Origin of the sequence: Natrinema sp. CGMCC1.2065, assembly GCF_051225675.1 — an archaeon.
In the GTDB taxonomy this organism is placed as follows: domain Archaea; phylum Halobacteriota; class Halobacteria; order Halobacteriales; family Natrialbaceae; genus Natrinema; species Natrinema thermotolerans.
This window is the reverse complement of the sequence record NZ_JBPJSJ010000020.1, coordinates 1-56,567: the sequence shown is the minus strand read 5'-3', so window position 1 is coordinate 56,567 and position 56,567 is coordinate 1. Positions and strand designations below refer to the sequence as shown.

Genomic DNA, 56,567 nt, shown 5'->3' with positions numbered 1-56,567 from the left:
TTTGACCGCCGCGTCGAAGTACCCGGTAATGGAACCACAGGCGTTTCTCGCGGCGACGCTGGTCGCTCACGTCGGCTTCGCGATCTTCGTGACCGCCCACGGCCACCTGACCGGCCGTGATCCCGGCAAGTGGCCCTTCGTGACGCTCGCGTTCGGTCTGGCCGGGATCGCCGCCTACTTCTTCTACGACGAGTCGGCGGACTCGAGTCCCTGATCAGTCACCGGCTGCGACGCTGTCCTCGCCGTCGCCACTGGCTTGCGAGCCGTCGGCCCAGACACCCTCCGTGAGATCGATCCCGTCGGTCCACTTGCCGACGACCGACGCGACCGCGAGGTCGCCGGTGACGTTGTTCGTCGTCGCGATCCGGCCGAGGATCGGGTCGACGCCCGCGACGAAGCCGACGATCTCGAGGGGGAGTCCGACGGCGTTCAGAATGACGGTCAGCATGATGAGTCCGGCCCCGGGGACCCCGGCGGTGCCGATACTGATCAGGATCACGGTCGCGAGGACGATCAACTGATCGCCGAGACCGAGCGACACGCCGACCATGTTCGCGGCGAAGACCACCGTGACGGCCTGTCTGATCGCCGCCCCGTCCATGTTGATCGTCGCCCCGAGCGGGAGGCCGAAGCCGTAGACCGACTCGTCGATGCGCAGGTTCGTTTCCGCGTCGGTGATCGTCACCGGCAGCGTCCCGCTCGAGGAACGGATCGTAAAGGCCGTCACCATCGCGTCTTTCGCGCCGTTGAGAAACGAAAGCGGCGACTGGCCGAGGATACCGACGGTCATCACGCCCAGGTAGGTGACGGTCATGTGGATCGCGATGCCGATCGCGATGACGCCGACGAGCGCGCCCAGTTGCACGATCGCGCCCAGGCCTTCGGTCCCGATCGCGGCGGCCATGAGCGCGAAGACGCCGACGACGCCGTACTCCATGACGCCCCAGACGATCGTGAACAGCGCCTGCGTGCCGGCGTCGATAAACGCGAAGAAGCCGTCGATCGCGTCCGCGATCGGCTCCTCGGTCGTCGATTCGCGGACGATCGTCAACGCCAACCCGAAGACGATGACGACGAAGATCGTCGCCAGAATCTCGCCGTTGACCATCGCGGCCAGCGGATTCTCGGGGACGATACCGAGGACGACCTCGGAGACCGACGGCGGTTCGGCCTGCTGGGCCTCGCCACCGGTGAACTCCACGGCCGTTCCGGGATCGAACAGGTTCGCGACTGCGAGCCCGATCAGGGCCGCGATCGTCGTCGTCGCGGCATAGAGTGCGACGGTCAGCCCGCCGACCTTCCCGAGTTTCGACGGCGTCAACTCGCGCATCCCACCAAGCAGCGTAAAGACGATCAACGGGATGATCAGCATCTCGAGCAGCCGCAAGAAGAGATCGCCAAGCGGACTGAGAACGGCAGCGCGTTCGCCGGCGATGGCCCCGAGTGCGGTCCCGAGGACGAACGCGACCGCAATACGGTAGATGATCGGAATCGAGCGATACTGCTCCCACGTTCGTCGTGGCAACGACTCCTGGGTCGTACTCATCGATCCGCCTTATGAACGGGACCGATCAACCCGTGTCGGTACCGGTGAGACTGTCCCACACCTATGACGGGCCGTCCTGGCGGAGACGACTGGGGTCCGTCTCAGGCCAGGAAGACGTGTCGTGGCCGGTCCGCGAGGACGTCCCGCCCGAACTCGACGGTCTCGGAGAAGGCGTCGCTCCGGAAGAACGTCATGGCGTCGTCCCGGGAGTCCCAGCGGCTGGCGATGAACATGTCGTTTTCGTCCTCGCGGTTGACCAGCAGGTCGGTCTTGCGGTGGCCGTCCATGTCGGCGAGGACGCCACCGACGTCGTCGAAGGTTTCGACGAAGTCCCCGCGGTGGTCCGGTTTGACGGTGTAGAACATCCCCATCGTCCCCCACGAGTCGTCCTCGTCGTCACCGGCCTGTCGGACGACTTCGGGTAACTCGGCGAGGAATCCGGCGGCCGTGTTCGCGGCCCGTTCGGTGTCCCAGAGGCTGACGACGGCGGTTTCACTGTTCGTATCCTGGGGCTCGTAGACCGCCGTCTTCACGTGGGTGTCGTAGTGGTCGAAGTTCTCCCGGTAGCCGTCGACCTCCGCGAACAGCTCGTCGGAGTCGGCCGCCGAGTAGAGGACGACTGCGTGGACGTCCTCGCCGTGGGGCTGGCCCGCGTAGATGCCCTCGTCCTCGAGTTCATCGCGGACGCCGCCGCTCTCGTCGCCGTGGCCCGATCCCGACTCGTCGCCGTGATGATGTCCGTCGGAGCCGCCGTGGTGTCCCTCGGCGTCACCGCTGGCGTGAGGGTGGGACGTCTCGCCCTCGGCCGGCACGCGGTCGCCGGCGAGGAAGGCCCCGAGGTCCGCCGGCGGGAACCGCCGTGCCGAGAGGAACCGGCCGAACTCGGCGAAGCGGGAACTCGAGGGATCGAAGCGCATCTCGTAGAGCAGTTCCTTGACGTCGGTCGGGTCGTCACCGAACAGGGTCACGCCCCACTCGAAGTCGTCGAGCCCGACGCTACCGGTGATGATCTGGGTGACGCGGCCGGCGTAGTCCTTGCCGATCTCGCCGTGGTTCGCGAGGTAGTCCGCCCGCTCGTCGAAGGGCAGTTCGTACCAGTTGTGGTCCGGCCCGCGGCGCTTGCTCATCGGGTAGAAGCTCAGGAACTCGCTGTCGGGAATCTCGGGTTTGAGCCGGGACTCGATGTAGCGCTCGAGGCCGGCGTCTTCGACCTCGCTGTCCTCGTCGAAGTAGTCCTCGGACATGTAGCCCGAGACCTCCGTGACCGACACGTAGGAGTCGGCTCGCTCGGTGAACTCCGCGAGCGCAGTGTGTTCGAACCGCCGCTCGAGCGCGTCGATGTCGCCGAGGGTGGGACGGAGATGGAGGACGAGCAGGTCGGCCTTGTGGCCGAGGACGGCGAACGTCGCCGAATCGCCCTCGTCGGCGTCGTCGACGGCCTCGCTGGCCTCGAGGTAGTCGATGCCTTCCTCGATGGCCCGTTCGCGTCGCCGCTCCGGGGCGGCCCGCCAGGCGTCCCAGTCGATCGACCGGAAATCGTGGAGAACGTACCAGCCTTCTTCGGTCTGCGGTGGTCGCCGTCGTTCCATAGTTGCGGGTTGGAACCGGGCGCTCAAGAAGGACCGGATTTCGGTTGACAGTTTCGGCCCCGACCGCCGCCGCCAGATCAACCGGTACCGAACCTGCACCGTCGGAACTCGGCGTGACCGAAACCCTTTAGCGCCGTCCGTTTTATCCCCGAGACACATGCGGAAAAGTGGCCCGCCGAAAGGACTCATCGCCTATCTCGTCCTCGAGCTTCTCGCGGAGAAACCACGGTACGGATACGAGATCTTGAAGGAGATCTGTGAGATCAGCGGCGGTCACTGGGAGCCATCCTACGGCTCGGTCTACCCCATCCTCTATAAGTTCGAGGACAAGGGCTGGGCCGAGCGCATCGAACGCGAGGACGAACCCGACCGAAAGTACTTCGAACTGACCGCCGAGGGCCGGGCGGAACTCGAGGAGCGGCGCGAAACGGGCGCGGAGAAGGCCCGTGACTTCGCGGACGTCATTCTTGGCTTTTTCCACGTCTATGCCGCCTTCTCGACGGACGATCGGTTCGACATCCCCCCAATGGAGGGTGAGTGGCACTTCGACGAGGCGTTCAGCCGCTGGGTCGTCGAACAGGTCGTCCGCCACTACGAACACTACTTCGATACCGATTTCGAACGCCTCGAGGCGACGCCCGAGGAGTTCTACGAGCGCCACGGCGTCGAGTACGAGGAGTGACGTCGCGGGCCTGACGGTCGTTCGCTACCCCGAGACCAACTGCGGCCCGAACAGCAACAGGAGGAAGCTCACGAGCATCGTCACGCCGACCGTCGTCGTCACGACCCGGACCATCCCACGGGTCGCCTCGATCGGGAGCCGCGAGATGATCGCCTCGGTACTCGTCCGGAGGATGTGGCCACCGTCCAGCGGGAACGCCGGAATGCAGTTGAAAAAGCCAAGCTGGAGGTTGATCCAGCCGGTCCAGAACAGCAGATTCGCCAGCAGGAAGACGGTCCCGTCGCCGAACGCGCCCAGGAGCCCCTGTGCCTCGTAGAAGTTCTGGATCCCACCGGTGAAGCCGGCGAAGTTGAACGGCAGCGCGCCGCTGACGCCCATCACCGGCAGCAGGATTGCGAGCCCCACCTTCCCGAGGAACGTGTCGGTAATCGGTCCGAACCGCGTGTCGCCATCGCCGCCGAGCAGCCCCAGGTACTCGTCGGCGGGATAGAGCTGGACCCCGATGTCGCTGACCGCCACGCCGGACGTTCCCTGGTACGGCTGAATGCCGAGGAACCCGCTGTCGGATCGCGGATGCTCGTCGAGGGTCACCTCGTAGCTTCCCCGTTCGTCACCGATGTAGCCCGCGACCGCGACCTCCTGTCCGGGCTCGGTGTCCTCGAGCAGGTCGGCCAACTCCGCGTAGCTGTGGACCCGTTCGCCGTCGAACCGGGTGATGACCATCGTCTCGTCGGTCGGCCCGGTCTCGGCCTCGAGTGGTTCGTCTTCGACGACCGAGACGGCGGCCCCGACGGTCACCTCGCGCTCGACGCGGTCGCCGCCGTCGGCAGGGTCGATCGTCAGGTTCACGCGCTCGTTCTCGCCGACGGCGTCGAAGAAGCCGCGTTCGGTCGCGATCGTTTGCCCGTCGACGGCGCGGATCTCGTCGCCGGTCGAGAGGCCGGTCGGGCCGTCGTCGATCGCCGCGGTCACGAGCAGGGATCGGTCGACGGTCTCCGTCTCCTCGCCGTTGAGTTCGATCGCGATCTGCTCGCCGCTTGTCGCCTCGAGGCGGTCCGCGAGGTCGTCGTTGCCCCCGACTGCGGTGCCGTTGATCGCCGTGATGCGGTCGTTGGGTTCGATCCCGGCGTCGGCGGCGGGGGAGTCGGGTGCCACGCCGCCGACGGCGGCCCCGGAGGCGACGCCGATCGAGCCGACGACGGGGCCGAAAAGCAGGGCGAAGGCAAGCAGCGTGATCGCGAAGTTGTTCGTGACGCCGGCGGCGAACATCCGGGTCTGGCCGCCGCGGGAGGCAGACTTGCTGCTCTCCTGATCGGGCTCGACGAACGCGCCGACCGGCAGGACGGCAAGCATCGCGATCCCCATCGAGTCGATGTCGATGTCCTCGACGCGACAGAGCAGGCCGTGGCCGCCCTCGTGGACGACGAGGCCGACGAGCAGCCCGAAGACGATCCCGGGCGTGGCAGACAGCGGGAGGAAGTCGTTGACGCCGGGAATTACGAGGACGTTTCGCGGCTGTCGAACGGCGGATGTCGCCATCTCCGGCGTCGAGAGTGCGGTGATCGCCGCCTGTAGGAGGAACACGAACATCCCGATCATCACGACCAGCGCGATGCCGACGCCGAGGTTCGACCACGCCCGCCAGAACCGTTTGGGGCGAGCGAGGCGGTCGAGGAGGGCACGACCGCGTTTGGTATGGAGGGTGAGGATCGGTCCCTGCGTGCCGACGTAGTCCGGCAGCCGGCCCGCGTTTCGCAGGCCGACGATCGCGGCCCAGTAGCAGAGGAGACCGATCAGGACCCACGTGAGGAGTTCGGAGCCGTATATTGCAGGGGGCGAGACGAAACCGAGGGAACCGTGATCCATCGGTACTATCTCGGGCGGGCGTTCTCAAATGGCTTTTGTCTGTCCTAGCGCTCCCGCCGGAGCCGCGCGACGACGAACTCCCGGTCGACCTTCGCGAGGAACGGACCGAGCTTCGGCCCCTGGTCCTCGTCGAAGAACAGCCGGTAGCCCGCCGCGAAGAAGTCGCCGACATCGACGTCGTGGCGCTTTGCGGTCTCGTAGATCTCGCCCTGGATCTCGTCGGGCTCGTGGCCCGCTTCGATGAAGTCGGCCAACTCCGCCAGCGCGTCCTCGGTCGCCGCGTCGAAGTCGTGGTCCGGGATCGCCGTCCGTTTGAGTTCGTAGTCGAACTCGTTGCCGGTACGCCGTGCCCAGTTGCGGGCCTGCTCGACCCGATCCAGGGCTTCCTCGACGGCCCACTCGGGCGCATCGTCGGGAATGTGGCCTTCTTTGCGAGCGACGTCCTCGCGCAGGTCGGGATCGTCGAACATCCCGAGTACCGCGGCGAAGGTGTAGGGCAGCCGGATTCGCTCCTCGCGGGGCTCTTCGACAATGAAGGGGTAGACCCGCTCGGCGAATGCCCGCTCGTCCTCGTCGGCCTCGATCTCGTCGAAATAGATCGCCTCGATCCGGTCGAACTCGTCGACCAGCTGGTCGAGGTGTTCGATGCTGAAGTCGCGTGCCTTCACGGGATCCTTCACGAAGAAGTACCGCAGGACTTCCGGCTCGAGCAGTTCCAGGACGTCCGAGACGAGAATGACGTTGCCGGCCGAGGAGGAGAAGGGCTCGCCGTCGAGGGTAAACCACTCGTAGACCATCGGCACAGGGGGCTCGATTTCGAGGACGTTGCGGGCGACGTCTTGGCCACTCGGCCACGAGCCTTCGGCGTGGTCCTTTCCGAAGGGCTCGAAGTCGACGCCCAGCAGCTGCCACTGGCCGGGCCACTCGAAGCGCCACGGGAGCTTCCCCTCCCGCAGCGTGGCGGTACCCTCGTGGCCGCAGCCGTCGATCGTCTGGTCGCCGGCCTCCATGTCGGTACAGCGGTAGTCGACGGTCGGTTCGTCACCGGCCAGATCGATGCTCGTCACCGTCTCGGTGACTTTCCCACACTCCTCACAGATCGGGTTGAAGGGGACGTAGTCGCCGTCCGCGTCGACTTTGTCTTGGTACGTCGAGAGGACCTCGCTCGCCCGCTCGCGGTGTTCGAGGACGAACCGGGTCACGGCCTCGAACTCGCCGGACTCGTACAGCTCGGTGTTCGAGACCAGTTCGATCGGCACGTCGAGTGCGTCGGCGCTGTCCTGGATGATCGTCGCGAAGTGGTCGCCGTAGGAGTCACAGCAGCCGAAGGGGTCCGGGATATCGGTGTAGGGCGCGCCGAGGTTCCGGCCGAGCGCACCGGCGTCGACCTCGCCGAGATCGACGAGGTTGCCCTCGAGGTCACAGAGGGTCCGGGGCAGCCCCCGGAGCGGGTCGCGGTCGTCGGCGGTGAAGACCTGTCGGACCTCGTGGCCGCGGTCCCGAAGCACCTCGGCGACGAAGTACCCCCGCATGATCTCGTTGACGTTGCCCAGATGAGGAACGCCGGACGGTGAGATGCCGCCCTTGACGACGATCGGCTCGTCGGGATCGCGCGCTTCGATGCGGTCCGCGACCGTGTCGGCCCAGAACGCGTGGCGCGTCTCGCTTGCCTCCTCGCTCTGGAGCGTGTAGGGACTGATCGCGTCAGACGCCGCCGCGTCGCCGGTCTCCTCGTCGGCGTCGCCGTCGGCACTCATTGCTCGTCGGCCGCCCAGTAGGTCGGTTCCGCGCCGGCACCGTCGGGGACGATGTCGGTCCCCTCGTGATCGCCGTCCCGAACGGCGCGGGCGATCCGGTCCGGATCGGTGCCGTCGAGGACGATCGTCCGCATTCCCGAGCGCTCGATGATCTTCGCCGCCAGCAGGTCTACGGGCGCGGAGGCACCGGCGTTCATCTCGAGGCCGGCGATGGCGTCGACCAGCTCCGTCGCCGAGAGCCGGTCGTGCTTGGTCGCGTCGTCGTCCTCGTTGGGGTCGGCGCTGTAGACGCCGGGGACGCTCGTGGCGTAGATCAGCAGATCGGCGTCGATGTACTCCGCGAGGGCGGCCCCGACCGCGTCGGTCGTCTGGGCCGGCGCGACCCCGCCCATGATACAGATGTCGTCCCGGCGCAGCGCCTCGCTTGCCTCCTCGTAGTCAAGTGCGGGCGCTGTCACCGACTCTTCGCTGAGTGCGGCGATGAGCAGGCGTGCGTTGAGTCGGGTGACGTCGATCCCGAGCTGGTCGAGTTCGATCTCGTTGGCCCCGAGGTCGCGAGCGGCTCCGATGTATTCGCGGGCGACGCCGCCGCCCCCGACGACGGCCCCGATCCGACAGCCTTCGCTGATGAGATCCTCGATGACGGCGGCGTGCTCGGCCACCCGATCCGCGCCCGGCTCGGGGACGAGTACGCTCCCGCCGATGGAGACGACCACTTTCATACTACCCCGGTGTAGCGGAGTTGCTATCTTAAGGGTTGTCAACTGCCCGGACGGCGTGGTGACACACCGCTCGAGCCAGTCGCCGCCGCGACTCACCGCTCGAGCGACAGGACGAGTCCGTCGCCTTCGCGCTCGAACTCGGTCCCGAACGGGTCGGACAGTTCGCGTATCCGATCTCGGGCCCACGCGGCCGCGTCCGGGTTCGCCTCGTGGACCGCACAGCCGTCGATTTCGGTGGGATACAACCGGAGGTCGCGAACCCCACCCTCGGGCGTCGCACGCAGAACGAACAGGAAACTGCGGTCGTTGTGCAACTCCTCGTCGATCCTGTAGTCGTCCACGAAATCACCCGTATCGTAGCAGATCGGGGCCCCCTCGTAGACCTCGATCCCCTGCAAGACGTGGGCACTGTGCCCGTGGACGAGATCGACGCCGTTCTCGACGAGCCAGTGACCGAAGTCCCTGAAAGAGTCCGGCGGTTCCGTCACCATGTTCGGCCCCCAGTGTAGCGAGGCCACCAGTACATCGGGGTCACGTTCGCGTGCGCGCTCGAGGGCGTCCCGGACGAGCCGTCGCGTCTCCGGATCGTCGACGTCGATCTCGATCCGGGCCGTTCCCGGTGAGTCCGCGTCGGCGGCGTATTCGGGCGTGTTGTCGGTAAACGAGACGACCGCGAGGTCGAGCCCGTCGTTGCCCCCGTCGCTTGCCTCGGAGTCGGGGATCGTCAGCACCGCCGGCTCGAGCGCTTCGTCGAGCGTCTCACCCGCACCCGTGCGGGCGATCCCGGTGTCGTCGAGCGCGGCGAGGGTATCCCGTAACCCGGTCTCCCCGTAGTCGAGGACGTGGTTGTTCGCCAGCGCACAGCCGTCGACGCCCGCGCGCTCGAGCGCCGGGACCGCCCAGTCGGGGTCGGCCCGAAAGTGAAACGGACGGTGAGTTCGCTGCCACTCCCGACCCCGCGTCGAGAGGACGCACTCGAGGTTGCACACCAGCCCGTCCAGTCCGCGGAGCCGCTCGAGGACGGTGCCCCAGACGGCATCGACCGGGCGGCTCCGCTGGCGCTCGTCGACGAGCCGCCCGAGCATGACGTCACCGGTGACGCCGATTCGGAGCGCCATACGAATCGTTCGCGACCGAGACCCAAAATTCCGGACCAGCGTTCGACGGCTCGAGGCACCGTGTCCTGACCGCGACGACCCCCGGCCGCGGGGCTTTCGTCGACAGCTACAAACCCCGACCTACCCACAGTCTAGCCATGCACGTACTCGGTGTTCGCGACGCGGGAGCCGACGGCGACGCGCTCGAGGCGGTCGTCGATCGGGTCGTCGACCGGCTCTCCGAGCGGGGGCGGGTCGGGGTCGTCAGATACGACGCGACGATCGCCGACGGGACGCAGGTGCGCGAGTCGGCGACGCGCGGCGGCGACGTCACCTACGACCTCGGTGTCGACGGCGACTGGACCGCTTCGGGGACGGGGATGGGCGTCCGCGACGCCCTCGACCGGCTGGCGACCGACTGCGAGTACGCGGTCGTCGTCGGCGTCCCCTCGCTGCAGTACCCCTCGGTCCTCGTCGGCGGCGACGGGTCCGACCGCGAGGCCGCCGGCGAGGTGCTGGCGACCGTCGAGGGGCCCGCCGGCCTTGACCTCGCGGCGCTGGTCGACGACCTCGAGGCGGCCGAGCCCCACCGCACCCTCGAGTCGCTGGTCGCCCGAGTCAAGGCGTCGCCGGCGGCCGACCGTGCGGGTGCGATCGCGACGTTTACCGGCCGCGTCCGAGCGAAAGACAGTGCGGACGACGCGCGCACGCAGTACCTCGAGTTCGAGAAGTACGAGGGCGTCGCCGACGAGCGCTTGGCCGCCCTCGAGGCCGACCTCGAGTCGCGGGACGGCGTCTTCGCGGTCGAACTCTACCACCGAACCGGGATCGTCGAGGACGGCGAGGACATCGTGTTCGTCGTCGTGCTGGCCGGTCACCGCGGGGAGGCGTTCCGGACCGTCGAGGACGGGATCAACCGGTTGAAAGACGAAGTCCCGCTGTTCAAGAAGGAGGTCACGGTCGAGGACGAGTTCTGGGTCCACGAGCGATCGTGATCGTTCCCGTCGTTCACCGACCGGGCTGAACGGGCGAAACGGTCGGGAAAGACGACATTGAACTCACCATGTCTATCGAGCCGAAGATAATATGTTAGAATCGGTTTTAAAACGTCTAACGGGATCTGAGCGGCTCGATAATAGTTCTATTACCGAACATAAAACGTCTATTACCCTCCGGATAGCTGAACACAATCGAAACGGGGCTAACCAACCCTTCTTTATAACGGGTCGCCGCCACAAGGGAGAATCGTCGATGAGTACGACAGCCCAACCCTCCACGGAAAGCAAGGAACGCCGCCTGAAACGCTACCTGCGCGAACGTGCCGAAGACGGCGAGCTGTACTTCAAAGGCAAGTTCATCGCGGACGACGTCGGGATGTCGCCCAAAGAGATCGGCGCGTTGATGGTCAAGCTCTCCGACTCGGTCAGCGACCTCGAGATCGAGAAGTGGTCGTACACGAGCGCGACGACGTGGCGTGTCGCTCCCGCGTAACGCCGTACCGACGCTCGACCGGTCCGCCCGTCCCCGCAGTCCGCTCCCGCGTGCCGACGCGCCACCGACGCTATCCGGCACGACGTTCCGAACACGTTGACGCGTTTACCGACGACGCGGTTCGTACTCGTTTTCCCGACGACAGCCATATCCCTATCCGCTCGCCGATAGCCACGTCCAACCCACGAGAAACGGACTCGGCTGCCGACGACAGTCGTTTTATACGGCCCCAAGTCGAACCACGGATGATGGACGACGGCGACCGGTCCGGCTTCGACGGCACGGAACGTAACGGCCGTTCCCCCGCGGACGGACCGCCGATCGATCGGATCGAGTCGGTGTTTGCAGTCTACGAAGTCCGGCGCGAGGACGATCAGATAGTGTACTACGGCGACCCGCTGACCCACCCCGAGCGGGTCATGCGCGACCTCTGGCCGACGTTCAACGACCGGGGCTACGACCTCGAGTTCGAACGCCGCCACGGCGAGTACGTTCTCGTCGCCGAGCCGGCGACCCGCGGCATCGACGGGATCCCCTGGACGAACGTCGTGCTGTTGCTGGCGACGGTCGCCTCAACGCTGTTCGTCGGCTCGTGGTGGTGGTATCCGGCGCTCGACCCGTTCGCGAACCCGACCGATCTCCTCCACGCGTGGCCGTTCTCGCTGGCGATCCTCGGCGTTCTCATGGTTCACGAGATGGGCCATTACGTCATGAGTCGGTACCACCGGGTCGAGGCCTCGCTGCCCTACTTCATTCCGATCCCGACGCTCATCGGGACGATGGGCGCAGTCATCAGGATGAAAGGCCGGATGCCCGACCGGAAGGCGCTGTTCGATATCGGCGTGGCCGGGCCGCTCGCGGGGCTGGTCGCGACGGTCGTCGTGAGCGTGATCGGGCTCCACCTGCCGCCCGTGACCGTCGATCCGGCGCTGCTCCAGAACCCCGACGCGGTCCGGATCGAACTCGGGTACCCCCCGCTGCTCGAGTTGCTCGCGGCGGCGTTCGACCAGCCGCTGTATCGCGACGACCCGACGACGGGCGTGAACCCGGTCGTCATCGGCGCGTGGGTCGGGATGTTCGTCACGTTTCTGAACCTGATCCCGGTCGGCCAACTCGACGGCGGCCACATTTTGCGGGCGATGACCGGCGAGTTCCACGACACCGTGGCCGCGCTCGTCCCCGGTGCGCTGTTCGTCCTCGCGGGCTATCTCTACTACGTCCAGGAGTACACGGTGAACGCGGTCTCGGTCTGGATCATCTGGGGGCTGCTGACGACGGTGTTCGCGTCGGCGGGGGCAGCGACGCCGATCCGGGACGACCGCCTCGGTACCGGCCGGACCGTCCTCGGCGTCGTCACGTTCGGGCTCGGCTTGCTCTGTTTCATGCCGGTTCCGGTGATGGTCATCGGCTGAGCCGTCGCCGTCAGTCGCCGGCGCCTACCCGTGCGTGTAACCCCGGTCCGCCAGCCGTTCGCCGTCCATACTGATCCCGTGGTCGCGCTCCCGAACCGTCCCGAGGACCGACAGCGGGACGTCGGTCGCCGACCGGACCGCCGACAGCGACTCCTCGGGTACGGTCGCGACGAGTTCGAAGTCCTCGCCGAAGGTCGTCGCGCGCTCGAGTGCGTCGGCGTCACCGTTTGCGACCTCGTGGACGGCGTCGTCGATCGGGACCGCCGCCGACTCGATCTCGAAGCCGCAATCGCTCGCTTCGGCCAGTTGATGCAGCGAGCGGGCCAGCCCATCGCTCGAGTCCATCATCGCGCTCGCGTGCGGGGCGAGGGCTCGACCGGCCGCGATCCGTGGGCGAAACCGAAACAGTTCGTTCGCCCGCTCGGTGTGGCCCCGATCGAACAACTCGAGCGCGGCTGCGCTGCGGCCGAGGGTGCCGGTCACGCAGACGCGGTCGCCGGGGCGGGCCCCCGACCGGCGGACGGGATCGTCGGCGCGGCCGATCGCGGTCGTCGCCGTCGTGAACTCGTCGTGGCCGTCGAGGTCGCCGCCGACGTATTCGGCGTCGACGTGGTCGCAGATTTCGCTCGCGCCACGAACGAAGGCGAGCAGTTCGTCCCGTTCGAAGGTCGGTGCGGCGTAGGCTGCGACCGCGGCCGTCGCCTCGGCACCCATCGCGGCGACGTCCGACAGCGACGCGCCGATAGCGCGCCAGCCGGCGGTATACCGGGTCGTGCCGTCCGGAAAGTCGGTTCGATCGTGCAGCATGTCCGTCGTCACGACCAGTCCGTCGACGACGGCCGCGTCGTCGCCGGCCGCCGCGAGTTCCCCCTCGAGCAGTCGGAGGGCGGCGCGTTCGTCCATACCCCCCGTTTCGACTCGAGGGCGAAAAGCGGTCCGGGCCGGCCGGATCGGCACGATACGATGGTCTTAAATGCCGCGGACGGAAATCACACGCCAATGGCTACGATGTACGACGTTCCGGCGGACGACCTCATCGAGGCGCTCGCCGACGATCTCGCGGACCGACTCGAGGAACCGGACTGGGGCAAATTCGCCAAGAGCGGCGTCGCCAACGAACTGCCGCCCGAGCAGGACGACTTCTGGGCCACCCGCGCGGCCAGCCTCCTGCGCAAGGTCGCCGACCGCGGCCCGATCGGCGTCGAGCGACTTTCGACGGAGTACGGCGGCGCGAAGGGCGGCTCGAACCGCTATCAGGTCGCGCCCGCGAAGCGAACCGACGGCTCGAAGAACCTCATCCGGACCATCCTCCAGCAGCTCGAGGAGGAAGACCTCGTCGAGACCGCCGAGGGTGAGGGTCGCCGCATTACCGCCGACGGCCGAAGCCTGCTCGACGAGACCGCCGACGAGGTCCTCGAGGAACTCGACCGCCCGGAACTCGAGCGCTACGCCTGATCGCGAAACGCCGTTGAACCGTTTTCGTGCCGCTTGCAGCGCCCAGAGTCCTCCCTCCGTCGTCCGTAATCATTTTCCCGCCTGCCGGACAAGTACGGGATAACGATGAGTGGCTCACCGGACGAGGAGAAACTCGAGGAGCTCCGACAGAAGAAAATGGAGCAGCTACAGGACCGGGCCGAGGCCCAACAGGGCGAGGGCGGTCAGGAGGCGGCCCAGCAGCAGGCCGAAGCCCAGAAGAAGGCCGTGTTGCGCCAGCACCTGACCGACGACGCCCGCAAGCGGCTCAACACCGTCAAGATGAGCAAGCCCCAGTTCGGCGAGCAGGTCGAGCGCCAGGTCATCAGCCTCGCCCGTAGCGGCCGCATTCAGGGGAAGATCGACGACGACAAGATGAAACAGCTCCTCAAGGAGCTGAAACCCGACTCCCAGAGCTTCGACATCCAGCGCCGGTGATGGAGCTCGGACTGCTCTACAGCGGCGGCAAGGACTCGACGCTGGCCGCACTCTTGCTCGAGGAGTTCTACGACGTGACGCTACTGACGGCCCACTTCGGGATCAGCGACGACTGGCAACACGCCCGCGAGACGGCCGAGTCCGCGGGCTTTGCCTTCGAACGCCTCGAGTGTGATCCCGACGTCGCCCGCGAAGCCGTCGATCGCATCCGCGAGGACGGGTTCCCGCGAAACGGCATCCAGCACGTCCACCAGCATGCCTTGGAGCGACTGGCGACACGGGAGTTCGACGCCATCGCCGACGGCACCCGCCGGGACGACCGCGTGCCGACCGTCTCGCGGGCACAGGCCCAGAGCCTCGAGGACCGCCACGACATCGATTACATCGCCCCGCTGTCGGGCTTCGGTCGCTCGGCCGTCGACCGGCTCGTCGACGACCGACTGGACGTGACGGCCGGTCCGAGCGAGGAGATCGATCGGGCCGACTACGAGGCGGAACTCCGGGCGCTCATCGCCGAGGAGGAGGGGCGGGCGGCGATCGCGGACTACTTCCCCGATCACGATCAGACGTACGTGACGAACATCCGCTGACGGCGGTGTCGCTCCGGTCCCTACCCGCCGCGCGCGAACTCGAACCGGGCCCCGACGGCCTCGCTTTCGGTAATCGTCACCTGCCAGCCGTGGGTGTCGGCGACGCGTTGCACAGTCGGTGTCGGGTGCAGGTCGACATCGATCGACGGGATGGGCTCGGAACGGGACTGGTGGAACGAAGGGAAGCAGCGCCGACGCAAACGGGTGGCGACCGCGAGCGCCGCGAGAGCGGAACGAAAGGATAGAAGTTCGGCGTCCCCGAACGGATATCCATGTACGACCGGATCAAGGGCTTTCGTGACTTCTACCCCGGCGAGATGGCCGCCAGACGGGAGGCCGTCGACGTGCTGGAGGACACTGCCCGCGAGTACGGCTTTCGCGAGATCGGGACGCCGGCGCTGGAACGCGCCGAGATGTGGACGGACAAGAGCGGCGACGACATCGTCGACGAACTCTACGCCTTCGAGGATCAGAGCGGTCGCCACGTCACGCTGACGCCGGAGCTGACGCCGACCGTCGCCCGGATGGTCGTCGCGAAACAGCAGGAACTCTCGAAGCCGATCAAGTGGGTCTCCACGCGGCCGTTCTGGCGCTACGAGCAGGTCCAGCAGGGCCGCTACCGCGAGTTCTACCAGACCAACGTCGACATCTTCGGCTCGTCGGAGCCGACGGCCGACGCCGAGATCCTTGCGTGGGCCGCCGACGCCCTGACCGGGCTGGGGCTGACCGGCGACCACTTCGAGTTCCGGATCTCCCACCGGGACATCCTCGGGGGCGTCCTCGAGAGCTACGATACCGAGGTCGACACCGAGGCGGCGATCCGCGCGGTCGACAAATCGGACAAGCTCTCGCGGGCGGAATACCACGACCTGCTGATCGACGCAGGCCTGTCGGCGGATCAGGCAGCCGAGTTCGGCGACCTCATCGCGGCCGGCGACCTCGAGGAAGTCGAGGCGTTCGCGGGGACCGAGCGTGTGACCGCAGCGGTCGAGAACCTACAGAACGTACTGGACGCGGCCGAGGACTTCGGTGCCCGGGAGTACTGTACGATCTCGCTCGAGACGGCCCGCGGGCTGGACTACTACACGGGCGTCGTCTTCGAGTGTTTCGACTCTGCGGGCGAGGTGTCGCGATCGATCTTCGGGGGCGGGCGCTACGACGACCTCATCGAGAGCTTCGGCGGCCAGCCGACGCCGGCGGTCGGCGTCGCGCCGGGCCACGCGACGCTCGCGTTGCTCTGCCAACGGGCCGGCGTCTGGCCCGAAGAAGACGTGACGACCGACTACTACGTCCTCCAGATCGGAGACACGCGCGCCGAAGCGGCCCGGATCGTCGGCGAACTGCGCGATCGTGGCCACGTCGTCGAGACGGACATCGCGGGCCGGTCGTTCGGTGCCCAACTGGACTACGCCGACTCGATCAACGCCGAGACGGTCGTCATCGTCGGCGAACAGGACCTCGAGAACGACGAGGTGACGATCAAGGATATGGAATCGGGTGACCAGACGCAGGTCCCCGTCGACGAGTTCCCCGGCGACCGCGAGCGACCGACGTTCGAGGACCTCGCCTGACTCACTCGCGGTTCGGCCGCTGTGCTTCCGTTCCCGACTCCGGCCGCCCTGCCGACTGTGCTTTGGCTCCCCGACTATCACCGTCGTTTTCGGGGCGATTGTCCGCGTCGCGGCGCTCGACCGGCGAGTGACCGGTCTCGACGAAGTGGTCGATCATCGCCCGGCTGAGTTCCCCGTCCGCCCCGTCGGTCCGATACTCCCACCCGCACTCGTCGCAGTACGCGCTCGGCACGTGCGGTCCCTCGAAGGGCAGCCCAATGAGCGGTGGGGTTCACGCGGTTGCGTCTTATAACGGCAGCCGCGCGAGTCGCCGAGAGCCGCCGCAGGTCCCACCATTAACTGCGACCGGGGTGTACGACGGTCGATGGCCGACTCCGACTCCCGCCCGAACGTCCTGTTCGTCCTCACCGATCAGGAGCGATACGACGCCAGCGCGCCCGACGGACCGCCGGTCGAGACCGAGGCGATCGACTCGCTCTCGAGCGAGGGGGTCCGCTTCGAGCGGGCGGTGACCCCGATCAGCATCTGCTCGAGCGCTCGTGCGTCGCTGCTGACGGGGCAGTTCCCCCACGGCCACGGGATGTTGAACAACTGCCACGAGCCCGACGCAATCCGGGAGGATCTCCCCGACGAGCTGCCGACGTTCTCGGAGGAACTCGTTGCGGCCGGCTACGACCTGACCTACACGGGCAAGTGGCACGTCGGTCGCGAGCGGACGCCGGCCGACTTCGGCTTCTCGTATCTCGGCGGGAGCGACACGCACCACGACGACATCGACGAGGCGTTTCGCGAGTACCGCAGGGAGCGTGGCACGCCCGTCGGTGAGGCCGCTCTCGAGGAGGCGATCTACACCGGCGAGGATCCAAGAGACGGCGAAAACGGGACGTTTGTCGCCGCGAAGTCCCCCATCGACGTCGAGGAGACGCGTGCGTACTTCCTCGCCGAGCGGACGATCGACGCGATCGAGTCCCACGCCGACGGCGACCGGGACGGCCCGTTCTTCCACCGAACGGATTTCTACGGGCCCCACCACCCCTACGTCGTCCCGGAACCCTACGCCTCGATGTACGATCCCGACGACATCGAGCCACCCGACAGCTACGCGGAGACCTACGACGGGAAACCGCGCGTCCACGAGAACTACCTCGCCTACCGCGGCGTTGCGGACTTCGACTGGGAGCTGTGGGCCGAGGCGCTCGCGAAGTACTGGGGGTTTCTCACGATGATCGATCACCAACTCGAGCGGGTCCTCGGGGCCCTCGACGACCACGGACTGGCCGACGAGACCGTCGTCGTCCACGCCTCCGATCACGGGGACTTCGCCGGGAGCCACCGCCAGTTCAACAAGGGGCCGTTGATGTACGACGATACCTATCGGATCCCGCTGCAGATCCGCTGGCCCGGCGTCACCGACGGCGCGACCGCCGAGGCACCCGTCCACCTCCACGACCTCGCGGCGACGGTCCTCGAGATCGCCGAGGTACCCGTTCCGGAGAGCTTCGACTCGCGGAGCCTGGTCCCGCTGCTCGAGAACGGGGGCGAGCCGCCCGCCGACCTCGAGTGGCGCGACTCGACGTTCGCCCAGTACCACGGCGACGAGTTCGGCCTCTACAGCCAGCGGATGGTCCGGACGGCGGCGTACAAGTACGTCTACAACGGTCCCGATATCGACGAACTGTACGACCTCGAGGCCGATCCCGCCGAACTGCAGAACCTGATCGATCACCCCGACTACGCGAACGCCCGGAGGGAAATGCGCGAGCGGCTGATCGAGTGGATGGACGAGACGGCGGATCCGAACCGGCTGTGGGTGAGCGGTGTCCTCGAGAACGCCTCGTAGCTTTGGTTCTTCAGAACGTGCGGTGGCGCGCGCTGTCTGCCGATCGAGCGCTAGCGAGAGCGGTCGATAACCTCGTGCGGGGTCGTCGCGAGTGAAACGAGCGACTGCTTGGAAGATGCTCCGCATCTTCCAGTGGATGAGCGAGCGACTGAAGGGAGCGAGTGAATCGGTTGGGGAGGGTGTGGCCGCTCCGTGGTGCCACGATAGCAGCGCGCTCCCTGCTGTTGTCGTCTGTACCGAGAGCGGAGTGTTCGGTCGACTTTTCGCTTGAAGCACCGACTCCACGATACGATCTCAGCACGGAAGCGTACGTTTACGGTGCCGAAGCCGATACCATCGTCCATGATCGCCGCCACCGACGAGACGGGGGGACAGCGATGACGCGCGACGACACCGACGACTCGCCCGCCGACCTCCGCGAGCGGGCCGCCCGCGACGAGGAGATCGCCGACGCCCTCGAGGACCTCCTCGAAGAGTTGCGCGACGAGGACATCAAAGGGTCGCGTCTCGAGGGCCTGTTCGACGAGGTCAGCTCGAGCAATCCGAACATCTGGAACATCGTCTCGGCCTTTATCGACGTCGAGGACGGCGAGGCGATCGTCACCGACGAGTCGAAACTGGCACAGGGCAGTTGGGCCCCCGAGATCGTCGAGGGCTGTGACACGATGATCACCCTCGAGATCGACTACGGGATGATGCCCGACGAGTTCGCCTACACCGCCGGGAAGAAGCTGAGCCAGCGGATCGAGGAGTTCCGCGAGCGGGCTGTCGAGGCCCGCGAACGGGCCGACGAACTCGAGGACGACTGACCCCGCAGACGGACCGGGTCACTCGACGACGACTTGCTCTCGCTCGAACCGATCGCCGGGAGCGTCGGCTCCGTCGCCCCCCGTCCGCCAGCGCCACGACCCGGTCTCGAGGGGCTCGAGCGAGACGATCACGTACGACCGATCGGGCCAGGTCGCGTTCGCGGCGTCGGTCGCACTCGGCCGCGGCGGGCCGCGGGGATGGGAGTGATAGAAGCCGACGATCGCCTCGCCGCGGTCCTCGAGCCGGTCGAAAAGCCGCAGCTGTTGCTCCGGATCGATCTCGTATCTGGTCCGCGGATCGTCGGCGACGTTCCCGGCCGGGTACTGCGACGCCACGCGGCTCCGGCCGTCGGGGTCGTACGCGCCGCCGAGGACGCCACAGATCTCCTCAGGCGTTCCGTCGCGGGCGCGCTCGAGGATCGTCTCCCGAATTCCAGTCGGTAGGACGATCACGGTCCCGAGTCGACCTCGGCACGGGACTCGGTTTCGGCGGACTCGCGCTCGCCCGCCGGTGTGACCCCCTCGAGGTCGTCGAACGGCACCGCGACCTCCGGGTCGGGGCCGTCGAATCGCCCGGGGTGGACGATCGGTGCCAGCGCCTCGAGGGTGTCGACCAGCCGCGGGCCGGGCCGATTGAGGTAGTGGTCGCCGTCCATCGCCCAGACCCGTCCCTCCCGGACCGCCGTCAGCTCCGCCCAGCCCTCGCGCTCGGTGAGGTCCGTCGCGTTCCGCCCGATTTGCTCGAGGCCGAACCCACAGGGCGCAACGATCAGCACCTCGGGGTCGTACGCCCGAATCTCGTCCCATTCCCGAGGGCGTGAGCGCTCGCCGGCGTCAGCCAGCCCGTACTCGCCGCCGGCCCAGTCGACGAGTTCGGCCGTCCAGTGGCCCGCGACCATGGCGGGGTCGGTCCAGTCGAGGATCGCCACCCGCGGGCGGTCTTCGGGCGGGATCTCCGCCGTCCGCTCCCGGACCGCCTCGAGCCGGGCCTCGAGATCGGTTCGCAACTCGCTGGCCTGCTGCCGGCGGTCGATCGCCGTGCCGATCCGTTCGATATCGTCGAGGACGTCGCCGACGCTGTGGGGGTCGGTCGGGACGATCTCGGGACTCGCATCGATGCGCGCGACGGCGTCTTCGATCACTGCTTCGTCGACCGCACAGACGTCACACATCCCCTGCGTGACGACGGCGTCGGGCTCGAGGTCGTCGAGGGTCTCGACGTCGACGTCGTAGACGCCGGCCTCGGTGTCAGCGGTCTCTCTGACTTGCCGGTCGATATCGCCGCTCGAGGCCGACTCGTCGACCTCGAGCCGGGAGCGGGTGATCGCGGGGGCGTCCGCGGCCGCCGGGGGGTAGTCGCACTCGTGGGAGACGCCGACCGGCTCGCGACCGAGCGCGGCGACGATTTCGGTGGCCGAGGGCAGCGTCGTGACGGTTCGCATGATCTCCCGTAGGGAGCGAGCGGTCAAAAACGGCGGGCTCGATGGATCGCAGACCGCCGCCGTCGGGGATACCGAACGCCGGTCAGACGCCGATGTCGCGCCGCCCCTCCGTCAGAAACCGTCATAGTAGCCACTGAACGTCATTACGCACCTGATCGCACGACAGCGTCGCGGTCAGTGTGAGAATCGTTTCAGTGGCTACTATATCCCTGCCGTACATCTATCACGACTGGAATGACGGCTGCATCGCGAGTCGACGGGGATCCGATCGCGTGGGGGTTCCTGCTGTCGTGTCTCGGACTGGCTGCGGTTCACCTGTATCTGGCCACTCTCGCGCCATCGGTGTCGCCCGACGACGCCCGCCAGTTCCTGCTCATCGGCGCGGCGCTTCTCGTCGGTCCGGCCGTCTACGTCACGCGATACTGGCACCCGGTCCTCTATCTACTCGGCGCGGGGCTCGCGGTCTATCTCGGCGTCCTATGGCTGCTGAGTGGCACGCCGTATCCCCTCGTCGGCATCCTGACGGGACTCATCGCGACGGCGTTCGCTCTCCTCTCGCTGCTGCTGTTCGTTCGCGAACAGTCCCCTCCGGTCGAGTCGTAGCTGCCAGCGTCCGCTTACGGCGCGTCCGAAAGCGCTGCCTCGAGTTCCCGAACCCCTTCCTTCTCGGTCCGATCGGGGTTCGCCAGCACAAACACCGACTGCTCGCCGAGGGGGACGAACCCGATATCGAGCCGGTCGGCGGTCTCGCGCAGGCCCAGCCCGGCGTCGGCATCGCCCGCGATGACCTTCCGGGCGGGGCTCTCGTGGGCGCGCAGCCCCAGATCGAAGCCGTCGATGGCGTCGACGATGTCGTGGCGGTCGACGCCCCGCTCGTCGGCGAGATCGGCTACCGCCGCGCCGAGGCTCGAGCGCAGCCCGGAGTCGGTCGTCCGATTGATAAAGCGCAGGTCGCGATCGACCAGATCGGCCAGCCCCTCGAGTTCGGCGGGGTTGCCGGCGGGAACGACCAGCCCCCACTCGCGCTCCCAGCGACCGAGTTCGACCGCTTCGAACTCGGGTTCGACGGGGCCCGCGACGACGGCCGCGTCGGGGACGCCGTCCCGGAGCCGCCGCAGGCCAGGGCGGCTGCCCACCGAGAGATAGCGGGGGTTCTCGAGGCCGTCGAGGAGCCGCGAGAACGCCGGGTCGTCCTCGCCGACGGCGAACAGCGTCGGCGGCCGGACGTCCGGCGAGAACAGCGTGACTGTGACGGGTTCGCCTTTCTCGAGGTAGTCGGTCTCGGGGCCGACCTCGACGAGGCCGTCGGCGTCGGCGAGGCTGGTGGTCGCGCCGCTGCCCTTGTCGACGGGGTAGACGAGGGTCTCGCCGTCGCCGCTCTCGACCAGACCGACCGGCATGAGTCGATGACGACCCTCTTCGTAGCGTTCCTGCCGCGCCAGCCGCCCCGAAACGGTCGCGGCGGCGGGTTCCGGCACGCCGGCGGCCTCGCGGATCGCCGGCGCGACGAAGGTCCGGAAAACCATCATCGCGGAGACGGGATAGCCCGGAAGGCCGACGTAGGCGGAGTCGTCCAACCGCCCGATCAGCATCGGCTTTCCCGGCTTGATGCTCACGCCGTGGAGTAGCAACTCGCCCTGCTCCTCGATGACCCGGTAGATGACGTCGACCGCGCTCGCGCTGGTCGACCCCGAGGAGAGGACGAGGTCGCACTCGTCGGCCGCGGTCCGCAGGATCTCCTCCATCTCCGATTGCTCGTCGCCGGCGTGGGGGTAGAGTACGGCCTCGCCGCCCGAATCCTCGACCCCCGCGGCGATCGTGTAGCTGTTGACGTCGTAGATCTCGCCGCGCGAACTCTCGAGGGCCTCGCCCGGCCGCACGAGTTCGTCGCCGGTCGAGACGATGCCGACCGTTGGTTTCGCCCGAACCGGCACTTCGTCGATGCCCAGCGCTGACAGCAGGCCGATGTCTCGCGGCGTGATCGTCGTCCCGGGCCCGAGCGCGCGCTCGCCGGCGGCCACGTCCGCGCCGGCGAACATGACGTTGTCGCCGGGCGCGACCGAGGTGCGGATCAGGACTTCGCTCCCGTCTGCCTCCGTATCGGTTCGCTCCACCGGGACCATCGCGTCGGCCCCGTCGGGCATTACCGCACCGGTCGAGATTTCGGCCGCTTGACCCTCTTCGAGCGCCACGTCCGGTTTCGCGCCGGCGTGGACCTCGCCGACGATCTCGAGGCGCGCGGGATCGGCCTCGTCCGCGCCGAACGTGTCCCGGGCCCGGAGCGCGTAGCCGTCCAGACTCGCCCGGTCGAAGCCGGGGACGTCGAGTTCGGCGTCGAGTCGCGCCACGAGAATCCGGCCGCGGGCGTCTTCGAGCGCGACGCGTTCGACGCCGCCCTCGAGGGACAGCGAGTCGATCGCCGCCCGCGCTTCGTCGGGGGTGGCGAGATCGCGGAACTCCTTGCGGTTCATACCGGCCATTCGCGCGCCGCGGCTAAAAACGTCGGTCGACCCGCGGACGAATGCCCGCGATATGTTCTCATACGACAACGATTAAGCGTCCGCCCCGAGAGTACCGTGCCATGTCACGGATTTCCGACACGGATCGCGAGCGCATCGCCGATCTCTTCGATCGTCATCTCGAGGCCGGACTCCATCACGGGGCCCAACTCGCCGTCTACGTCGACGGCGAACCGGTGATCGATCTCGCCGGCGGCGTCGAAGCGCCTGACGGCCCCGAGGAGACCCGCGAGACGCGACACGTTCTCTTCTCGAGTACGAAGCCCTACGCGGCGGTGACGCTGCACTCGCTGGTCGAGGAAGGGGAACTCGCCTACGACGACCGGGTCGTCGACCACTGGCCCGAGTTCGCCGACGAGGGGACCGAAAAGGCCGAAATCACCGTCCGGCAGGTACTCAGTCACACGTCGGGACTCAACCGCGGCGAGATCGACGACCGGCCCGACCTCTGGGGCGACTGGGGCGCCGTCGTCGAGAAACTCGAGGCGATGGAGCCGAACTTCACACCCGGCGAAACGCCGGCCTACCACGCGCTGACGTTCGGCTGGCTGGTCGGCGAACTCGTCCGTCGGGTGTCGGGAACGCCGATCGAGACGGCCGCTCGAGAGCGGGTCTTCGACCCGCTCGGACTGGCCGACACCGGGATCGGCCTGCGCGACGACGAGGACGACGACGTCGCGACGCTGGTCGGCTTCGAGCCGTTCGACCGCTGTCGCGATCCCGACGAGGGGCTCGGAAAGAACGCCGAGGTCGCAGCACCGTTCAACTCCGAGGAGGTCCACCGCGCGGTGATCCCTGCCGCCAACGGGATCGGCACCGCCGGCGACATGGCTCGCTTTTACGCCTGCCTGGCCAACGGCGGCGAACTCGAGGGGACGCAACTGCTCGAGTCCGAGACGGTCAAGCGGATGACGCAGGTACAGGCCGAGACCGAGGCCGACGGGACGATCGGCCGCGAGGGCCGGTTCGCGCTGGGCTTCTGGAAGGGCGGGACGACGGTCGCGCCCTACGGCACGCTCTCGCCGAAACACGTCTTCGGCCATGCGGGGCTGGGCAGCAGCGTCGGCTGGGCCGACCCCGAGGCGAACGTCGGCTTCGCCTACGTGACCAACGGGGTCCGGGACGGCTCGTACGAACACGTCGCCCGCGTCAACGCGCTGGGGGACGCGGTTCGACACGCGCTGCAGTGACCGATCGCCACACCGCTACGGGTGCGCTTCCCAGTCTTCGACCGCGACCGTCTCGCCGGCCGGAATCCCCTCGCGGTCGTCGTCGACGACCACCCAGCCGTCGGCCAAGGCGACGCTCGAGAGGACGCCCGACCCGCTCGCTCGCGTCGGGATCGCCTCGTAGTGGGGCTCGTCGGGGCCGAAGTCGTCGCCCCCGCGTTCCTCGAGTCGTACCCGCGCGAACGTCCGGGTGCCGGGTTCGCTGGGAATCTTGCGCTCGAGGCGGGCCCGCGTCTCCGGGTGGGGGTCGGGCTCGGTGCCCTCGAGCCACCGCAGGACCGGCCGCAGGAACTGGACGGCGTTGACGATGCAGGCGACGGGATACCCCGGCAGCGCGAGGACGGGGGTGTCCTGGACGATCCCCAGACAGACCGGGTGGCCGGGCTTGAGCCCGACGCCGTGGACGAGTACCTCGCCGAGATCGTCGATCACCTCCGGCAGGAGGTCGCGCTCGCCGACGCTCGAGCCGCCGGTGGTGACGACGACGTCTTTGGTCAGATCGCGCTGGATCGCCACGCGCAGCGACTCGGGGTCGTCGGTGACTACGTCGCGGTAGGTCGCGCGGGCCCCCCAGCGCTGGGCCAGCCGCGAGACGGTCAGCCCGTTGGTCTCGATCACTTCGCCGGGGCCGGGATCCCCCGCGACGAGTTCCTCGCCTGTCGGAACGACGCCGACCGTCGGCTGTTGGGCGACCGCGACGCTGCCGTAGCCCGCCGAGCGAAGGAGGCCGAGGTCCGACGGCCGGAGCCGGTGGCCCGCGTCGTAGAGGTGCTGGCCCTCCTCGACGTCCTCGCCGACCGGCGCGACGTTTTCCCCCTCCGCGAGGGCGTCTTCGACCTCGAGTTCGCCGACCGACTCGCGTTCCGTGACCCGTTCGATCATGACGACGGCGTCGGCCCCCTCGGGGAGCGCACTGCCGGTGTGGACCCGCGCGGCCGTATCCGGCTCGATGCGGTCGGCGGTGGCGTGGTCGCCCTCGCCGTCCGGGGCTGCGATCCGCAGCACTTCCGGCGAGCGCTCGCTGGCCCCGAAGGTGTCGGCAGCCCGGACGGCGTAGCCGTCCATCGCCGCCCGTTCGTAGTGGGGGACGTTGCAGGCCGATTCGACGGGTGCGGCGAGGACGCGGCCGTCCGCGCGATCGACATCGACGGTCTCGGTTCCGCAGGGTACGTCTCCCTCCTCGCCGTCCCCCACGACCGCCTCCTGCAAAATCCGGCGCGCCTCGTCGACCGGCGTTCGAACCTTGAACCCGGCCTCCGTGCGCTCGCGGTCGGCTCCTTCCATACCCTGAATCGGGTCGTCGGAGGCCAAAAGCGTGGGGGAAGCCGTCGTCTCTCCGTCCGACTCGAGGTCGAATTTGGCGTCAGAGTCCCCCGCTCTCGTCTCGACGACTGTTCAGTGACGTCCTCCCCGTCGTAAACGACGGGGCTTCCCCAGCACGAGGAAACCCGGCCTGTTGCCGAGCAGGTTTCAGGACTGTCTCTCCCGAGGTCGGTGGAACGGGTTTCGTTCCTCGATCGGGAGCGTCCTGTGGCACCGCCACGTGTACTCCCATCCGCAAGCGTGTCATCGACGCTCGGTTTCTCAGAGCGTCTCTCACCCAAGCGGTCATGCCTCGCGGCATCGACGGTTCGGTCACACTTAGCCGCCCAGTGGGTCGGTTTACCGTACTCGCGAACGACGCGAACCCCGCATCCGATGAACCGTGGTCCATCCGACCGTGGGAACCTTCGCCCCGGAAAACCCAGGACGTTGGTTTCAGCGCGTCTCGTACTTCCGCGCAAGTGCCGAAAGCCGACGTAACCCTTGGGAATACGTACGATTCGGTGCGTACTAAGCGTTGGGGTTTCGGACCGGTCGACGACGGTAGACTGAGTAGTCGAGTGACGCGATTCACGCCCGCCGTGAACGGCGGGATTCTCTCGCTGTTTGAAGAATAGATAGTCGACTGGAGAGAGAACCATCCTGCTATCGTGGCAACAGGGATTTCCTCGCCCTCCCCAGCCGATTCGTTCGCTCCTTTCAGTCGCTCACTCATCCCTCGCGCAATGTTCTCGGCCGTCCTCGCTAGCGCTCGGTCGGCCGACAGCGCGCGCCACCGCCGGCGATTCTCCGTCATCGTCCGAATCGTGACTGTCTCCCGCCGTGAGAGACATCGGTGCAACTCGTCCCCGGAGCGTATCGGCGCACATTCGCGGAGGCGACGGATCGCCGCGACCGCGGCCTTTTTCGTATCGGCGTTCAAACCGGTATCTATGTCAGCGCTCCGCGACGCGTTGCGGGATCTCTCCGACGACGTCTTCTTCGATCTGCTCGAGAGCGAGGAGGCCTACCTCCTCGTCCTCGACGTCCCGGGAGTCTCCGCCGAGTCGCTCGAGGTCGCGATCGAGGACGGTCGGGTCTCCATCGACGCCCAACGGGAGAAAGACCCCGCCGGCGACTACCGCTATCTCGAGGAGAACCGGTCGCTGTTTCTCGAGGTGGACCTCCCGCTGCCCGACGACGCCTCCGACGCCGGCGGCGAGGCGACGGTCGACCGGGGCGTCCTCGAGTTGACGCTCCCGAAACGCGGGGCCGGCGAGGAGACGACGATCGATGTCGTCGACGAAGACGCCCAAACGGGGTGACAGAGGCTGGCTTCCCTCCGTGCATACAAGCGGTTCGTCATCGTCGCTTGGCAGTTCCTTCCGCTGTTGCTGGCCTACGCCCGTGACCGGCGGCGGTTCCTGCTGTTCGGTCGCCGGCGGCAAGTCGATCCCGAGACCCATCGCCACCGGGCCGAGGTGTTGCTCGAGTCGCTGTTGACGCTTGGGCCGACGTTCATCAAATTGGGGCAGTTGCTCTCGACCCGGCCCGACATCCTCCCGCCGTCGTACGTCGACGTCCTCGCGTCGCTGCAAGACGACGTGCCGCCGGCCGACTGGGACGAGGCGAAAAGCGTCCTCGAGGACGAACTCGGGCCGGTCGACGAGCGCTTCGCCGAGTTCGACACCGAACCGATCAGCGGCGCGAGTCTGGGACAGGTCTACCGCGCGCGGCTCGACCCCGAGAGCGAGCGCGCACGGGGGCGCAGTGGCAGTGGCGACGGCCACGACGTGGCAGTGAAGATCCGGCGACCGAACATCGAGTCGCTCGTTCGGGCGGACCTGCGGGTGATCAAGTGGTCCTTACCGATCCTGCTGTATTTCGTCGACGACGCCCGGTCGTTCTCGCTGGAGAACTTAGCCGAGGAGTTCTCGAAGACGATCCGCGAGGAGATGGACTACGAGCGCGAGGCCGAGATGCTCACCGAGATCCGGGCGAACTTCGCGGACGACGACCGCTTTCTCATCCCCGACGTGATCGAGAGCCACTCCGGCCCCCGCGTGCTGACCATGGAGTACGTCGAGGGGACGAAGATCAACGACGTCGACGAACTCGAGCGCCGGGGGATCGACCGGACGCGCGTCGCGGAGAACCTGGAACGGTCCTACCTGCAGATGATCATGGACGACGGGGTCTTTCACGCCGATCCCCACCCCGGCAACCTCGCGGTGACCGACGACGGGCGGATCGTCTTCTACGACTTCGGGATGTCGGGCCGGGTCGATCCGTTCGTTCAGGAGAAGATCGTCGACTTCTATATCGCCGTCGCCAACCAGGACATCGACGGCATCCTCGACGCCTTGGTCGAGATCGGGACGCTCTCGCCGGAGGCCGATCGGGGCGTGATGGCCGAAGTCATGGAGATCGCCATCCAGGACGCCCGCGGCGAGGACGTCGAGCAGTACCGGGTCAATCAGATCGTCGGGCAGGTCGAGGACTCGATCTACGAGTTCCCGCTGCGGCTCCCGAAGAACCTCGCGCTCGTCCTTCGGGTCGCGACCGTCGTCGAGGGCGTCTGCGTGACCTTAGACGAGGACTTCGATTTCATCTCCGTCGCGACCGACTATCTGACCGAACAGGGCTACCGCGAGGAGTCCATCCGACAGTACATCGACGAGACGGGCGACCAACTCCGGCGGACCGGCCAATCCCTGACCCGGATCACCCCCAAGGCCGAGCGGGCCCTCGACCGGCTCGATCGCGACGACCTCTACGTCCGGATCGGCGTCGAGGACGAGTCGAACGTCTTCGAGAACCTCGCCAAGCGGCTCGTCTACGGCATGCTCCTGACGATGTCGCTGTTCTCGATGGGCGTCTTATACGCCCTCGAGGCCCCGCGGGCCTCGGTCGTCGCGGCGGTCTTCTCGATCATCGTGCTGATCCAGCTCTACCGGTCGTTCCGCTCGGCCAAGGGGATCGGTGCCCGACCGCAGTTTACCCGCCAGAACCTCCGCCAGCGCCGCGGCAACGAGTAGCGGGACCGCAAACGCTCTTGGGGCTTGCTGTCGTCGGGTCGGTATGGAGTACGATCGGATCGCCGACCTCTCATTGTCGATCGACGACGTTTCGACTGCCCGCCTCGAGCGCGAGACCACGAGCGATTTCACCCGGGTAACGACGGTGATCTCGCTGTCAGGGCCCACGCCGGACGGGGACGGGACGGTCACGGGACGCGGCGAGGACGTCACCTACGAGACCGCCGATCACGACCGGCTGGCCGAGACCGGGCTGCCGGATCTCACCGGCGAGTACACGTTCGACTCCTTTGCCGACCGGCTCGCCGACCTCGACCTGTTCCCCGGCGGCGCGCCGGACCGCGAGGTCTTCCGCAACTACCGGCGCTGGGGGGTCGAGAGCGCTGCACTGGACCTCGCACTCCGGCAGGCAGAGACCGACCTCGGGAGCGTTCTCGATCGCAGCCTCGATCCCGTCCGGTTCGTCGCCAGCACCCGGCTGGGCGATCCGCCGACGGCCGACCGGCTCGCGGGACTGCGCGATCGGATCCCGGACCTCGAGTTCAAGCTCGACCCGACCCCCGAGTGGGACGCGGGCCTCGTCGACGCGATCGACGAGACGGTCGGGACCGACGCCGTCCGCATCCTCGACCTGAAGGGCCACTATGAGGGGACCGACGTCGACGTGCCGGCCGATCCCGAACTGTACGAACGCGTCCTCGAGTCGTTCCCCGAGGCCGTCATCGAGGACCCCGACCTGACCGACGAGACGAGACCGCTGTTCGACGATCCCGAGGTCCGAGCGCGGGTCTCGTGGGACGCGCCGATCCACGGCGTCGCGGACGTCGAGGCGCTGCCCTGGGAGCCCGACTGGCTCAACATCAAACCCTCGCGATTCGGCTCGCTCGAGTCGCTGTGCGAGACGCTGCGCTACTGCGACGACCGCGACATCAGGTGTTACGGCGGCGGCCAGTTCGAACTCGGGGTTGGTCGCGCTCAGCTCCAGACGCTGGCCGCGGTCGGCTATCCCGACGGACCCAACGACATCGCGCCACGAGCGTACAACGATCCCGGGGTCGCGGACGGACTGCCGGCGAGCCCGCTCGAGCCCGCGACCGATGCCGTCGGGTTCGGCTCAGCGTTCGACGGCTGAGCGGGCGCTGGATCGATCGACGCTCGAGTCCCCAACTGGTCGGCCAGCAACACTTTACTCGTGTGACCGCAATCGAAGATGTCCGGGTTGGACTGGATGGATGTGAGCGTGCGGTCCAGCCTGGATGTGAGTTTTTTACCCGGACACTCGTTCGGTTTCTGATCCTCCTCAAAAATAGATGCGGTTCCGGCAGCCAGCGAGACACCGCCCGGGCCGCGATACGGCCGGCGGTTCCATGCCGATACTGGCCGTCGGCTCCTGACCCACTGTCGGGCGGAACGGCCGTTCGCGACGAACCCGACCGGCCCTGTTAGCACATCGAACGCACGCCAGCGGCCATTCCAAACGGTTTATGCACGTCGATTGATTACGCCGGGACATGGCGAAACAGCAGACCGAAGTTCGCGATCTCCAGGAAGGCAGCTACGTCATGATCGAGGACACACCGTGTAAGATCAACGCCTACTCGACGGCCAAGCCGGGCAAACACGGCAGCGCCAAGGCCCGCGTCGAGGCCGAGGGCGTCTTCGACGGTAAGAAACGCTCGCTCTCCCAGCCCGTCGACGCGAAGATCTGGGTCCCGATCATCGAGCGCAAAAACGGGCAGGTCGTCTCCGTCGACGGCTCGGACATGCAGGTCATGGACCTCGAAACGTACGAGACGATCACGATGCGGGTCCCCGAGGACATCGATGTCTCCCCCGACGAGAACATCGAATACCTCGAGATGGAAGACCAGCGAAAGATCGTCTGATGTTTCCCGGGGCGGCCGACGACGGCGAGGTGACCGACGCGGCGGACGCTGCCGACCGTGGAGTCACGAACTTCGTGGTCGTCGGTGCGCCCCTGGACGCCACGACGACCTTTCAGCCGGGGACCAGATTCGGTCCCGACCGGATCCGTTCGTTTGCCGAACCGTTCGACGATTACGATCACCGGACGGACCAACACTTCTCCGACCTGGGCGTCGTCGATCGCGGCGACGTCCGCGCGTGGAACGACGTTGAAGCCTATCTCGAGTACCTCACGAGTACGCTCCGCGAGGCCGTCTGGAACGACGCCGTCCCGCTGACGCTGGGCGGCGAACACACCGTCTCGCTCGCGGGCGTCCGCGCCGTCGAACCCGAGGTGGTCGTCTGTTGTGACGCCCACCTCGATCTGTACGACGCCTACGACGGCGAGCGGTTCTCACATGCCGCCGTCACCCGGCGGATCCTCGAGGACGTCGACTCGGTCGAGGCGGTCATCCTGCTCGGCGTCCGCACGGGCAGCGAGGGCGAGTGGGACCGAGCAGCCGACGACGACGTGACCGTCGTCCCGCCCGAGGACGTGGGCGACTGGACGCCCGACGGCCGACTCGCGGACCGCGAGGTCTACCTGAGCGTCGACATCGACGCCGCCGACCCCGGCTACGCGCCGGGGACGGGAACGAAAGAACCGTTCGGGCTCGAGCCCCGCGAACTCCGCGACGTCGTTCGGGCAGTCGCCCCCCACGCCGGCGGCTTCGACGTGGTCGAGGTCAACGACCGCGACGACGGGCAGGCCGCTGCGCTGGCTGCGAAACTGGTCCGGGAGTTCGTCTTCTCTCACGCCGACGGGTGAGCCGTCGGCTCGTTCTCTACCGGTGTACTGCAGTGGCGCGTGCTGAGTGACGGCGAGTCATGCGAGCCGTCGCTCGACTTCGCGCGAGGGATGAGTGAGCGACTGAAAGGAGCGAACGAATCGGCTGGGGAGGGTGTGGTCACTCCGTGTTGCCACGATAGCAGAGTAGCCTTCTCGATTCCTCGGGCTGACATCTATCCAGGCCCCGGGGAATCCTCTCGAAGCGAGCGTACACCCTTTTCACCCTCCGAGCGAATCCCCGCGTATGATCGAGGCGACGCTGTGTTTTCCGCTCCGCGAGGCTGGCGACGCCGACGAGGTCCTCCTCATCGAGAAACGCCGCGGCCTGGGTGAGGGCTGGTACAACGGCCCCGGCGGGAAACGCGAACCCGGCGAGACACCCCGCGAGTGCGCGGTCCGCGAAACCGAGGAAGAGGTCGGCCTCGAGGTCCGGGCCCTCGAGAAGGCCGGCGAACTCACCTTTCTGCTCGACGGTGAGGCTCACACCTTCTGTCACGTCTACCGCTCCCGATCGTTCGAGGGCGAACCCACGTCGTCCGAGGAAGCATATCCGGAGTGGGTCTCCGTCGACGACGTGCCCTACGACCGGATGTGGGACGACGACTCCCTCTGGCTACCCGGCGTCCTCGAGGGGAAGACGGTCGCCGGCGAGTTCCGGTTCGAGGGCGGCGAACCGTTAGACGAGGCCGAGTTCACCGATCACGACCTCGAGTGGGGTGTGTCGCTCACAGAAGACGAAACGCAGTAATCCGGACACGCTGCTCGACCGACCGACAGCGTACTCCCGCCGTCGGCCGGTGTGTCTGTCGCGATCCGCGGTGGTCTCTTCCCTCGAGTTAGGGTTTCAGCACGATCTTCCCGGAACTCTTCCGGTCCTCGATGTACTGATGGGCCTCGGCGGCGTCCTCGAGCGCGAAGGATTCGCCCAGAATAACCTCGAGATTGCCGCTCGCGAACCCTTCGGTGAGTTCGGGGACCGCTTTCATGACCCGGTCCGGGTCGTGCATGGTGGCCTGCCCGAGGTGGAATCCCTTGACCGTCTTGTTCTCGAAGAGCAGCCGCTGGTTGCTCACTTCTGCGGGAACGCCGCTGGCCACGCCGTAGGTGACCATGCGTCCGAAGTGGCTCATCGCGTCGAGGCTGCGATCGAAGACGTCGTCGCCGACGCTCTCTAAGACGAGGTCGACGCCCTCGCCGTCGGTCTCGGCCTCGACGACCTCGCGGAAGTCCGTCTCGGTGTAGTTGATCGGGTGATCACAGCCCAGCTCGGCCGCGAGGTCGAGTTTCTCCTGTGTACTCGCGGTGCCGAAGACCTCCGCGCCGTGGTTCGACGCCAACTGGACGGCGGCCGTGCCGACCCCGCCCGCGGCGGCCTGAATCAGGACGGATTCGTCCGTCTCGAGACCGCCCCACTCGAACAGACTCGCGTGAGCGGTGAGGAACTGGACGGGGAAGCCGGCGGCCTCGTCGAAGCTCATCGCCTCGGGGACCGGAAAGAGCATGGCCGCTGGGGCGGTGACGTACTCGGCGTAGCCACCGGTATCGAGCATGCCGACGACGCGGTCGCCGACCGAGAGATCGTCGACGCCCTCGCCGACCGCGTCGACCGTTCCCGCGGCCTCCATGCCGGGAACGTAGGGGGCTTCGGGTCCGTCCGGGTAGTGGCCCCGTCGCTGCATGATGTCCGCGAAGTTGATGCCCGCGGCCTTGATTTCGATTCGTACCTCGCCCGCGCCGGGCTCGGGTGTCGGGACGTCGACGACCGATAGTTCGTCACTGTCGCCATAAGAGTCGACCTCGATTGCTTTCATGTCGATCCCCTATAAGACGGTCGCGTCCATAAACCTGTGAGAACCGGATGAAACGAAGCAAGGGTTTCCGAGTGTTTCGCTCCGATTGCTGTCGGCGGACGTGACTGCTCGAGTCGCCCGCGGTCCCGCCGGTACCGGTTCGGTGGTGGGTGCAGGTACGATATAGTAGTCGCTGAAACGATTCACACACTGATCGCAACGCTGTCGGACGATCAGGTGTGCAATGACTGTCAGCGGCTACTATAGCTGGCGCTCGAGAGTGTTAGAGAGACGGTGTAGGTCGGACAGCGGAACCGCCACGGAAACCGCGACGGCTGAAAGGGGCCGGCCGACCGTGCCGCCTACCTCCACCGAGTGGCTATCGGTACAAAACACCTCCGGTACGCGGACCCGAACGGCGGCCGCCAGCGGGCGTTGCTCTTCGCATGGTTTAAGCCCGCGCTGACTGCATGTCGTACTAATGAGCGACGAGAGTCAGGAACTCGGCATCACCGAGTCGAAATCGCACAAGCCCGGCGAGTGGTACGCCGAGGTCGTCCAGAAGGCCGACCTCGCGGACTACGCACCGATGGGCGGCTTTATCGTCACCAAGCCCCGCGGCTACGCCCTCTGGGAGGCGATTCAGGACTCGCTCGACGGCTGGTTCAAGGAGACCGGCGTCGACAACGTCTACTTCCCGATGTTCATCCCCGAGAGCTTCCTCGAGCGGGAGAAAGACATCGTCGAAGGGTTCGACCCCGAGGTCGCGTGGGTCACTCAAGGTGGCCACGAGGAACTCGAGGAACGACTCGCCGTACGACCGACGAGCGAGTCGATCATCGCGCCGTTTATGGCTGACTGGACGCGCAGCCACCGCGATCTGCCGATGCGGCTCAACCAGTGGTGTTCGGTCGTCCGGTGGGAGGCGACGGAGACGAAGCCGTTCTTCCGCACGAAGGAGTTCATGTGGCAGGAGGGCCACACCGCCCACGCCAGCAACGAGGGCGCGTGGGAGGAGGTCTGGACCCGTCTCGGCCAGTACGAGCGGGTCTACGAGGACGTGCTGGCGATCCCGGTCCTGCGGGGCAAGAAGCCCGAACACGACAAGTTCCCCGGCGCGGACACCACGACGACCGTCGAGGCGCTGATGCCCGACGGGAAGTCCGTCCAGGGCGCAACCAGCCACAACCTCGGCCAGAGCTTCGCCGAGGCCTTCGACATCTCCTTCGTCGACGAGGACGAGGAGGAACAGACGGCCTACACCACCTCGTGGGGGCTCTCCTGGCGCGCGCTCGGGGCGCTCATCATGACCCACTCCGACGATCAGGGGCTGGTGCTGCCGCCGACGGTCGCGCCCACGCAGGTCGTCATCGTCCCGATCTGGCAGGAAGACACCAAGGAGGAGGTCCTCGAGTACTCGGAGGGGATCGCCGACGACCTCGAGGACGCCGGCTTCCGCGTCGAACTCGACGACCGGGACGAGCGCAATCCCGGCTTCAAGTTCAACGAACACGAACTCAACGGCGTGCCACTCCGACTGGAGATCGGTCCCTACGAGGTCGAGGACGAGGAGGCCACGCTGGTCCACCGGCCGGACAACGAGGAGACCGTCGAGGACCGCGACGGGATCGTCGACGCCGTCGACGAGCATCTCGAGGAGATCTACGACAAACTGTACGAGGCCGCCGAGGAAACCCTCGAGGACAACGTCCGCGAGGCCCACAGCCCCGAGGAAATCCTCGGCACGATCGGCAAACACGGCGGCTACGTGAAGACGCCGTGGTGCGGCGACGAGGCCTGCGAGGAGGTCATCAAGGAGAAGATCGCCGCCGAGATCGTCATGCAACCCCTCGAGGACGAGGGCGGGTCGTCGGGCGGTGAGGTACCCGAACCCGACCACGACGAGTGTGGTGTCTGTGGCGATCCCGCCGCCGAGATCGCCTACTTCGCGAAGTCGTACTGATCGCTCCCGGCCGATCTCCGTTTTTCACCGCTGTACGGACTCGACGTCTGCTCGAGATCGGGCGCAGTTTCGTGGGGACCCACGTATGACGGTGCGGTTCGTAAGCTAGCTGGCATACTCCAGCGACGGCATCCATCTCACCCCCCGGGACGCCAGTATCCGTTGTGACGGACCGTTTGCACGGGTGACTGTTTCACGCACACCTAATTCTTTAGCCCAAGATTGCTTAGGGGAGGATACCGTTCCAATGGATGTGGTGTTCACTCTGGTGGGTGAACACTACGTGCCTCTGACATTTCGTCCCGTCACCGGGAACTCGCGTTTCCGGGTCGGGATTTCGATCGTCGCTCCGACGACTGCGTGTTTTCCCGTCCGATAATCGGCACCGGTAGTCGAAACTAAGGTGTTTACATATACCTTATATTGATCTATATGTGTTTATAATACACTTAGCCATAATGGATTAGCCTCTTATATCTGTTCCCGCTACGGGGGTGTATGTCACAGCCACATATGGAGTCATCCACCGAGCGTTCACAGGGGCTCGCCGACCCCGCGGACGCACGGTCGAACTGCGGCGTCGGTGTCGTCATGGATCTCGATGGGGACGGGGGCCACGACATCGTCGCCGACGGACTCGAACTGCTCGAAAACCTCGAACACCGCGGGACGACCGGCGCGGAGAAAGACACCGGCGACGGAGCCGGCATCATGCTCCAGACGCCCGATTCGTTCTTCGAGAGTGTCCTCGAGACCGATCTCCCCGAGATCTACGCCGTCGGCTCGCTCTTTCTGCCGCAGGACGACCGGGCACGCGAGCAACTCCGCGATCTCGCTGCCGACACCTTCGACACCTACGATCTCGAGGTTCTCGAGTGGCGCGACGTCCCGACGAACAACGACGATCTCGGCCGGACGGCCGTCGACTCGGAACCCGACGTTTTCCAGGTCGTCGTCGCACCCGAGGACGATCTTTCCGAGGACGACTTCGACCGCCGGCTCTACGTCGCTCGACGCGCGCTGGAAAACGCCGTCGAGGACGCCGACATCGAGAACAAAGAGCGGTTCTACGCCGTCTCGCTGGATGCCAAGACCGTCGTCTACAAGGGGCTGCTCAAGGGCGTCCAAGTCCCCGCCTACTATCCCGATCTCACCGACGAGCGGATGGAATCGACGTTCGTGATGGTCCACGAGCGGTTCTCGACGAACACGCTCGGCGCGTGGCACCTCGCACATCCGTACCGCAACATCATCCACAACGGCGAGTTCAACACCATTCAGGGTAACATCAACTGGATGCGGGCCCGCGAGACCGATATCGAGAGCGACGTCCTCTCCGATCTCGAGGCCGTCAAGCCGATCATCGACGATCCCGACCAGTCCGACACCGCAAGCGTCGACAACGCCCTCGAACTGCTGATGCAGGACGGTCGCGACCTCGCACACGCCCTGCGAATGCTCGTTCCCGAGGCCTGGCGGGGCGACGACGCGATGGATCCCGATCGGAAGGACTGGTACGACTTCCACGCGTCGCTGGTCGAACCGTGGGACGGTCCCGCGCTCGTGGCGGCGACCGACGGCGAACGTGTCGGCGCGGTGCTGGACCGTAACGGACTGCGCCCGTGCCGGTACGACGTCACGACCGACAACCAGCTCATCATGGCCAGCGAGGCCGGCGCGCTCGAGACCGAGCCCGGGAAAATCGAAGAACGTGGCCGTCTCAAGCCCGGCCAGCTCTTCCTCGCCGATCCCGAGGAGGGGCGGGTCATCCCCGACGAGGAAGTCTTCGACGACCTCACCGACGACCGATACGGCGAGTGGGTCGACCAGGAACAGGTCCATCTGGACGACATTCGGACCACGAACGATCGTTCGCCACAGACGGAAATCTCGGCACTGCGCGACCAACAGGCCGCGTTCGGCTACACGCACGACGAACTCGAGAACCTGATCGAGCCGATGACCCAGAAGGGGAAAGACCCCGTCGGCTCGATGGGCGACGACACGCCGCTGTCGGTGCTGACCGAGTTCAACCGACCGCTGTTTTCCTACTTCAAACAGCTGTTCGCACAGGTTACGAACCCGCCGCTTGATTACATCCGCGAGGAACTCGTCACCTCGATGGAGTCGCGGCTGGGCTTCCAGCGCAACCTGTTAGACGAATCGCCCGAACACGCCCGCCAACTCGTGCTGGACTCGCCGATCCTGACCGACGCCGAACTCGAGTCGGTCCGTGACTGTTCGGCAAACGGGATCACGTCCGCGACGATCGACATCACCTACGAGCCCGAAAGCAACGGCCTCGGCGCGGACCTCGAGGCCGCGGTCGAGCGCGTCCGCGAGGACGTCGTCGACGCGATCGAGAACGGCGGCCACGACGTCATCGTCCTCTCGGATCGGAACGTCGATGAGGACCGGGTCGCGATCCCGAGCCTGCTGGCGACCGGCGGCGTCCACCACCACCTCGTGCGCAACGGCCTGCGCAATCACGTCGGCCTCATCGTCGAGTCGGCCGACCCGCGGACCGTCCATCACTTCGCGACGCTGGTCGGCTACGGTGCCGGCGCGGTCAACCCGTACCTCGCCTACCAGACCATCGAGGACATCACCGCCGGCCCCGACGGTGCCGACACCGAGGTCGCCATCGACGCCTACGTCAACGCCGTCGAGGACGGTCTCCTGAAGATCATGGCCAAGATGGGAATCTCGACCGTCGAGAGCTACCAGGGCGCCCAGATCTTCGAGGCCGTCGGGCTCGATTCCGACCTCGTGGCCGAGTACTTCGAGGGCACCGAGAACCGTACCGAGGGGATCGGCCTCGCCGAGATCGAGGAGGACCTCCGCGAGCGCCACGCGACCGCCTTCGGCGACGACGGCGAGGAGTCCGACCTCGACCGCCACGGCGAGTTCGAACACCGCTCGGGCGGCATCCACCACCAGTGGAACCCCGACACCGTCGGCGCGCTCCAGCAGGCCGTCCGTTCGAACGACTACGAGCGCTACCAGGAGTTCGCCGCAAAGATCAACGACCAACAGGAGAACCTCCAGACCCTGCGTGGCCTCCTCGAGTTCGACTCCGACCGCGATCCGATCCCGGTCGAGGACGTCGAGCCGATCAAGGACATCGTCCAGCGGTTCTCGACGGCCGCGATGTCGCTTGGCTCGCTCTCGCCGGAGGCCCACGAGAACAACTCGATCGCGATGAACCGGCTCGGCGCCAAGAGCAACTCGGGCGAGGGCGGCGAACCGCCGGAGCGGTTCAACACCGAACGCGAGTGTAACGTCAAGCAGGTCGCCTCCGGCCGGTTCGGCGTCACTTCGACGTACCTCTCGAACGCCGACGAACTACAGATCAAGATGGCCCAGGGCTCCAAGCCCGGCGAGGGCGGCCACCTCCCCGGCTCGAAGGTCAACGAGATGATCGCCCACGTCCGCAAGTCCACGCCCGGCGTGGGGCTGATCTCGCCGCCGCCGCTGCACGACATCTACTCGATCGAGGACCTCAAACAGCTGATCTTCGATCTCAAGGCCGCCAACGAGACGGCCGACATCAACGTCAAACTCGTCTCCGAGGCCGGCATCGGGACGGTCGCGGCGGGCGTCGCGAAGGCAAACGCCGATGTGGTCCACATCTCCGGCCACGACGGCGGGACCGGTGCCTCGCCCAAGACCTCGATCAAGAGCGCCGGCCTCCCGTGGGAACTCGGCCTCGCGGAAGCCAACCAGATGCTCTGTCGGACCGGCCTCCGGGACCGCATCCGCGTCTCCGCCGACGGCGGGATGAAGACCGGGCGCGACGTCGCCGTCGCCGCTCTGCTGGGCGCCGAGGAGTACATTTTCGGCACCGCCTCGCTGGTCACCGGCGGCTGTGTCATGGCTCGGCAGTGTCACAAGAACACCTGCCCGGTCGGCGTCGCCACCCAGCGCGAGGACCTGCGCAAGCGGTTCCCCGGCGAGCCCGAACACGTCATCAACTACATGACCTTCATCGCGCAGGAACTGCGCGAGATCATGGCCGAACTCGGCTACGAGACGATCGACGAGATGATCGGCCAAGTCGACGCCCTCGAGCAGCGCGACGACGTCGACCACCCGAAGGCCCGCAACGTCGACCTCTCGGAGGTGCTTGCCGACCCCGGCAGCGAGGTCCGACGCAAGATCCGCGAGCAGGACCACGAACTCGAGGACCAGCTCGACCGCGATCTCATCGCCGCCGCGGCCGACGCCATCGAGGACCAGGAGCCGGTCAGTCTCGAGACCGAGGTTACCAACGTCGACCGCACCGTCGGCGCGATGCTCTCGAACCGGATCACCGACCGCTACGGCGAGCCCGGTCTCCCCGAGGACACCATCACCGTCGACGCGGAAGGGACCGCCGGCCAGAGTTTCGGCGCGTTCCTGGCGAGCGGCGTCTCGATGCACTTAGACGGCAGCGCCAACGACTACGTCGGTAAGGGCCTGTCCGGCGGCAAGCTCACGATTCGAACGCCCGAGACCGCCGCCTACGACCCAACCGAGAACGTCTCGATCGGCAACGTCGCGCTCTACGGCGCGACCGACGGCCAGCTGTACGTCAACGGCGTCGCCGGCGAGCGCTTTGCAGTGCGTAACTCCGGCGCCAAGGCCGTCGTCGAAGGCGTCGGCGACCACGGCTGTGAGTACATGACCGGTGGCGTCGTCGCCGTGCTGGGCGAGACGGGCAAGAACTTCGCCGCGGGGATGAGTGGGGGCGTCGCCTACGTCTACGACCCCGACGACGAGTTCGAAGCCAAGGCAAACACCGGCATGGTCTCGCTCCACGACGAACTCGAGGAGAAAGACGAGCGGATGCTCCGTCGACTCGTCGAGAACCACGTCGCCTACACCGGCTCCGAGCGGGGTGAACTCCTGCTCGCAAACTGGGAGCACGCGCTCGAGGCCTTCGTGAAGGTCATGCCCGAGGCCTACTACGAGGCGATCACCGAACAGGGCAGCGACGACGTGCGCAACGAACTGCCCGGCGAACCCGAGGCCGCGGCCGCGGCCGAATCGGCCAGCTTCGCGGCGAGCGACGACTGATTCCGCCGGCACGTTTTTCTTCGGTTCGCGCCGGCCGACACGCCCGTCCCCGGCGCTCGACTACTCCGCCAGCCGCGCATGGAAATACGGGAACCGAGCGTCCTCCTCGTCGGCGAGCGCGTCAGTGAACTCCCCCGCCGTGACCAGTTCGAACCCGGCCGATTCGAGCTGCTCACGTGTCGCTTCCGCCCCGGCCATATGCCACTGCATCTCGGTCCCGGTCTCGAGCCAGTTCGGGTTCGAACCAGTCCACTCGGTCCACCCTTCCGTGAGGAGGAGCCGTCCGCCGGGCTTGAGAACGCGTTCGAACGCTTCGATCGCCGTCTGATGGTCGTCGATCGGGACGTGAATCAGCGAATACAGTGCCGTGACGGTGTCAAACGTGTCCGCAGCGAACGGCAGTTGACTCATCTCTCCCTGACACAACGCTGCGTCGGGAACGAGTCGCGTCGCCGTCTCGAGTTGCCCCCGCGAGAGGTCGAGCCCGACGGCTAGCTCCGGATCGCACTCGTTGGAGGGGTCGAGGGCGTACTCGAGCGCCGGGGTTCCGTGTCCGCAGCCGGCATCGAGGAGGCGACACCCGTCCGGCACCGCATCGAACAGCGCCGCGAGCGCTGCCGACTCGGACTCGTCGTGCGTCGCGACTCGCTCGCTCGTGTACGTCGTCGTGATTTCGTCGTACGCACAGCGGACGTCTTCCCTGTCGACCATGGCTGCCCGTCTCCCGTGAGCGACAAGTGCCTTTGGTCGCCGTGCGGTTCACTCCCGCCCGAGCGTGTGAAACTCGTCGTTGGGCCGCATCTCGGCGAACGTCGCCATGCGATTGCTCATGTTGTAGTACGCGGTGACGGCCCCGATGTCCCAGATCGCCTCTTCGCTGAAGCCGGCCTCCCGTAACGCCTCGAGGTCGGCGGGCTCGACTTCGGTCGGCCGCTCGGTCAGCTTCACGGCGACGTCGAGCATCGTTCGGTGGGCGTCGTTGATGTCCGCGGTCCGATAGTTCGCGACCAGCTGGTCCGCGAGGTGCGGGTCCTCGGCGTAGATCCGTACGAGCGCGCCGTGGGCGACGTTACAGTAGTAGCAGTGATTGACGCCGGAGACGGCGACGACGATCATTTCGATCTCCTCGCGCTCTAAGGCGGTGTCCTCGACGAGCGCGTCGTGGAACTGGAAGAAGGCCCGGAAGTGCGAGGGCTTGTACGCGAACGCCGAGAACACGTTGGGCGTGAACCCGGCCTCCTCGGTCTCCTCGGCGATTCGCTCCCGCAGGTCCGCAGGGAGGTCGTCGAACGCGGGAACCGGGAACCGAGCCATCGCGTCGTCGTCCAGTTCCGCTGTCGGTTCGGCCGTCGAGTCAGTGTCGGAATTGGCCATAGCTACCGTTTTACAAGGAGGCGTAAGAACGCACCGGCGAACGTGGGCGTTACTGGTCGACGACGCCGCCCGCGTCGACTGCGGCGGTTCGAACTGTCGGTGCGTCGGGAACCGCGAGGAGGTGTGCCCTGCAGTCACAGTCCGACGCGCCAAACCCGGCGACCGGCTCCCCCGGCAACCCGGCCGCCAGTTCGCACTCCCGATCGGCATCGGGGAACGTGATCACGGTCTCGAGTCGTGTCGCGGGATGGCCGAGCAGGTAATCGACGTGCCAGTGGCGCGTCTCGCGGTCGCCGGCGGCCAGTTCGCGGTGGCGATCGACCCGGCTGAAGCCGCCGGGGCCGAACGCCGACCCGACGTACGCATACGCGCCCGCGGAAAATTCCCGCTCGCCCAGCGCCCCAACCTCGATGGTCGTCGCTCGCGCCGCCTCGATCACGAGAACGTACGTGCCGCCCATGTCGCACCCTCGGAACGGGGCCGACAAAAACGAGGGTGATGTCGCTCGGCGGGAGTTGGCGTCTGCGGGCCGCGTCTCAGCGTGACCGCTCCTCGTCCCGGTCTTCGGGGGTCGGATCGCGCTCGTGAACGTGCCGTCGGTTGCTCATGTCGTCGTCCTGGAACTGGCGGTTCTCCTCGCCGCTCGAGCCCCGCGACTCGCGGGACTCGGTCCAGTCCCCCTGTTCGGAGCGGCGTCCCTGCTGGCGGTACTCGAGGCCGCCGCCGGATTGCTGCTCGCGGTTCATGCGCCCGCCGGTGGTATCGCGGTCCTCGCCGCGGTCGAACTGCTGGGTGTCGCCGTAGTCCCGTTGCGAACGGCCCGCTCCCTGCACACTGCGGTCCCGCTGCCGTCCGGGTTCGTGGCCCGCGCTCCGCTGGTGGCGACGGGACTCGGGCTGGCCCTGTTGGTACTGGCTCCCGTGTTGCTGCCCGCGGTGCTGTCGGCCCCGTTCGCTCGTCGTCGCGCCCGGCTGGGCATCGCGGTTCTCGTGCCAGCGCTGCTGGGCTCCCTGCCGGTCGTCCTCGCGTCGCGTCCCCTCTCGGCGCTGTTGGGACCGGCCCTCCGTTCGGCGTCCCTGTTCCGTGGGGCCGCGCTGGCCGGGTTGGTCCTGCTCACTGGGCTGTCGGCGCTGCTGGCTCCGTTCGTGCTGTCTCTCCATCCCGCCTCGCTGCTGGCTCCGTTCGCGTTGACCCTGCATGCCACCTTGCCGCTGGCTTCGTTCGCCGTAGTCGCGCATCCCTCCTTGCTGCTGGCCCTGTCCGCGTCGGCCCTGCATGCCGCGCTGCCCACCACGGTGTTTCTCGTGGCGGGCCTCGCCGCCGTACTCGAGATTGGCCTCCTGCATCGCGTTCGTTTCGAAGCCGCTGTCCCCCCTGCGGCCGCCCTGCTGTCCGGCCCCGCCTCGTCGTCGGCCGGACTGCTGGCCGCGCTGGCGGTCGGCCCCCTGACTCCGCTCGCGACGCTGGCCCGACCCCTGCTGCTGGCGGTCGGGCTGGCGACCTTCGGCCCGGCGCTGTTCCTGTCCGCGTTCAGGGCCCTGTGTCCCTCGATTATCGCTCTCGCCGCGGCTGAAGAGGCCGTGGAGCCAGCCGCGGTCGCTGTCCTCGCGGTTCCGGTCGCCGCCTTGGTCCCACGTGCCGCGTCCGCGGTCGGTCGATCGCTCGGTACGCCGTCGATCTCGGTCCCGGTTTCGATCGGTCATGGTGTGGCTGTAGATCGTCTCTCACTGACGCTCGAACGACGCGCCCGCCGCTGGTCGGTGTGTGACTGCGATCGGTCCTATACCGAACGTTGGGATAAAGCCTGAGCGTGCGTTCGCGTGCAGTCGGCATCGGAACTGACCCTCCACTCCCCGGCCGCTACCGGCGCTGGGCCGACTGGGTGGACCCGTTCCCGAGGTCGCGGGCCTGTCGGGTGTCCGTGTTCGGGCCGAACGCGAACAGCCCGCGGGCGGGCTCGTAGTCGTACGTTACCCACTGGGGGAGAAACGCCGCCCCGGTCAGTTTCCGGACCGCGAGCTGTTTGTGCCGAGTCTCCGCCGCGCTCCCATCGCGCAGCCGCAGGTCGACGATCCCGTCGAAGACCCGCTCGGTTTCGGGATACGCCGCCTGCCCCGCCGTCGTGGCTGCGGCGACGATCGGGACGAACCGTGCCGTACAGACCGTCGCCCGAACGTCTGTCACGAAGTCGTGGACGAGCCCGGAACCCGAAAGCGACTCGAGTTCGTCCAGCGAGTCGATCGTCACCAGCCCCGTCTCGGTCATCTCGAGGTCGTCGAGCGCCCGGTGAAGCCCGTTTGCCACCTCGCGGCGGTCGCTCGGATCCTCGACCTCGATGACCGCGTCGGCGGCGGCCTCGCCGAGAAAGGTCGCCCACTCGTTTCGCCCGGCGCGAAACTCGTCGCGGTCGTCGAGCCGATGGGTGAAACAGTCGACGATCCGCAGGCGGTCGCTCTCCAGCGCCGGCAGGACGTTCCAGCCGTTCTCGTAGAAGCGCTCGAGCGTCGCCGTCGGCGGGTTCGCGACCGAACAGACGACCGCGGGTTCGCCCCGCTCTAAGGCGTGCCAGACGAGTTCGGTCCCGAGTTCGGCCCGGCGGGTGCCTTCGTCGCCCGATAGGAGGAGCATCGAGTCGGCCGGGATCCCGTTCGGAACCAGCGAGTCCAGCGGTTCGATCCCCGTCATCACCCGCTTGTAGGCGTCGGGGTCGGGCATCGTCGCGCCGTCGCCGGCGGCCTCGCGGCAGGCGGCCGAACAGTAGCGCCCGTCCTCGTCCGCTTCGGGCTCGCCGGGGATCGGATAATGGCAGTGATCGCACTCGAGGGGGTACTCCCGGGCGCGATCGGTCCAGAGCTGGTCGGACATATCGACCCGCCCTACCACCGACGGCGGCAAAGAACCCGTCCCTGCAGGCGACCGTACTGACCGGGGGCCTCGCTCGAGTCGGTTTCGTCCGCTTTTCAGTGACGCTTTAGTCCGACTATAGTAGCCGCTGAAACGATTTACACACTGATCGCAACGCCGTCGTTCGATCAGGTGTGCAATGACTTTCAGTGGCTACTATAGCGAACGTCGACGGGGGGTTCGCGGGGGATTCCAGCCGATGACATCAGTGCCTCTCACTTCGGCCCGATCAGTCGATCTGCGGTGGCGCGCGCTGTCGATCGGCCAAACGATAGTGAGGTCGATCGACGACACTGTGCGAGGGATGAGCGAACGAAGTGAGCGAATCGGCTGGGGAGGGTGAGGCCCTTCCGTGTTGCCACGATAGCAGAACACTCGTTGTACCGTCCCTTTCGATCGAGGCCGTTCTGCTATCGTGGCTACTAGGGAGTACCACGTCCTCCCCAGCCGATTCATTCGTTCCCGTTGGTCACTCACTCATCCCTCGCACAGTGTCATCAACTGCTCTCGCCGTCGCTCGAGCAGTTGAGAGCGCGCGCCACCGCACGTTCGAGTCGGGTGGCATACGCAAGTCTGCTTTCAATACGGCGCTCGAGCGGCCCCACTGCTCTCGACCCGATACCCACCGACCGCTCGTCCGCCATCGTTTTCCCCGACAGCGGTGACGGGCCGGTATGGACGACGCCTTAGTCATCGGCGGCACGCGCTTTATCGGCCGCCACCTCGTCGCAGAACTGCTCGACCACGACTACGACGTGACCCTGTTCACGCGGGGCACCCGCGAGAACCCCTTCGCGGACGACGACCGCATCACCCACGTCGAAGGCGACCGGACGAACGACACGGCCCTCGAGGCCGCTGCAACGACCGTCGACCCCGACGCCGTCTTCGACTGCGTGGCCTACCACCCGAAGGACGTCCGGGCCGCGACCCGGATCTTCGCGGACTGCGAGGCCTACGTCTACGTCTCGAGCGGCGCGGCCTACGGCCGCGAGGAGATCCCCAAGCGGGAGGGCGAGACGCCGCTACACGAGTGTACGCCCGACCAAGCGACTGACGATAGCTTCGAGACCTACGGCAACCGGAAGGCTGAGGGCGACCGGGCGGCGTTCGCGGCGGCCGACGACGGCGTGCCTGCGATGGTCGTCCGGCCGCCGATCGTCTACGGCCCCCACGACTACACCGAACGACTGAACTGGTGGATCGACCGCGTGAACCGCTTCGACCGCGTCGTCGTCCCCGGCGACGGGACGAACCTTCGCCATCTCGTCTACGTCGAGGACGTGGCCGCCGCGCTGCGGATCGTCGCCGAGCGCGGCGACCCCGGCGAGGCCTACAACGTCGGCGACCGGCGGCTCGTCCCGCTCGAGGAACTGGTCGACCTGCTCGCGGACGCGCTCGAGACCGATGTCGAGATCGTCCACGCCGGCCCGCGCGAACTCGCAGCCGGCGAGATCTCCCTCGAGGACTACCCCCTCTACCGGTCGTACCCCCACGTCCTCTCGACGGCGAAACTCGCCGCGCTGGGCTGGGAATCGACGCCGCTCGAGGACTCGCTGGCCCGGACGGTCGACGATCACCGCGAGAACGATCGGGACGGCGACGACAACGGCCCGGACCGCGAGGCCGAGGAGCGCGTGCTGGCGATCCTCGAGACGCTTTAGGCGTCGCGGAGCCGCTCGAGGCGTCGGCTCGTCGACGGCCGCGCGGCGAGCCGTTCATGGAGGCGGCTCCGGTCGTCGGCCAGGTCGGTGCCGGCCTCGATCGCGCTCGCGAGGGCCTCCGTACCGACCGCCCGCGCGGCGCGCCGATCGGCGGCGAACTCGGCGCGCTGGAGCGTTCGGGCGAGCAGCGGCCCGGCGACCGCGAGGCCGACGAGCCCGACGGCCAGCGACACCCAGACGGTCAGCGTCAGGAACAGTCCGAAGAGGACCGCGACGACCAGCGCCCGTCGCTCGAGGAGCCATCGTTCGTCCGCGGCGCTGGCCCGCGCACACAGTGCCGTCAGCCCCTCGTCGTCGAGGATCTCGAACGCGTAGTCCGTGGCGTACGCGCGTCGGTTCCAGAACGGGCCGTCGACGTAGATGCCGGCGACCTCGGTTTCACGGCCCGGGATCACGCCGGCGATCGTCGCGGCCAGTTCGGCCCGGTCGGCCGCGGCCTCGAGCCGTCGGCGTTGGTCGGGCGTCGGCGCGGTGATCGTCTGCGAGAGCCGAACGCTGTACTGGAGCCAGCCGTAGCAGCCGACGGCGAGGACGACGAACAGGAGCGGGATCCACAGCGGGCTGGGGTCGGAGGCGGCGACCAGTGCCGTGAACGGCGCGAGCGCGACCACCACGAAGAGCGTAATCGCCCCGAGGTACTTTGCGAGGCGGCCGACCGCCGTCACGGCACTGATCTCGAGGTCGCGCCGTTCGCGGGCGAACGGAAAGACGCCGAGGTACGCGACCAGGACGGCGGCGATCGTTCCGCCCGCCGTCGGGAGCCAGGAAAGCGGCGCGGCGACCCCGCCCGCCAGCGCCGGATGGACGGCCGCGAGCGCGCGTTCGGTCGCGTCGACGAGGCCGCCGAACGCGAGGACGAGCAGGGCCACGAGGCCGACGACGGCGAGGAGCCGATACGTCCCGCGGGAGCGGTCCTCCGCATCGGTGCGTCGGAGCGAATACTTGCCGTAGTACCGGCCCCCGACGTAGCCGCCGGCGAGCAATCCGAGCCAGAGCGCGAGTAGGCCGAGCATACGCGGCCATTGGAGTTGGAAATCTTATAATATCGCCGATCGTGTCGACGGATCGTTTCGCCGCCGGTGATCGCTCGCTCGAGCGGGCCGTCGGAGCCGATCGCGACGTCATCACCGCCGTCCCGGACCGCGTCGGGGATCGTTCCGGTCGGGGCGCTGAGGAAAAGCACATGTCCCGGGGGTGTGTGGGATCCGGTATGTTCGAGAAGTCGACGTGGATCCGCCTCCCGCGAAACGTCGTGGTCGGCCACGGCGTTCGCAGCCAAGTCGTCGACGTGGTCGACGATCTCCACCTGCAAGGGCGGCCGCTGTTCGTCACGAGTCCGACGCCCCGCGAGGTCGCCGCCGACCCCATCGCGGCCGACTTCGAGGCCGCCGGGATCGAGCCCGCGATCGTCACGATCGAGAAAGCGACCTTCGACGCCGTCGAGCGGGTGATCGAGGTCGCCGAGGCCGAAGGAGTATCCTATCTGGTCGGCATCGGCGGCGGGAAGGCCATCGACATCGCGAAACTGGCCAGTCACCACCTCGAGATGGGTTTTTGCTCCGTTCCAACGGCGGCGAGCCACGACGGGATCGTCAGTAATCGCGGCTCGGTGCCGGACGGCGACTCCAGACACAGCGTCGCCGCCGAACCGCCGCTGGCGGTCGTCGCCGATACGGGAATCCTCGCCGAGGCCCCGTGGGAACTGACGACCGCCGGCTGTGCCGACATCATCTCCAACTACACCGCCGTGATGGACTGGCGGCTCGCCCAGCGGCTGCAGGACGTCGAGTACTCCGAGTACGCCGCCGCGCTCTCGGAGATGACCGCCGAGATCTTAGTCGACAACGCCGACCTCATCCGGCCGGGCCTGGAGGAGTCGGCCTGGGTCGTCACCAAGGCGCTGATGTCCTCCGGCGTCGCGATGAGCATCGCCGGTTCCTCGCGGCCGGCCAGCGGGGCCGAACACCTCTTTTCGCACCAGCTCGACCGACTGGCACCCGGTGCGGCCTTACACGGCCATCAGGTCGGCGTCGGCTCGATCATGACCGCCTACCTCCACCAGGGAGCGGACGGGATCTGGCGGGCCATCCGTGACGCCCTGGCGAGTATCGACGCGCCGACGACCGCGGCGGAACTGGGCATCGACGACGAGACCGTCATCGAGGCGTTGACGACCTGCCACGAGATCCGCGACCGCTACACGATCCTCGGCAGCGGAATGAACGAGCGGGCGGCTCGAGACGTGGCGACGAAAACTGGCGTCATCGATTGACTGGCGATCGAATTCGCGGTCGGCGGTGCGAACCGTTCGATTAGCCGAGGTCCGTTCGCCGGAACTGCCACGCGCCCAGCAACAGCGGGACGACGATCCAGCCGGCGAGGATCACGAGCATGAACCAGCCCTGGATGTAGAACGGATTGCTCCCGGCCGTCGTGGCCTGCAGGGCGGTGAAATCGTCCGGAAAGACGAGTTTCATCCCGTTGAGGTAGGCCCCGGTCGGACTGAGGCTGAAGATGAGGTCCAGCAGGGCGTCGCTGTAGTCGACGCCGAGTTCCTCGAAGACGAACCTGGCCATCTGGACGGGGCTGACCGGCAGGAAGTTCCATCCGAGGTTGAACACGAAGAAGAAGCCGATCGCGCCGCTCATCGCTCGCGAGCGACTCGCGGTGGCCGCGGAGATCGCGACGGCGACGGCGACGTACGCCAGCGCGTACAGCAGGGTCAGCGCGACGAAGGCGGCGTAGCCGTCGTACTCGAGGGTCATGTCGGGGACGAGTACCTGTGCGGCGACGATCCCGATGGCGAACGCGATCAGCAGCGACGCCACGACGACGCCGGTGCGGGCGAGCAGTTTGCCGACGACCACGTCCGACCGCGAGACCGGGAGACTCAGCTGATAGCGAATACTGCCGGACTCGCGCTCGCCGGCGATCGAGAGGTACGCCGCGACGATCGCGACCAACGGGATGACCAACGCTCCGCCGATCCCGGCGAGACTCCACAGGACCATGTAGAAGTCCGGCTCCGGACGACTGCTCTGGCCCCAGTAGAAGATGAGCATGAACAGGGCGTACAGCAGGGCAGGGATCCAGACGAGCTTGGCCCGCCGAACGTTCAGGAAGTCCCGCTTGGCAACGGAGAGCGCGCTCATGCGGACACCTCCTGTTCTCGCTGCTCCGCTTCCGGCGCGACCGATCCCTCGTCCGCGCTCTCGGCCCCGGTGTACTGGTTGAACAGCTCCTCGAGCGAGGTATCTGTCGAAAGGATATCGGTCACGATCGCCCGCTCGTCGATGTGGCGGACGATGTCGACCTTGACTGCGGGCTCGTCACAGACCGCAGTGACGGTATCGCCGTCCGCGGAGACCCGCTGCACCCCCTCGATCGAGCCGACGTCGAGCGCGTCGGGATCCACCGCCTCGGCGAGTTCGACGTCGATCGTCGCCGCGCCGGTCGACTCGTCTCGGAGGTTTTCGATGCTGTCGAGGGCGACGAGCTGGCCCTCGTTCATGATGCCGACGCGGTCACAGACCGCCTCGACCTCCGAGAGGATGTGACTCGAGAAGAAGACGGTCGTTCCCGAGTCGGCCTCCGCTCGAAGCAGTTCCCGCATGTCCTGAATCCCCGTCGGGTCGAGCCCGGAGGAGGGCTCGTCGAGGAGCAGTAGTTCGGGATCGCCGACCAGCGCCATCCCGAGGCCGAGGCGCTGGCGCATCCCCTTCGAGAAGCCGCCGGCCGTCCGGTCGGCGTCCTCGAGGATCCCGACGCGCTCTAACAGCGCGTCGACGTCGGTATCGACGCCTTTGGTGTCGGCGACCCACTCGACGTGTTCGCGGGCGGTCAGGCGCTCGTAGAGGGTTGCGCCTTCCGGGAGGACGCCGATCCGCTCGCGGATTTCTCCCGTTTCGTCCTGTGCGTCGTACCCCAGCACCGTTGCGCTCCCGTCGGTGGGCCGGACGAAGTCCAGTAACATGTTGATCGTCGTCGACTTCCCGGCCCCGTTCGGACCGAGGAAGCCGAATATCTCTCCCTCCTCGACGGTCAGGTCGAGGTCGTCGACGGCGAGGACCGAGTCGCCGTACCGCTTGGTCAGCGAGGTGGTTTCGATGGCGGCCATACCCGACAGTCCGCGATACTGTCATGTATGTGTTTTGTAATAAGCTCGCGAACGAGTTCGACGGCGAGGGCCCGATCAGACGTGTTCGTCGAGGAAGTCCGCGATCTCGCTGTAGGCCTCGATACGGTTCTCGAGTTTCGAGAAGCCGTGGCCCTCGTCTTCGAAGAGCAGTTTCCGAACGGGGACGCCCTGCTCGGCCGCCCGATCGGCGATCTGTTCGGCCTCGCCGACGGGCACGCGGGGATCGTTTTCCCCGTGGAGGACGAACAACGGGGCCGCGATGTTCTCGACGTTGTTGATCGGCGAAATCTCTTCCAAGAACTCGCGGTCCTCGGCGAGGCTCCCGTACTCGGCTTCCCGCAACTCGCGCCGCCAGTCGCCCGTGTTCTCGAGGAAGGTGACGAAGTTGGCGATCCCGACCACGTCGATGCCGGCGGCCCAGAGGTCGGGGTACTCGGTTAGCGCGGCCAGCACCATGAAGCCGCCGTAGGAGCCGCCTTTCGCGGCGATTCGGTCGGGATCGATTGCGTGGTGGTCTTGCAACCACTCCACGCAGGCCCGGATGTCGGCGACCGAGTCCATCCGATTTTCGACGTCGTCCAGCGCCGCGTAGTCCGCGCCATAGCCCGACGAGCCCCGGACGTTGGGTTCGAAGTAGGCGTAGCCCCGATCGAGGAAGTACTGCTTGACACTCGAGAACGAGGGGCGGCGCTGGCTCTCGGGGCCGCCGTGGATGTCGACGATGACGGGTGTCTCGCCCTTGGTGTACTCGTCCGGAAGGGTGAGAAATCCAGGGACCTCGAGTCCGTCGAAACTCTCGATGTCGACGAGGTCGGCGCCGTCGAACGACTCCCGGGGGATGCCGGCGGTCGGTGCGTCGGTCCAGCGCTCGGCCTCGCCAGTCTCGATATCGACCACGAAGACGTTCGTGTTGACCGCGTCGCCGCTCGTCGAGAGAGCGAACCGTTCGGCGTCGGGGTCGAAGCTCACGCCGCCGGCCACCCCGCCCGGCAGGTCGGGGTCGGGGAAGGTCTCGAACGCGGTCGGGTCGTCGGGGTCGAACGCGCCGACGGTCAACTCGGTGTAGCCCTCGACGTTGCGCGAGCAGACGAACCGGCCGGTCTCGTCGTCCAGCGCGATGCCGTCGACGTTCCACCCCTCGCCGTCGATGACCGTCTCGAGTTCGTTCGTCGCCAGGTCCAGATAGGCCAGATAGAGCGCGTCCGCGTCGCCCTCGTCGGTCACGAGGTAGATCCCCTCGCCGTCCGGAGCCCAGCTCGCGCTCTGGTAGCGGACGTCGCCGTCGTGGGGCGTGAGATGATCGAGGTCGGGCTCGTCGGCCTCGAGGTCGAGGACGTAGAGGTCCTGATCGAAGTTGGAGTAGGCCTGCGAGACCAGCAGCCGGGAGTCGTCGGGGCTCCAGCCGGACAGCGAGAGCCAGCCGTCGCCCTCGTAGACCAGTTCCGCTTCGTCGCCGGTCGCGTCCCGGTCCTGTACGTAGACGTCGAAGACCGACTCGTCGCGGCGGTTCGAGGTGAAGGCGAACCGCTCGCCGTCGTGGCTCCAGCCGCCCCAGCGGTGTTTCGCAGCCGGCACGGCAGTCAGGTTCTCGATCTCGCCGGTCTCGGCGTCGAGCCTGAATAGCTGGGCGCGTTCGTTGCCGCCCTCGTCCATGCCGAAGATCAGCTCCGGGCGCTCGGGCGACCACGAGGCGAAGGTCACCCGCTCGTCGTAGAACGTCCGCTGCTCGGGCCACTCCTGCGGTCCCTCGAGGGTCCAGACCTGCGACGTGCCGGTCGTATCCATCAGAAAGGAGAGTCGGTCCCCCTCGGGACCGAACGAAGCACCGTAGGCACTGCGAATGTTGAGGTAGCGCTCGATGTCGTAACCCATGCCAGGGCCGTACGGACGCGGGGGAGTAATCGTTTCGGTCACCGGCCCCCTCACGAGCCCGCGGTACCCAGTAGGGACCGATTTCTCGCAGTCGGCCCGTGGACGCTCGCTCGAGCGCCGTGGCCGGATCCGTTCGTCCCCGTCGCGGAATTGCATCGGTTAACAAAGCCGTCCGAGGGAGTGGCGTCACTCGATGGCAACCGAAACCGACGCCTCGTCGGTCGGCGTCGTCCTCGTGACGACCGTTCTCATCCTCGCGGCCTTCGGGCTCACCGTCGCGGCCGTCGGGTCGGAACTGTTCGTGGGGGATCCGGTCGAGGACTCGACGACCGACGGCGGAGTCGAGCAGCCGGAGTTCGACGTGGAAAGCAACGATTCCGACAGCGACGACGGTGACGACGGCGCTTCGAGTGACGACGGCGGGGACGAGAACGGCGATGAGGTGTTCGGGGATGGAGATCCGGATGACGAGAACGACTCGGACGGCGACGAAAGCGACGAGTTGGATGACGCGGACGATTCCGTTGACGACGATGACGACGACAGTGACGAAACGATCGAAGGCGACGATGACGACGACAGTGACGTGACGATCGGAGGCGACGATGACGACGGTAGCGACGAGACGGACGGTGGGGACGACGGATCAGACTCGGAGGAAAGCGATACCGGGGACGAGGACGGCAGTGACGGTGAGACGGAGACCGACACCGAAAGCGACGACGACGGCTTTTTCGAGGGTATCGACTCGTTTTTCGGTGATGACGACGACTCCGCCAACGACAGCGGTGACTGACTTCTTCCACGACTGACGTCGTGGGTTCGTGTCGGTCACGGACCAACCGCCCGACACGGACGGGGATCGCCACGGCGGAGTTTCGTGGTCGACTGCCACGGTTCGGGCCGGGCCAGTCCGGCCCCGACAGGGACCGGCGGCCGCCCGCTCACGCGAATCCGCGGGCCGACGAATCGAGTGAAAAAAGTGACTTTATAGCCCGGGACTCCGTTGCCGCCGAGTATGCGAATCGCGTTCGTCTCGTTCGAAACGGCTCACCACCGCGATACCGAGACGAACCAGCGGTTCCGAACCGTCTGTGAGATCCTCGCCGAGAACGGCCACGACGTCCACTGCTACTGTGCGGGCTTTTGGGCCGGCGAAGACGCGACGTTCGAGCGAAACGGGATCACCTATCACGCGGTCTCGAGCGGCCTCGAGGCCCGGAGTTCGTTTCTGCTTCGTCTTCCGTTCGTCCTCGCCGCCGCGCGCCCGGACGTAATTCACGCCAGCGCCGAGCCGGCGAGTCAGGTCGTCGCCGCCAAGTGGGGCGCGCGGCTCGCGCGGGCCCCGCTCGTCCTCGAGTGGTACGGCGACGGCGGCGTCACGGAGACGCGCTGGACGCGGGCCGCCGCCCGGCGACCGGATCGGATCGTCACCCCGTCGTCGCTCGTCACGACGTGGGTCCGCGAACTCGGTGCGGACGGTGACCTCGTCGAAGCCCTCGCGAACCCGATCGACTGCGACCGAATCCGGGCGGTAGAGCCGGCCGAGCAGGTCGACGTGATCTACGCCCGCCGACTCGACGAGGGGGCCAACCTCGAGAGCCTGCTGTTGGCCCTCGCGGAGCTTCGGGATCGCGAGTGGTCGGCGACGGTCGTCGGCGACGGGCCGGAACGCGATACGTACGAACGGCTCGCGAGTGACCTCCGGATCGAAGACCGCGTGACCTTCGCCGGCGACCTCGACCTCGAGGAGCGGATCGCGGCCTACCGTGGCGCACACGTCTTCGCCCAGACGGCCGACCACTGCGTGTTCCCGACGGAGATGCTGTGGGCGCTCGCGGCCGGCTGTGTCGGGCTCGTGGAGTATCACGTCGACTCGAGCGCACACGAACTCGTCGAGGGCTGGGACCGGGGGTTCCGGACCACCAGCGAGACCGAACTCGTCGAGGCGATCCTCGCGGCCCGGGACCTCGAGCATCGCGAGTACGACGACCGATTCGCCGACTACGATCGATCGGCGGTGGCCGAACGGTACCTCGCGCTGTATCGAACGGTTCGGGACGAGTACGGCGTGCTGTGATCGTGACGCGGCCGGAGACAGCTATTTGTTAGTTCGCGAGAGCATTCGGCTATGCACGACGACTGTGAGTTCTGCCGGATCGTCGCCGGCGAGCAAGCGGCACACGTCCTCTACGAGGACGAGCGGACGCTTGCCTTCCTCGACGAGAACCCTGCTACACCGGGACACACACTCATCGTTCCACGCGCCCACGCGGAGGAGGTAGTGACCGCTGACGAGCCGACAGCGGCCGCCGTCTTCGAGACGGTCCGAACCGTCGCGACCGCGCTCGAGTCCGTCCTCGAGCCCGACGGGTTCAGCGTCTTTCACACGAGTGGCCCGCTGGTCGGCAGCGTCGACCACGCCCACGTCCATCTGGTCCCCCGCCGAACGGACGACGACGTGCGGCTGTCGCTGTCGCGGACGCCGCTCGAGCCCGACGCGGCGGCCGACCTGACGGGACGGGTCCGGTCGACCCTATAAGTCGAACTTCGCCGCCGCCGTCTCCATGTCCTTGTCGCCGCGACCCGAGAGGTTCACCAGGATCGTGTCGTGGTCGCCGGCCTCGGCCAACTCGATCGCGCGAGCGATCCCGTGGCTCGACTCGAGCGCCGGGATGATCCCCTCGGTCTCGCTCAGTTCGCGGAAGGCCGCAAGCGCCTCGTCGTCGGTGACGCCGGTGTACTCACAGCGGCCGACGTCGCGGAACATGGCGTGTTCGGGGCCGACGCCGGGGTAGTCGAGTCCCGCCGAGACGGAGTGGACCTCGACGTCGTCCTCGATGACCCGGGTCTTCATCCCGTGGATCGTGTCGTCCGTTCCCGACGCCAGCGGAGCGGCGTGGCGGCTCGAGTCGGCCCCCTCGCCGCCGCCTTCGGCACCGTAGAAGTCGACGTCGTCGTCGCGGAAGGCGTGGAAGAGCCCGATCGCGTTGGAGCCGCCGCCGACGCAGGCGACCGCGGCGTCGGGCAGGTCGCCGGTCCGCTCTCGGATCTGTTCGCGGGCCTCCTCGCCGATCACCGACTGGAAGTCCCGGACCATCCGCGGGAACGGGTCCGGGCCGACGACGCTGCCGACGAGGTAGTGCGTGTCGTCGACGTTCTCGGCGAAGTCCTCGAGCGCCGCGTCGACGGCGTCGGCCAGCCCCTCGTCGCCGCGGGTGACCTCGTTGACCTCGGCGCCCATCAGGCGCATCCGGAAGACGTTCATCTCCTGGCGCTCGACGTCCTTTTTGCCCATGTAGATCTCCGTCTCGAGGTCGAGCAGGGCCCCGACCATCGCGGTCGCGGTGCCGTGCTGGCCGGCCCCGGTCTCGGCGATCAGCCGGTCGCGACCGGCCTGCTTCGCCAGCAGGGCCTGCCCGAGACAGTTGTTGATCTTGTGTGCGCCGCCGTGGAGCAGGTCCTCCCGCTTGAGGTAGATGTCGGCCCCGTAGCGCTCGCTCAGGTTCCGCGCGTAGTACAGCGGCGTCGGCCGGCCGGCGAACGTCTCGAGCAGGTCGCGTAGCTCCGACTGGAACTCGTCGGTGGCCGCGATGTCGTCGTACGCGGTGGCCAACTGCTCGAGCGGTTCCAGCAGCGGCTCCGGCACGTGCCGTCCGCCGTACCCTTCGAATGCTCCGTTTCCCATACGCCGGCGGTTGCTCGTTCAGGGACAAATAGGTTCCTACAGACGGATGGTGGCGTCCGAGCCCCCGGTAGCCGCGGCCGGGCCGTCTGGTCGATCGGTACCGTTTATGTGTCCGGTCGCCCGTACTCCGCACGTGTCCAGAGGAATCGGCTGGTTCGACGCGTTCCGCGAGATCGCGCCGGAGTGGGCCGTCGTCGTCCTCGGGCTGGTGACCCAGCTCGGTGACGTGTGGTTTCTCGGCCTGCTCGTGGGGGCGTTCTACTGGCTCGAGACGGACGACCGGACCGTTCCCGCCGGGGTCGCCGGCCTGTTGCTGGCGGGCCTGTCGCTGATCGTCGGGCTGAAACACGTCTTCGCGCTCCCGCGACCGGAACGGGTACTCGTTCGAATGGGGGCGCTTCCCGACCCGATCCACCCGCTGTACGAGGCCACTGCGACGGCGACCGGCTACGGCTTTCCGAGCGGCCACGCCCTGATTACGACGGTCGTCTACCTCAGCCTGGCCAAGACCCTGTCCGTCGGGACGCGCCGCCAGCGGTATCTCGGTGCCGCCGTCGTCGTGACCGCCGTCTCGCTCTCGCGGGTCGGGCTCGGCGTTCACTACCTCGTCGACGTCGTCGCGGGGGTCGGCGTCGGGCTGGCGTTCGCGGCGCTCGCGTGGCGATTGCTGGATCGCTATCCCGCCCACCGCGGCACGCTCGGGTTCGGGCTCGCGGTCGTCCTCGCCGTCGGCGCAATGATCGTAAGCGGTGCGGCCCGCGACGCCGTCCTCCTGGTCGGGACGTCCGTCGGTGCCTTCGCCGGCTGGGAACTCGGCGTCCTCGTCCGATCGGTCGCCGCCGGACGCGGGCCGATACGGACCGACCGGGGACTCGCGGCGCGGGCCGC

50 protein-coding genes are annotated in these 56,567 nt (G+C 67.3%); 27 read left to right on the top strand and 23 right to left on the bottom strand.

Annotated elements, in window-relative coordinates:
* Positions 1-28: 28 nt before the first annotated feature.
* A complete protein-coding gene (locus ACSBP4_RS16920) occupies positions 29-214 on the top strand; it encodes a hypothetical protein (protein ID WP_006647947.1) in 186 nt (61 codons plus the stop codon).
* Here the strand turns inward: ACSBP4_RS16920 and ACSBP4_RS16915 are convergent, their stop codons facing one another.
* On the bottom strand, positions 215-1,546 hold the full coding sequence (locus tag ACSBP4_RS16915; RefSeq protein ID WP_006647946.1) for a dicarboxylate/amino acid:cation symporter: 1,332 nt from the start codon (positions 1,544-1,546) through the stop codon (positions 215-217).
* Between the two features lie 101 nt (positions 1,547-1,647).
* On the bottom strand, positions 1,648-3,135 hold the full coding sequence (locus ACSBP4_RS16910) for a heme-binding protein (protein WP_435552920.1): 1,488 nt from the start codon (positions 3,133-3,135) through the stop codon (positions 1,648-1,650).
* 157 nt (positions 3,136-3,292) lie between these two features.
* On the opposite strand from ACSBP4_RS16910, the gene ACSBP4_RS16905 reads away from it, so the two are divergent.
* Complete coding sequence (locus ACSBP4_RS16905; protein ID WP_006647944.1) at positions 3,293-3,817, top strand: PadR family transcriptional regulator; 525 nt, start codon at positions 3,293-3,295, stop codon at positions 3,815-3,817.
* A gap of 24 nt (positions 3,818-3,841) precedes the next feature.
* Here the strand turns inward: ACSBP4_RS16905 and ACSBP4_RS16900 are convergent, their stop codons facing one another.
* From ACSBP4_RS16900 to ACSBP4_RS16885, 4 genes are all read right to left on the bottom strand, one after another.
* Positions 3,842-5,683 (bottom strand): site-2 protease family protein, encoded by a 1,842-nt coding sequence (locus ACSBP4_RS16900; protein ID WP_435552919.1) that lies wholly within the window; start codon positions 5,681-5,683, stop codon positions 3,842-3,844.
* Between the two features lie 44 nt (positions 5,684-5,727).
* Positions 5,728-7,440: a lysine--tRNA ligase gene (lysS, locus tag ACSBP4_RS16895; protein ID WP_435552918.1), complete on the bottom strand. Its 1,713-nt coding sequence runs from the start codon at positions 7,438-7,440 to the stop codon at positions 5,728-5,730.
* The gene (pyrH, locus tag ACSBP4_RS16890; protein WP_006647940.1) at positions 7,437-8,162 is read right to left on the bottom strand and encodes a UMP kinase; all 726 of its coding nucleotides are present in this window, start codon (positions 8,160-8,162) and stop codon (positions 7,437-7,439) included. Before pyrH ends, lysS begins: the two co-directional genes overlap by 4 nt.
* A gap of 92 nt (positions 8,163-8,254) precedes the next feature.
* A complete protein-coding gene (locus ACSBP4_RS16885) occupies positions 8,255-9,280 on the bottom strand; it encodes a CapA family protein (protein ID WP_435552917.1) in 1,026 nt (341 codons plus the stop codon).
* Between the two features lie 137 nt (positions 9,281-9,417).
* Between ACSBP4_RS16885 and ACSBP4_RS16880 the strand changes: the two genes are divergently transcribed.
* The 3 genes from ACSBP4_RS16880 to ACSBP4_RS16870 all read left to right on the top strand — a co-directional run bounded on the left by ACSBP4_RS16880 (position 9,418) and on the right by ACSBP4_RS16870 (position 12,162).
* Entirely contained in the window at positions 9,418-10,254 is an 837-nt protein-coding gene (locus tag ACSBP4_RS16880; protein WP_435552916.1) for a molybdopterin synthase, read from the top strand.
* Positions 10,255-10,510: 256 nt separating this feature from the next.
* The gene (locus ACSBP4_RS16875; protein WP_006180229.1) at positions 10,511-10,750 is read left to right on the top strand and encodes a DUF7123 family protein; all 240 of its coding nucleotides are present in this window, start codon (positions 10,511-10,513) and stop codon (positions 10,748-10,750) included.
* A 248-nt stretch (positions 10,751-10,998) separates the two neighbouring features.
* On the top strand, positions 10,999-12,162 hold the full coding sequence (locus ACSBP4_RS16870; protein ID WP_049905365.1) for a site-2 protease family protein: 1,164 nt from the start codon (positions 10,999-11,001) through the stop codon (positions 12,160-12,162).
* A 24-nt stretch (positions 12,163-12,186) separates the two neighbouring features.
* Here ACSBP4_RS16870 and thiL read toward each other — a convergent pair whose 3' ends face one another.
* Complete coding sequence (gene thiL / locus ACSBP4_RS16865; RefSeq protein ID WP_435552915.1) at positions 12,187-13,065, bottom strand: thiamine-phosphate kinase; 879 nt, start codon at positions 13,063-13,065, stop codon at positions 12,187-12,189.
* Between the two features lie 96 nt (positions 13,066-13,161).
* Between thiL and ACSBP4_RS16860 the strand changes: the two genes are divergently transcribed.
* From ACSBP4_RS16860 to hisS, 4 genes are all read left to right on the top strand, one after another.
* A complete protein-coding gene (locus tag ACSBP4_RS16860; protein WP_006180226.1) occupies positions 13,162-13,617 on the top strand; it encodes a 30S ribosomal protein S19e in 456 nt (151 codons plus the stop codon).
* A gap of 105 nt (positions 13,618-13,722) precedes the next feature.
* Complete coding sequence (locus ACSBP4_RS16855; RefSeq protein WP_006180225.1) at positions 13,723-14,073, top strand: DNA-binding protein; 351 nt, start codon at positions 13,723-13,725, stop codon at positions 14,071-14,073.
* Complete coding sequence (locus tag ACSBP4_RS16850) at positions 14,073-14,663, top strand: DUF7411 family protein (RefSeq protein WP_435552914.1); 591 nt, start codon at positions 14,073-14,075, stop codon at positions 14,661-14,663. Before ACSBP4_RS16855 ends, ACSBP4_RS16850 begins: the two co-directional genes overlap by 1 nt.
* 272 nt (positions 14,664-14,935) lie before the next feature.
* Entirely contained in the window at positions 14,936-16,234 is a 1,299-nt protein-coding gene (gene hisS / locus ACSBP4_RS16845; RefSeq protein ID WP_435552913.1) for a histidine--tRNA ligase, read from the top strand.
* A gap of 1 nt (position 16,235) precedes the next feature.
* On the opposite strand, the gene ACSBP4_RS16840 is transcribed toward hisS, so the two are convergent.
* Entirely contained in the window at positions 16,236-16,466 is a 231-nt protein-coding gene (locus tag ACSBP4_RS16840) for a hypothetical protein (RefSeq protein WP_049965731.1), read from the bottom strand.
* 132 nt (positions 16,467-16,598) lie between these two features.
* On the opposite strand from ACSBP4_RS16840, the gene ACSBP4_RS16835 reads away from it, so the two are divergent.
* Positions 16,599-18,074 carry a sulfatase-like hydrolase/transferase gene (locus ACSBP4_RS16835; RefSeq protein WP_435552912.1) on the top strand — a complete coding sequence of 492 codons (1,476 nt, stop codon included), beginning with the start codon at positions 16,599-16,601 and terminating at the stop codon, positions 18,072-18,074.
* Between the two features lie 377 nt (positions 18,075-18,451).
* The gene (locus ACSBP4_RS16830) at positions 18,452-18,883 is read left to right on the top strand and encodes a hypothetical protein (protein ID WP_435552911.1); all 432 of its coding nucleotides are present in this window, start codon (positions 18,452-18,454) and stop codon (positions 18,881-18,883) included.
* Positions 18,884-18,901: 18 nt separating this feature from the next.
* On the opposite strand, the gene ACSBP4_RS16825 is transcribed toward ACSBP4_RS16830, so the two are convergent.
* Together ACSBP4_RS16825 and ACSBP4_RS16820 are read right to left on the bottom strand one after the other, a co-directional pair.
* Positions 18,902-19,336, bottom strand: coding sequence for a desampylase (locus tag ACSBP4_RS16825; RefSeq protein ID WP_435552910.1), 435 nt, complete (start codon positions 19,334-19,336; stop codon positions 18,902-18,904).
* Positions 19,333-20,325, bottom strand: coding sequence for an ABC transporter substrate-binding protein (locus ACSBP4_RS16820; RefSeq protein WP_435552909.1), 993 nt, complete (start codon positions 20,323-20,325; stop codon positions 19,333-19,335). The genes ACSBP4_RS16825 and ACSBP4_RS16820 overlap by 4 nt, the downstream gene beginning before the upstream one ends.
* A gap of 234 nt (positions 20,326-20,559) precedes the next feature.
* Between ACSBP4_RS16820 and ACSBP4_RS16815 the strand changes: the two genes are divergently transcribed.
* On the top strand, positions 20,560-20,928 hold the full coding sequence (locus ACSBP4_RS16815; protein ID WP_435552908.1) for a hypothetical protein: 369 nt from the start codon (positions 20,560-20,562) through the stop codon (positions 20,926-20,928).
* Positions 20,929-20,942: 14 nt separating this feature from the next.
* On the opposite strand, the gene ACSBP4_RS16810 is transcribed toward ACSBP4_RS16815, so the two are convergent.
* Complete coding sequence (locus tag ACSBP4_RS16810; protein WP_435552907.1) at positions 20,943-22,796, bottom strand: molybdopterin biosynthesis protein; 1,854 nt, start codon at positions 22,794-22,796, stop codon at positions 20,943-20,945.
* Between the two features lie 110 nt (positions 22,797-22,906).
* Here ACSBP4_RS16810 and ACSBP4_RS16805 point away from each other — a divergent pair, with 110 nt between their 5' ends.
* A complete protein-coding gene (locus ACSBP4_RS16805; protein ID WP_435552906.1) occupies positions 22,907-24,034 on the top strand; it encodes a serine hydrolase domain-containing protein in 1,128 nt (375 codons plus the stop codon).
* A 15-nt stretch (positions 24,035-24,049) separates the two neighbouring features.
* On the opposite strand, the gene ACSBP4_RS16800 is transcribed toward ACSBP4_RS16805, so the two are convergent.
* On the bottom strand, positions 24,050-25,357 hold the full coding sequence (locus ACSBP4_RS16800) for a molybdopterin molybdotransferase MoeA (protein ID WP_435552905.1): 1,308 nt from the start codon (positions 25,355-25,357) through the stop codon (positions 24,050-24,052).
* A gap of 971 nt (positions 25,358-26,328) precedes the next feature.
* Between ACSBP4_RS16800 and ACSBP4_RS16795 the strand changes: the two genes are divergently transcribed.
* From ACSBP4_RS16795 to ACSBP4_RS16770, 6 genes are all read left to right on the top strand, one after another.
* Positions 26,329-26,700, top strand: a complete 372-nt coding sequence (locus tag ACSBP4_RS16795; protein WP_006647924.1) for an Hsp20/alpha crystallin family protein — start codon at positions 26,329-26,331, stop codon at positions 26,698-26,700.
* A 66-nt stretch (positions 26,701-26,766) separates the two neighbouring features.
* Complete coding sequence (locus tag ACSBP4_RS16790) at positions 26,767-28,413, top strand: ABC1 kinase family protein (RefSeq protein ID WP_435552904.1); 1,647 nt, start codon at positions 26,767-26,769, stop codon at positions 28,411-28,413.
* A gap of 43 nt (positions 28,414-28,456) precedes the next feature.
* Entirely contained in the window at positions 28,457-29,545 is a 1,089-nt protein-coding gene (locus ACSBP4_RS16785) for a hypothetical protein (RefSeq protein ID WP_435552903.1), read from the top strand.
* A gap of 379 nt (positions 29,546-29,924) precedes the next feature.
* On the top strand, positions 29,925-30,299 hold the full coding sequence (locus tag ACSBP4_RS16780) for a translation initiation factor IF-5A (protein WP_006180210.1): 375 nt from the start codon (positions 29,925-29,927) through the stop codon (positions 30,297-30,299).
* The gene (speB, locus tag ACSBP4_RS16775; protein ID WP_435552902.1) at positions 30,299-31,147 is read left to right on the top strand and encodes an agmatinase; all 849 of its coding nucleotides are present in this window, start codon (positions 30,299-30,301) and stop codon (positions 31,145-31,147) included. The genes ACSBP4_RS16780 and speB overlap by 1 nt, the downstream gene beginning before the upstream one ends.
* Positions 31,148-31,412: 265 nt before the next feature.
* Positions 31,413-31,916: an 8-oxo-dGTP diphosphatase gene (locus ACSBP4_RS16770; protein WP_049965744.1), complete on the top strand. Its 504-nt coding sequence runs from the start codon at positions 31,413-31,415 to the stop codon at positions 31,914-31,916.
* An 88-nt stretch (positions 31,917-32,004) separates the two neighbouring features.
* Here ACSBP4_RS16770 and ACSBP4_RS16765 read toward each other — a convergent pair whose 3' ends face one another.
* Positions 32,005-32,979, bottom strand: a complete 975-nt coding sequence (locus tag ACSBP4_RS16765) for a quinone oxidoreductase family protein (RefSeq protein WP_435552901.1) — start codon at positions 32,977-32,979, stop codon at positions 32,005-32,007.
* A gap of 460 nt (positions 32,980-33,439) precedes the next feature.
* On the opposite strand from ACSBP4_RS16765, the gene proS reads away from it, so the two are divergent.
* Both proS and gltB read left to right on the top strand, forming a co-directional pair.
* The gene (gene proS / locus ACSBP4_RS16760; RefSeq protein WP_435552900.1) at positions 33,440-34,921 is read left to right on the top strand and encodes a proline--tRNA ligase; all 1,482 of its coding nucleotides are present in this window, start codon (positions 33,440-33,442) and stop codon (positions 34,919-34,921) included.
* A 498-nt stretch (positions 34,922-35,419) separates the two neighbouring features.
* Positions 35,420-39,979, top strand: coding sequence for a glutamate synthase large subunit (gene gltB, locus ACSBP4_RS16755; RefSeq protein ID WP_435552899.1), 4,560 nt, complete (start codon positions 35,420-35,422; stop codon positions 39,977-39,979).
* 60 nt (positions 39,980-40,039) lie between these two features.
* Here gltB and ACSBP4_RS16750 read toward each other — a convergent pair whose 3' ends face one another.
* The 5 genes from ACSBP4_RS16750 to ACSBP4_RS16730 all read right to left on the bottom strand — a co-directional run bounded on the left by ACSBP4_RS16750 (position 40,040) and on the right by ACSBP4_RS16730 (position 44,218).
* A complete protein-coding gene (locus tag ACSBP4_RS16750) occupies positions 40,040-40,690 on the bottom strand; it encodes a class I SAM-dependent methyltransferase (protein WP_435552898.1) in 651 nt (216 codons plus the stop codon).
* 48 nt (positions 40,691-40,738) lie between these two features.
* The gene (locus ACSBP4_RS16745) at positions 40,739-41,353 is read right to left on the bottom strand and encodes a peroxidase-related enzyme (protein ID WP_049965748.1); all 615 of its coding nucleotides are present in this window, start codon (positions 41,351-41,353) and stop codon (positions 40,739-40,741) included.
* Between the two features lie 49 nt (positions 41,354-41,402).
* A complete protein-coding gene (locus tag ACSBP4_RS16740; RefSeq protein ID WP_435552897.1) occupies positions 41,403-41,813 on the bottom strand; it encodes a GIY-YIG nuclease family protein in 411 nt (136 codons plus the stop codon).
* A gap of 76 nt (positions 41,814-41,889) precedes the next feature.
* The gene (locus tag ACSBP4_RS16735; RefSeq protein ID WP_435552896.1) at positions 41,890-43,056 is read right to left on the bottom strand and encodes a hypothetical protein; all 1,167 of its coding nucleotides are present in this window, start codon (positions 43,054-43,056) and stop codon (positions 41,890-41,892) included.
* 157 nt (positions 43,057-43,213) lie between these two features.
* Positions 43,214-44,218 (bottom strand): RAD55 family ATPase, encoded by a 1,005-nt coding sequence (locus ACSBP4_RS16730; protein ID WP_435552895.1) that lies wholly within the window; start codon positions 44,216-44,218, stop codon positions 43,214-43,216.
* 713 nt (positions 44,219-44,931) lie between these two features.
* Here ACSBP4_RS16730 and ACSBP4_RS16725 point away from each other — a divergent pair.
* Positions 44,932-45,921: an NAD-dependent epimerase/dehydratase family protein gene (locus ACSBP4_RS16725; protein WP_435552894.1), complete on the top strand. Its 990-nt coding sequence runs from the start codon at positions 44,932-44,934 to the stop codon at positions 45,919-45,921.
* Here ACSBP4_RS16725 and ACSBP4_RS16720 read toward each other — a convergent pair.
* On the bottom strand, positions 45,918-46,994 hold the full coding sequence (locus tag ACSBP4_RS16720; RefSeq protein ID WP_435552893.1) for a peptidase: 1,077 nt from the start codon (positions 46,992-46,994) through the stop codon (positions 45,918-45,920). The genes ACSBP4_RS16725 and ACSBP4_RS16720 overlap by 4 nt on opposite strands.
* A 197-nt stretch (positions 46,995-47,191) precedes the next feature.
* Here ACSBP4_RS16720 and ACSBP4_RS16715 point away from each other — a divergent pair, with 197 nt between their 5' ends.
* Positions 47,192-48,253 carry an NAD(P)-dependent glycerol-1-phosphate dehydrogenase gene (locus ACSBP4_RS16715; RefSeq protein WP_006647906.1) on the top strand — a complete coding sequence of 354 codons (1,062 nt, stop codon included), beginning with the start codon at positions 47,192-47,194 and terminating at the stop codon, positions 48,251-48,253.
* Between the two features lie 40 nt (positions 48,254-48,293).
* Here the strand turns inward: ACSBP4_RS16715 and ACSBP4_RS16710 are convergent, their stop codons facing one another.
* The 3 genes from ACSBP4_RS16710 to ACSBP4_RS16700 form a co-directional block, all read right to left on the bottom strand.
* Entirely contained in the window at positions 48,294-49,133 is an 840-nt protein-coding gene (locus ACSBP4_RS16710; RefSeq protein WP_435552892.1) for an ABC transporter permease subunit, read from the bottom strand.
* On the bottom strand, positions 49,130-50,098 hold the full coding sequence (locus ACSBP4_RS16705; RefSeq protein WP_006647904.1) for an ABC transporter ATP-binding protein: 969 nt from the start codon (positions 50,096-50,098) through the stop codon (positions 49,130-49,132). The genes ACSBP4_RS16710 and ACSBP4_RS16705 overlap by 4 nt, the downstream gene beginning before the upstream one ends.
* 75 nt (positions 50,099-50,173) lie before the next feature.
* Positions 50,174-51,991 carry a S9 family peptidase gene (locus ACSBP4_RS16700; RefSeq protein WP_435552891.1) on the bottom strand — a complete coding sequence of 606 codons (1,818 nt, stop codon included), beginning with the start codon at positions 51,989-51,991 and terminating at the stop codon, positions 50,174-50,176.
* Between the two features lie 193 nt (positions 51,992-52,184).
* Here ACSBP4_RS16700 and ACSBP4_RS16695 point away from each other — a divergent pair, with 193 nt between their 5' ends.
* From ACSBP4_RS16695 to ACSBP4_RS16685, 3 genes are all read left to right on the top strand, one after another.
* Positions 52,185-52,787 (top strand): hypothetical protein, encoded by a 603-nt coding sequence (locus ACSBP4_RS16695; RefSeq protein ID WP_435552890.1) that lies wholly within the window; start codon positions 52,185-52,187, stop codon positions 52,785-52,787.
* A 222-nt stretch (positions 52,788-53,009) separates the two neighbouring features.
* Positions 53,010-54,071, top strand: a complete 1,062-nt coding sequence (locus ACSBP4_RS16690) for a glycosyltransferase family 4 protein (RefSeq protein WP_435552889.1) — start codon at positions 53,010-53,012, stop codon at positions 54,069-54,071.
* A gap of 51 nt (positions 54,072-54,122) precedes the next feature.
* Positions 54,123-54,533, top strand: coding sequence for an HIT family protein (locus ACSBP4_RS16685; RefSeq protein WP_435552888.1), 411 nt, complete (start codon positions 54,123-54,125; stop codon positions 54,531-54,533).
* On the opposite strand, the gene trpB is transcribed toward ACSBP4_RS16685, so the two are convergent.
* On the bottom strand, positions 54,528-55,679 hold the full coding sequence (gene trpB / locus ACSBP4_RS16680) for a tryptophan synthase subunit beta (RefSeq protein ID WP_435552887.1): 1,152 nt from the start codon (positions 55,677-55,679) through the stop codon (positions 54,528-54,530). The genes ACSBP4_RS16685 and trpB overlap by 6 nt on opposite strands.
* 133 nt (positions 55,680-55,812) lie before the next feature.
* Between trpB and ACSBP4_RS16675 the strand changes: the two genes are divergently transcribed.
* Positions 55,813-56,567 (top strand): phosphatase PAP2 family protein (locus ACSBP4_RS16675; RefSeq protein ID WP_435552886.1); only part of this gene is annotated, 755 nt, incomplete at its 3' end.

What these genes read in the sequence shown, in the direction of transcription:
- ACSBP4_RS16815 (WP_435552908.1), top strand. Translation starts at nt 20,560, where the DNA reads ATGACGGCTGCATCGCGAGTCGACGGGGATCCGATCGCGTGGGGGTTC.
- pyrH (WP_006647940.1), bottom strand. Translation starts at nt 8,162, where the DNA reads ATGAAAGTGGTCGTCTCCATCGGCGGGAGCGTACTCGTCCCCGAGCCG.
- ACSBP4_RS16855 (WP_006180225.1), top strand. Translation starts at nt 13,723, where the DNA reads ATGAGTGGCTCACCGGACGAGGAGAAACTCGAGGAGCTCCGACAGAAG.
- ACSBP4_RS16875 (WP_006180229.1), top strand. Translation starts at nt 10,511, where the DNA reads ATGAGTACGACAGCCCAACCCTCCACGGAAAGCAAGGAACGCCGCCTG.
- ACSBP4_RS16830 (WP_435552911.1), top strand. Translation starts at nt 18,452, where the DNA reads ATGACGCGCGACGACACCGACGACTCGCCCGCCGACCTCCGCGAGCGG.
- ACSBP4_RS16765 (WP_435552901.1), bottom strand. Translation starts at nt 32,979, where the DNA reads ATGAAAGCAATCGAGGTCGACTCTTATGGCGACAGTGACGAACTATCG.
- ACSBP4_RS16730 (WP_435552895.1), bottom strand. Translation starts at nt 44,218, where the DNA reads ATGTCCGACCAGCTCTGGACCGATCGCGCCCGGGAGTACCCCCTCGAG.
- proS (WP_435552900.1), top strand. Translation starts at nt 33,440, where the DNA reads ATGAGCGACGAGAGTCAGGAACTCGGCATCACCGAGTCGAAATCGCAC.
- ACSBP4_RS16820 (WP_435552909.1), bottom strand. Translation starts at nt 20,325, where the DNA reads ATGCGAACCGTCACGACGCTGCCCTCGGCCACCGAAATCGTCGCCGCG.
- ACSBP4_RS16835 (WP_435552912.1), top strand. Translation starts at nt 16,599, where the DNA reads ATGGCCGACTCCGACTCCCGCCCGAACGTCCTGTTCGTCCTCACCGAT.
- ACSBP4_RS16685 (WP_435552888.1), top strand. Translation starts at nt 54,123, where the DNA reads ATGCACGACGACTGTGAGTTCTGCCGGATCGTCGCCGGCGAGCAAGCG.
- thiL (WP_435552915.1), bottom strand. Translation starts at nt 13,065, where the DNA reads ATGGACGAACGCGCCGCCCTCCGACTGCTCGAGGGGGAACTCGCGGCG.
- ACSBP4_RS16695 (WP_435552890.1), top strand. Translation starts at nt 52,185, where the DNA reads ATGGCAACCGAAACCGACGCCTCGTCGGTCGGCGTCGTCCTCGTGACG.
- ACSBP4_RS16910 (WP_435552920.1), bottom strand. Translation starts at nt 3,135, where the DNA reads ATGGAACGACGGCGACCACCGCAGACCGAAGAAGGCTGGTACGTTCTC.
- ACSBP4_RS16870 (WP_049905365.1), top strand. Translation starts at nt 10,999, where the DNA reads ATGGACGACGGCGACCGGTCCGGCTTCGACGGCACGGAACGTAACGGC.
- ACSBP4_RS16810 (WP_435552907.1), bottom strand. Translation starts at nt 22,796, where the DNA reads ATGAACCGCAAGGAGTTCCGCGATCTCGCCACCCCCGACGAAGCGCGG.
- gltB (WP_435552899.1), top strand. Translation starts at nt 35,420, where the DNA reads ATGTCACAGCCACATATGGAGTCATCCACCGAGCGTTCACAGGGGCTC.
- ACSBP4_RS16770 (WP_049965744.1), top strand. Translation starts at nt 31,413, where the DNA reads ATGATCGAGGCGACGCTGTGTTTTCCGCTCCGCGAGGCTGGCGACGCC.
- ACSBP4_RS16860 (WP_006180226.1), top strand. Translation starts at nt 13,162, where the DNA reads ATGGCTACGATGTACGACGTTCCGGCGGACGACCTCATCGAGGCGCTC.
- ACSBP4_RS16710 (WP_435552892.1), bottom strand. Translation starts at nt 49,133, where the DNA reads ATGAGCGCGCTCTCCGTTGCCAAGCGGGACTTCCTGAACGTTCGGCGG.
- ACSBP4_RS16795 (WP_006647924.1), top strand. Translation starts at nt 26,329, where the DNA reads ATGTCAGCGCTCCGCGACGCGTTGCGGGATCTCTCCGACGACGTCTTC.
- ACSBP4_RS16725 (WP_435552894.1), top strand. Translation starts at nt 44,932, where the DNA reads ATGGACGACGCCTTAGTCATCGGCGGCACGCGCTTTATCGGCCGCCAC.
- ACSBP4_RS16750 (WP_435552898.1), bottom strand. Translation starts at nt 40,690, where the DNA reads ATGGTCGACAGGGAAGACGTCCGCTGTGCGTACGACGAAATCACGACG.
- ACSBP4_RS16800 (WP_435552905.1), bottom strand. Translation starts at nt 25,357, where the DNA reads ATGGAAGGAGCCGACCGCGAGCGCACGGAGGCCGGGTTCAAGGTTCGA.
- ACSBP4_RS16715 (WP_006647906.1), top strand. Translation starts at nt 47,192, where the DNA reads ATGTTCGAGAAGTCGACGTGGATCCGCCTCCCGCGAAACGTCGTGGTC.
- ACSBP4_RS16885 (WP_435552917.1), bottom strand. Translation starts at nt 9,280, where the DNA reads ATGGCGCTCCGAATCGGCGTCACCGGTGACGTCATGCTCGGGCGGCTC.
- ACSBP4_RS16880 (WP_435552916.1), top strand. Translation starts at nt 9,418, where the DNA reads ATGCACGTACTCGGTGTTCGCGACGCGGGAGCCGACGGCGACGCGCTC.
- ACSBP4_RS16720 (WP_435552893.1), bottom strand. Translation starts at nt 46,994, where the DNA reads ATGCTCGGCCTACTCGCGCTCTGGCTCGGATTGCTCGCCGGCGGCTAC.
- hisS (WP_435552913.1), top strand. Translation starts at nt 14,936, where the DNA reads ATGTACGACCGGATCAAGGGCTTTCGTGACTTCTACCCCGGCGAGATG.
- speB (WP_435552902.1), top strand. Translation starts at nt 30,299, where the DNA reads ATGTTTCCCGGGGCGGCCGACGACGGCGAGGTGACCGACGCGGCGGAC.
- trpB (WP_435552887.1), bottom strand. Translation starts at nt 55,679, where the DNA reads ATGGGAAACGGAGCATTCGAAGGGTACGGCGGACGGCACGTGCCGGAG.
- ACSBP4_RS16700 (WP_435552891.1), bottom strand. Translation starts at nt 51,991, where the DNA reads ATGGGTTACGACATCGAGCGCTACCTCAACATTCGCAGTGCCTACGGT.
- ACSBP4_RS16745 (WP_049965748.1), bottom strand. Translation starts at nt 41,353, where the DNA reads ATGGCCAATTCCGACACTGACTCGACGGCCGAACCGACAGCGGAACTG.
- ACSBP4_RS16915 (WP_006647946.1), bottom strand. Translation starts at nt 1,546, where the DNA reads ATGAGTACGACCCAGGAGTCGTTGCCACGACGAACGTGGGAGCAGTAT.
- ACSBP4_RS16900 (WP_435552919.1), bottom strand. Translation starts at nt 5,683, where the DNA reads ATGGATCACGGTTCCCTCGGTTTCGTCTCGCCCCCTGCAATATACGGC.
- ACSBP4_RS16780 (WP_006180210.1), top strand. Translation starts at nt 29,925, where the DNA reads ATGGCGAAACAGCAGACCGAAGTTCGCGATCTCCAGGAAGGCAGCTAC.
- ACSBP4_RS16905 (WP_006647944.1), top strand. Translation starts at nt 3,293, where the DNA reads ATGCGGAAAAGTGGCCCGCCGAAAGGACTCATCGCCTATCTCGTCCTC.
- ACSBP4_RS16805 (WP_435552906.1), top strand. Translation starts at nt 22,907, where the DNA reads ATGTCACGGATTTCCGACACGGATCGCGAGCGCATCGCCGATCTCTTC.
- ACSBP4_RS16705 (WP_006647904.1), bottom strand. Translation starts at nt 50,098, where the DNA reads ATGGCCGCCATCGAAACCACCTCGCTGACCAAGCGGTACGGCGACTCG.
- ACSBP4_RS16785 (WP_435552903.1), top strand. Translation starts at nt 28,457, where the DNA reads ATGGAGTACGATCGGATCGCCGACCTCTCATTGTCGATCGACGACGTT.
- ACSBP4_RS16735 (WP_435552896.1), bottom strand. Translation starts at nt 43,056, where the DNA reads ATGACCGATCGAAACCGGGACCGAGATCGACGGCGTACCGAGCGATCG.
- ACSBP4_RS16920 (WP_006647947.1), top strand. Translation starts at nt 29, where the DNA reads ATGGAACCACAGGCGTTTCTCGCGGCGACGCTGGTCGCTCACGTCGGC.
- ACSBP4_RS16850 (WP_435552914.1), top strand. Translation starts at nt 14,073, where the DNA reads ATGGAGCTCGGACTGCTCTACAGCGGCGGCAAGGACTCGACGCTGGCC.
- lysS (WP_435552918.1), bottom strand. Translation starts at nt 7,440, where the DNA reads ATGAGTGCCGACGGCGACGCCGACGAGGAGACCGGCGACGCGGCGGCG.
- ACSBP4_RS16740 (WP_435552897.1), bottom strand. Translation starts at nt 41,813, where the DNA reads ATGGGCGGCACGTACGTTCTCGTGATCGAGGCGGCGCGAGCGACGACC.
- ACSBP4_RS16690 (WP_435552889.1), top strand. Translation starts at nt 53,010, where the DNA reads ATGCGAATCGCGTTCGTCTCGTTCGAAACGGCTCACCACCGCGATACC.